Annotated in this window: 47 protein-coding genes and 1 pseudogene; 20 read left to right on the forward strand and 28 right to left on the reverse strand. The window is 72.2% G+C overall.

Annotated features, from left to right (window positions below):
- The 5 genes and pseudogenes from BLA60_RS40480 to BLA60_RS40500 all read right to left on the reverse strand — a co-directional run.
- Window positions 1–492: pseudogene (locus tag BLA60_RS40480) on the reverse strand (hypothetical protein); the annotation flags it as partial.
- A gap of 79 nt (window positions 493–571) precedes the next feature.
- Window positions 572–1,510, reverse strand: coding sequence for a Ppx/GppA family phosphatase (locus BLA60_RS40485; protein ID WP_075138410.1), 939 nt, complete (start codon window positions 1,508–1,510; stop codon window positions 572–574).
- Window positions 1,511–1,554: 44 nt separating this feature from the next.
- Window positions 1,555–2,241, reverse strand: coding sequence for a response regulator transcription factor (locus tag BLA60_RS40490; RefSeq protein WP_075138411.1), 687 nt, complete (start codon window positions 2,239–2,241; stop codon window positions 1,555–1,557).
- Window positions 2,238–3,389, reverse strand: coding sequence for a sensor histidine kinase (locus BLA60_RS40495; protein ID WP_425427137.1), 1,152 nt, complete (start codon window positions 3,387–3,389; stop codon window positions 2,238–2,240). Before BLA60_RS40495 ends, BLA60_RS40490 begins: the two co-directional genes overlap by 4 nt.
- 107 nt (window positions 3,390–3,496) lie before the next feature.
- Window positions 3,497–4,384 (reverse strand): oxidoreductase, encoded by an 888-nt coding sequence (locus BLA60_RS40500; RefSeq protein ID WP_075138412.1) that lies wholly within the window; start codon window positions 4,382–4,384, stop codon window positions 3,497–3,499.
- Between the two features lie 95 nt (window positions 4,385–4,479).
- Between BLA60_RS40500 and BLA60_RS40505 the strand changes: the two genes are divergently transcribed.
- Window positions 4,480–5,124 (forward strand): response regulator transcription factor, encoded by a 645-nt coding sequence (locus tag BLA60_RS40505; protein ID WP_075138413.1) that lies wholly within the window; start codon window positions 4,480–4,482, stop codon window positions 5,122–5,124.
- Between the two features lie 34 nt (window positions 5,125–5,158).
- Here BLA60_RS40505 and BLA60_RS40510 read toward each other — a convergent pair whose 3' ends face one another.
- From BLA60_RS40510 to BLA60_RS40530, 5 genes are all read right to left on the reverse strand, one after another.
- A complete protein-coding gene (locus BLA60_RS40510) occupies window positions 5,159–5,908 on the reverse strand; it encodes a phosphoglyceromutase (protein ID WP_075138414.1) in 750 nt (249 codons plus the stop codon).
- Between the two features lie 427 nt (window positions 5,909–6,335).
- Window positions 6,336–6,815: a type III secretion system chaperone family protein gene (locus BLA60_RS40515; protein ID WP_075138415.1), complete on the reverse strand. Its 480-nt coding sequence runs from the start codon at window positions 6,813–6,815 to the stop codon at window positions 6,336–6,338.
- A 23-nt stretch (window positions 6,816–6,838) separates the two neighbouring features.
- Window positions 6,839–8,134, reverse strand: coding sequence for a D-inositol-3-phosphate glycosyltransferase (gene mshA / locus BLA60_RS40520; protein ID WP_075138416.1), 1,296 nt, complete (start codon window positions 8,132–8,134; stop codon window positions 6,839–6,841).
- A 13-nt stretch (window positions 8,135–8,147) separates the two neighbouring features.
- Window positions 8,148–8,972, reverse strand: a complete 825-nt coding sequence (locus tag BLA60_RS40525) for an alpha/beta fold hydrolase (RefSeq protein WP_075138417.1) — start codon at window positions 8,970–8,972, stop codon at window positions 8,148–8,150.
- A complete protein-coding gene (locus BLA60_RS40530; protein WP_075138418.1) occupies window positions 8,972–10,120 on the reverse strand; it encodes a L,D-transpeptidase in 1,149 nt (382 codons plus the stop codon). Before BLA60_RS40530 ends, BLA60_RS40525 begins: the two co-directional genes overlap by 1 nt.
- 122 nt (window positions 10,121–10,242) lie before the next feature.
- Between BLA60_RS40530 and BLA60_RS40535 the strand changes: the two genes are divergently transcribed.
- The 3 genes from BLA60_RS40535 (at window position 10,243) to BLA60_RS40545 (ending at window position 12,198) form a co-directional block, all read left to right on the forward strand.
- Window positions 10,243–10,977 carry an SDR family NAD(P)-dependent oxidoreductase gene (locus tag BLA60_RS40535; RefSeq protein WP_075138419.1) on the forward strand — a complete coding sequence of 245 codons (735 nt, stop codon included), beginning with the start codon at window positions 10,243–10,245 and terminating at the stop codon, window positions 10,975–10,977.
- 314 nt (window positions 10,978–11,291) lie between these two features.
- Window positions 11,292–11,483 (forward strand): hypothetical protein, encoded by a 192-nt coding sequence (locus tag BLA60_RS40540; RefSeq protein ID WP_075138420.1) that lies wholly within the window; start codon window positions 11,292–11,294, stop codon window positions 11,481–11,483.
- A 1-nt stretch (window position 11,484) separates the two neighbouring features.
- Window positions 11,485–12,198 carry a Crp/Fnr family transcriptional regulator gene (locus BLA60_RS40545; protein WP_075138421.1) on the forward strand — a complete coding sequence of 238 codons (714 nt, stop codon included), beginning with the start codon at window positions 11,485–11,487 and terminating at the stop codon, window positions 12,196–12,198.
- On the opposite strand, the gene BLA60_RS40550 is transcribed toward BLA60_RS40545, so the two are convergent.
- Window positions 12,195–13,295, reverse strand: a complete 1,101-nt coding sequence (locus BLA60_RS40550) for a UDP-N-acetylmuramate dehydrogenase (RefSeq protein WP_075138422.1) — start codon at window positions 13,293–13,295, stop codon at window positions 12,195–12,197. The two genes, BLA60_RS40545 and BLA60_RS40550, sit on opposite strands and share 4 nt — an antisense overlap.
- Window positions 13,296–13,320: 25 nt before the next feature.
- Here BLA60_RS40550 and BLA60_RS40555 point away from each other — a divergent pair, with 25 nt between their 5' ends.
- Window positions 13,321–13,821, forward strand: a complete 501-nt coding sequence (locus BLA60_RS40555; RefSeq protein WP_075138423.1) for a DUF2505 domain-containing protein — start codon at window positions 13,321–13,323, stop codon at window positions 13,819–13,821.
- Window positions 13,800–14,600 carry an SAM-dependent methyltransferase gene (locus tag BLA60_RS40560; protein WP_075138424.1) on the forward strand — a complete coding sequence of 267 codons (801 nt, stop codon included), beginning with the start codon at window positions 13,800–13,802 and terminating at the stop codon, window positions 14,598–14,600. The genes BLA60_RS40555 and BLA60_RS40560 overlap by 22 nt, the downstream gene beginning before the upstream one ends.
- Here BLA60_RS40560 and BLA60_RS40565 read toward each other — a convergent pair.
- From BLA60_RS40565 to BLA60_RS40575, 3 genes are read right to left on the reverse strand one after another with little or no spacing between them, the layout of a single operon-like run.
- Entirely contained in the window at window positions 14,587–15,486 is a 900-nt protein-coding gene (locus BLA60_RS40565) for a hypothetical protein (RefSeq protein ID WP_075138425.1), read from the reverse strand. The genes BLA60_RS40560 and BLA60_RS40565 overlap by 14 nt on opposite strands.
- Window positions 15,483–16,823 (reverse strand): hypothetical protein, encoded by a 1,341-nt coding sequence (locus BLA60_RS40570; RefSeq protein WP_075138426.1) that lies wholly within the window; start codon window positions 16,821–16,823, stop codon window positions 15,483–15,485. The genes BLA60_RS40565 and BLA60_RS40570 overlap by 4 nt, the downstream gene beginning before the upstream one ends.
- Before the next feature lie 4 nt (window positions 16,824–16,827).
- Window positions 16,828–17,133 (reverse strand): DUF6403 family protein, encoded by a 306-nt coding sequence (locus BLA60_RS40575; protein WP_075138427.1) that lies wholly within the window; start codon window positions 17,131–17,133, stop codon window positions 16,828–16,830.
- Window positions 17,134–17,238: 105 nt separating this feature from the next.
- Here BLA60_RS40575 and BLA60_RS40580 point away from each other — a divergent pair, with 105 nt between their 5' ends.
- The 6 genes from BLA60_RS40580 (at window position 17,239) to BLA60_RS40605 (ending at window position 21,690) form a co-directional block, all read left to right on the forward strand.
- Window positions 17,239–18,015, forward strand: coding sequence for a MerR family transcriptional regulator (locus BLA60_RS40580; protein WP_075138428.1), 777 nt, complete (start codon window positions 17,239–17,241; stop codon window positions 18,013–18,015).
- A 65-nt stretch (window positions 18,016–18,080) separates the two neighbouring features.
- A complete protein-coding gene (locus BLA60_RS40585; protein WP_075138429.1) occupies window positions 18,081–18,827 on the forward strand; it encodes a maleylpyruvate isomerase N-terminal domain-containing protein in 747 nt (248 codons plus the stop codon).
- Window positions 18,824–19,690 (forward strand): formyltetrahydrofolate deformylase, encoded by an 867-nt coding sequence (purU, locus tag BLA60_RS40590; protein ID WP_075138430.1) that lies wholly within the window; start codon window positions 18,824–18,826, stop codon window positions 19,688–19,690. The genes BLA60_RS40585 and purU overlap by 4 nt, the downstream gene beginning before the upstream one ends.
- A gap of 10 nt (window positions 19,691–19,700) precedes the next feature.
- Window positions 19,701–20,666 carry an isopenicillin N synthase family dioxygenase gene (locus tag BLA60_RS40595; protein ID WP_075138431.1) on the forward strand — a complete coding sequence of 322 codons (966 nt, stop codon included), beginning with the start codon at window positions 19,701–19,703 and terminating at the stop codon, window positions 20,664–20,666.
- A 32-nt stretch (window positions 20,667–20,698) separates the two neighbouring features.
- Complete coding sequence (locus BLA60_RS40600; protein WP_075138432.1) at window positions 20,699–21,076, forward strand: hypothetical protein; 378 nt, start codon at window positions 20,699–20,701, stop codon at window positions 21,074–21,076.
- Window positions 21,076–21,690, forward strand: coding sequence for a pentapeptide repeat-containing protein (locus tag BLA60_RS40605; protein ID WP_075138433.1), 615 nt, complete (start codon window positions 21,076–21,078; stop codon window positions 21,688–21,690). Before BLA60_RS40600 ends, BLA60_RS40605 begins: the two co-directional genes overlap by 1 nt.
- On the opposite strand, the gene BLA60_RS40610 is transcribed toward BLA60_RS40605, so the two are convergent.
- From BLA60_RS40610 to BLA60_RS40650, 9 genes are all read right to left on the reverse strand, one after another.
- Window positions 21,687–22,232: a YbaK/EbsC family protein gene (locus BLA60_RS40610; protein ID WP_162293088.1), complete on the reverse strand. Its 546-nt coding sequence runs from the start codon at window positions 22,230–22,232 to the stop codon at window positions 21,687–21,689. The two genes, BLA60_RS40605 and BLA60_RS40610, sit on opposite strands and share 4 nt — an antisense overlap.
- A complete protein-coding gene (locus BLA60_RS40615; RefSeq protein ID WP_075138434.1) occupies window positions 22,226–22,519 on the reverse strand; it encodes a DUF2516 family protein in 294 nt (97 codons plus the stop codon). Before BLA60_RS40615 ends, BLA60_RS40610 begins: the two co-directional genes overlap by 7 nt.
- A gap of 87 nt (window positions 22,520–22,606) precedes the next feature.
- The gene (locus tag BLA60_RS40620) at window positions 22,607–23,086 is read right to left on the reverse strand and encodes a hypothetical protein (RefSeq protein ID WP_425427138.1); all 480 of its coding nucleotides are present in this window, start codon (window positions 23,084–23,086) and stop codon (window positions 22,607–22,609) included.
- A 12-nt stretch (window positions 23,087–23,098) separates the two neighbouring features.
- Window positions 23,099–23,527 (reverse strand): helix-turn-helix domain-containing protein, encoded by a 429-nt coding sequence (locus tag BLA60_RS40625; protein WP_075138436.1) that lies wholly within the window; start codon window positions 23,525–23,527, stop codon window positions 23,099–23,101.
- 214 nt (window positions 23,528–23,741) lie between these two features.
- Window positions 23,742–24,368, reverse strand: coding sequence for an AAA family ATPase (locus tag BLA60_RS40630; protein ID WP_211289020.1), 627 nt, complete (start codon window positions 24,366–24,368; stop codon window positions 23,742–23,744).
- A 31-nt stretch (window positions 24,369–24,399) separates the two neighbouring features.
- Complete coding sequence (locus BLA60_RS40635) at window positions 24,400–24,747, reverse strand: TFIIB-type zinc ribbon-containing protein (RefSeq protein WP_075138438.1); 348 nt, start codon at window positions 24,745–24,747, stop codon at window positions 24,400–24,402.
- 54 nt (window positions 24,748–24,801) lie between these two features.
- The gene (locus BLA60_RS40640; protein ID WP_075138439.1) at window positions 24,802–27,135 is read right to left on the reverse strand and encodes an FtsX-like permease family protein; all 2,334 of its coding nucleotides are present in this window, start codon (window positions 27,133–27,135) and stop codon (window positions 24,802–24,804) included.
- Entirely contained in the window at window positions 27,132–27,821 is a 690-nt protein-coding gene (locus tag BLA60_RS40645) for an ABC transporter ATP-binding protein (RefSeq protein WP_075138440.1), read from the reverse strand. Before BLA60_RS40645 ends, BLA60_RS40640 begins: the two co-directional genes overlap by 4 nt.
- Complete coding sequence (locus BLA60_RS40650; RefSeq protein ID WP_075138441.1) at window positions 27,818–28,342, reverse strand: PadR family transcriptional regulator; 525 nt, start codon at window positions 28,340–28,342, stop codon at window positions 27,818–27,820. The genes BLA60_RS40645 and BLA60_RS40650 overlap by 4 nt, the downstream gene beginning before the upstream one ends.
- Window positions 28,343–28,459: 117 nt before the next feature.
- Here BLA60_RS40650 and BLA60_RS40655 point away from each other — a divergent pair, with 117 nt between their 5' ends.
- On the forward strand, window positions 28,460–28,933 hold the full coding sequence (locus BLA60_RS40655; RefSeq protein WP_154814960.1) for a CGNR zinc finger domain-containing protein: 474 nt from the start codon (window positions 28,460–28,462) through the stop codon (window positions 28,931–28,933).
- Here BLA60_RS40655 and BLA60_RS40660 read toward each other — a convergent pair.
- Window positions 28,923–30,131, reverse strand: a complete 1,209-nt coding sequence (locus BLA60_RS40660; protein ID WP_084736145.1) for a DUF445 domain-containing protein — start codon at window positions 30,129–30,131, stop codon at window positions 28,923–28,925. The two genes, BLA60_RS40655 and BLA60_RS40660, sit on opposite strands and share 11 nt — an antisense overlap.
- 104 nt (window positions 30,132–30,235) lie before the next feature.
- Between BLA60_RS40660 and BLA60_RS40665 the strand changes: the two genes are divergently transcribed.
- Window positions 30,236–31,402, forward strand: coding sequence for a pyridoxal phosphate-dependent aminotransferase (locus BLA60_RS40665; protein ID WP_075138454.1), 1,167 nt, complete (start codon window positions 30,236–30,238; stop codon window positions 31,400–31,402).
- Between the two features lie 313 nt (window positions 31,403–31,715).
- Entirely contained in the window at window positions 31,716–32,540 is an 825-nt protein-coding gene (locus tag BLA60_RS40670) for a hypothetical protein (RefSeq protein WP_154814961.1), read from the forward strand.
- A gap of 348 nt (window positions 32,541–32,888) precedes the next feature.
- Here BLA60_RS40670 and yczR read toward each other — a convergent pair whose 3' ends face one another.
- Window positions 32,889–34,331 carry a MocR-like transcription factor YczR gene (gene yczR / locus BLA60_RS40675; protein ID WP_075138444.1) on the reverse strand — a complete coding sequence of 481 codons (1,443 nt, stop codon included), beginning with the start codon at window positions 34,329–34,331 and terminating at the stop codon, window positions 32,889–32,891.
- 28 nt (window positions 34,332–34,359) lie between these two features.
- On the opposite strand from yczR, the gene yczE reads away from it, so the two are divergent.
- On the forward strand, window positions 34,360–35,004 hold the full coding sequence (yczE, locus tag BLA60_RS40680) for a membrane protein YczE (RefSeq protein WP_075138445.1): 645 nt from the start codon (window positions 34,360–34,362) through the stop codon (window positions 35,002–35,004).
- Between the two features lie 4 nt (window positions 35,005–35,008).
- Here yczE and BLA60_RS40685 read toward each other — a convergent pair whose 3' ends face one another.
- Together BLA60_RS40685 and BLA60_RS40690 are read right to left on the reverse strand one after the other, a co-directional pair.
- Window positions 35,009–35,551, reverse strand: a complete 543-nt coding sequence (locus BLA60_RS40685) for a Clp protease N-terminal domain-containing protein (RefSeq protein ID WP_075138446.1) — start codon at window positions 35,549–35,551, stop codon at window positions 35,009–35,011.
- Between the two features lies 1 nt (window position 35,552).
- Window positions 35,553–35,762, reverse strand: a complete 210-nt coding sequence (locus tag BLA60_RS40690) for a helix-turn-helix domain-containing protein (RefSeq protein WP_075138447.1) — start codon at window positions 35,760–35,762, stop codon at window positions 35,553–35,555.
- A 62-nt stretch (window positions 35,763–35,824) separates the two neighbouring features.
- Here BLA60_RS40690 and BLA60_RS40695 point away from each other — a divergent pair, with 62 nt between their 5' ends.
- Complete coding sequence (locus BLA60_RS40695; RefSeq protein WP_075138455.1) at window positions 35,825–36,658, forward strand: hypothetical protein; 834 nt, start codon at window positions 35,825–35,827, stop codon at window positions 36,656–36,658.
- Here BLA60_RS40695 and BLA60_RS40700 read toward each other — a convergent pair.
- Entirely contained in the window at window positions 36,655–37,959 is a 1,305-nt protein-coding gene (locus BLA60_RS40700) for a UDP-glucose dehydrogenase family protein (protein ID WP_075138448.1), read from the reverse strand. The two genes, BLA60_RS40695 and BLA60_RS40700, sit on opposite strands and share 4 nt — an antisense overlap.
- A gap of 278 nt (window positions 37,960–38,237) precedes the next feature.
- Between BLA60_RS40700 and BLA60_RS40705 the strand changes: the two genes are divergently transcribed.
- From BLA60_RS40705 to BLA60_RS40715, 3 genes are all read left to right on the forward strand, one after another.
- Window positions 38,238–39,560 (forward strand): nucleotide sugar dehydrogenase, encoded by a 1,323-nt coding sequence (locus BLA60_RS40705; protein WP_075138456.1) that lies wholly within the window; start codon window positions 38,238–38,240, stop codon window positions 39,558–39,560.
- Window positions 39,550–40,740, forward strand: coding sequence for a glycosyltransferase family 4 protein (locus BLA60_RS40710; RefSeq protein WP_075138449.1), 1,191 nt, complete (start codon window positions 39,550–39,552; stop codon window positions 40,738–40,740). The genes BLA60_RS40705 and BLA60_RS40710 overlap by 11 nt, the downstream gene beginning before the upstream one ends.
- Window positions 40,737–41,689: YveK family protein (locus BLA60_RS40715; RefSeq protein WP_075138450.1), on the forward strand; the 953-nt coding region annotated here is incomplete at its 3' end. The genes BLA60_RS40710 and BLA60_RS40715, both read left to right, overlap by 4 nt.

Here is a 41,689-nt window from a genome sequence, read left to right on the forward strand (position 1 = left end):
GCGGCGGTTGGGCGGCGGTGGGGTCTGGCTCGGGCGGCGCGGCGGCTCGCCGGGCGGCCCGACGACCGGGATGCGACCGGACGACGGCGGGCCGACGACCGGGATCCGGCCCGAGGACGGCGGGCCGACCACGGGGATCCGGCCCATCGAGCCGGGCCCGTTGACCGGGGGCGTGGCGACGGTGGGCGGGCCGGGCGCGGGCGGCGGAGGTGGCTGGCGGCGGCGCTGCGGCGGCTCGACCGGCCGCTGGAAGTCGGTGCGGCTGGCGCGGTGCGAGGTGCGTCCCGGTGGCGGGGTGTCGTCGCGGATGACCGGCATCTCGCCGCTCTCCGACATCACCCGTTCGATGATCGCCTGGGCGCCGGTGTCCTCGACGTCGTCGGCACGCCGGCGGCGGCGACGGGGCGCGCGCTCCCCCGACTCCTGTCCGTACTTGGCGAGCAACTCAGCGACGGTGCGCTGGGTGGGCTCGGGTCCGCCTTCGTGACTCATTGACTCCACCGTGCCCGGAGAGGGGCGTATCGTCCAGCGGATCGGCCTGCGTCGCTCCGCACAGCGCTCATTATGGGCATCAGGAATCCTCGCCGTTGGTCCGGTCCAGCCGCCGTAGGATGACGCCCTCGCGCAGCGCCCACGGGCAGATTTCCAGCTCTGACACGCCCATCGCACTCATCGCCGCCTGTGCTACCAGCGCGCCGGCGACCAGCTGCGGTGCCCGGTTCGCGCTGACCCCCTCGAGTTCGGCCAGGTCGGCGGCCGGGATGCGGGTGACGAACGCGACGAGCTGGCGCAGGCCGGGTTCGGTGAGCACCCGGCGCACCCTCGGGCCCGCCGAGGACGGTGCGGCGCCGGTGAGCCTGGCCAGCGACCGGAAGGTCTTGGAGGTGCCGACGACCCGGTCCGGCCGGCCCTGTTTGGCCAGCTTCTTCGCCACCGGGGCCAGTTGTCCGGCCAGCCACTCGGCGGTGGCGTCCACCTCGGCACGGGTGGGCGGATCGCCGGTGAACCGCTCGCGGGTGAGCCTACCCGCGCCCAGCGGCAACGACCTGGCGAAATCGGGGTCCTCGTCGATGCCGGCGGCGATCTCCAGCGAGCCGCCGCCGATGTCGAGCACCAGCAGCCGGCCGGCCGACCAGCCGTACCAGCGGCGGGCGGCGAGGAAGGTGAGCCGCGCCTCGCCGTCGCCGGGCAGCACGCGCAGTTCGACACCGGTCTCCTGGTGGACGCGGCGCAGCACGTCGGGGGCGTTGGTGGCGTCCCGGACGGCGGAGGTGGCGAAGGCCAGCAGGTCCTCGCAGCCGAGTTTGGTGGCCGACCGGCTGGCTCCGGCGACGGCGGCGACGAGTTCGTCGGCGCCGGAGGCCGACAGGTCGCCGTCGGGGGTGATCCGTTCGGCCAGGCGCAGCAGGGAGCGCTGTGAGCTGGCCGGCATCGGGTGCGCGCCTCGGTGCGCATCCACGACGAGCAGGTGGACGGTGTTGGAACCGACGTCTAACACCCCGAGGCGCACGGGGCGCTAGGTTACCGGTAGGTCGCGAACCGGGAAGCCTTTCCTCACGATTCGAACTTGTACCCCAGTCCGCGCACGGTCACCAGGTGGCGCGGCGACGCCGGATCGGGTTCGATCTTGGACCGCAGCCGTTTGACGTGCACGTCCAGGGTCTTGGTGTCGCCGACGTAGTCCGCGCCCCACACCCGGTCGATCAGCTGGCCCCTGGTCAGCACCCGGCCGACGTTGCGCAGCAGGTACTCCAGCAGGTCGAACTCCTTGAGCGGCAGCGGGATCTCGACGCCGTCGACGGTCACCACGTGCCGTTCGACGTCCATCCGCACCGGGCCGGCGGCCAGCACCTGGGGCTGGAGCTCGCCGTCGCCGGCCTCCCCGCCTCGGCGCAGCACCGCGCGCACCCTGGCGATCAGCTCCCGCGCCGAGTAGGGCTTGGTGACGTAGTCGTCGGCGCCGATCTCCAGGCCGACGACCTTGTCGATCTCGCTGTCCCGCGCGGTCACCATGATCACCGGCACGGTGGAGCGCTGGCGCAGCGCCCGGCACACGTCCGAGCCGCTCATACCGGGCAGCATCAGGTCGAGCAGCACGATGTCGGCGCCGTTGCGGTCGAACTCCTCCAGCGCCTGCTGGCCGGTGCTCGCGACGGCGGCGGTGAAACCCTCCTTGCGCAGCAGGAACGCCAGCGGGTCGGCGAAGGACTCCTCGTCCTCCACGATCAGCACCCTGGTCACGACTGTCCTCCATCTGTGGAACCTGACCCGTTGCTGTGGGCCGGGATACGCAACGTGAACGTGGAGCCGGTTCCTGGCCGGCTCCACAGCTTCACCTCGCCGCCGTGGTTGGCCGCGACGTGCTTGACGATCGCCAGGCCGAGGCCGGTGCCGCCGGTGGCCCGCGAGCGCGCCCGGTCGAGGCGGTAGAACCGCTCGAAGACGCGTTGCTGCTCGTCGGCGGGGATCCCGATGCCCCGGTCGGTGACCGAGATCTCGACGTAGCCGCCGACCTGGCGGCGGCTGACGGACACCGGGCTGCCCGGCGGGGAGTAGGCGACCGCGTTCTCCAGCAGGTTGGCCAGGGCGGTGACCAGCAGGGTGCGGTCGCCCTCGACGAGCAGGCAGCTGTCGGCGTCGGTGGCGATGTCGATGCCGGTGGTCTCCATGGACAGCTGGGAGCGCGACAGCGCGTCCCGCACGACGGCGTCGACCTCGACGGCGTTGAGCTCGGGCAGCCGTTCGGCGCCCTGCAGGCGCGACAGCGCGATCAGCTCGGTCACCAGGGTGCCCAGCCGGGTGGACTCGCGCAGGATCTTGCCGGTGAACCGGCGCACGGCCTCGGGGTCGTCGGCGCCGTCGAGCACGGCCTCGGCGAGCAGCGCCATGGCGCCGACGGGCGTCTTGAGCTCGTGGCTGACGTTGGCGACGAAGTCGCGGCGGGTGGCCTCCAGGCGCACGGCCTCGGACTCGTCGGCGGCGTCGACGGCGTAGAAGCCCTCGCCCAGCGGGCGGACCTCGCCGCGCACGGCTTCCGGTCCCCGGCCGACCGCGACGCCGCGTTCGGCCGGGAACAGCTCGATCTCGACCGGCTCACCGGTCTCCTGAACCAGTTCGACGGCCTTCTTGGTCTCCGGGTCGACGCGGCGGTTGCGCACGACGCCGAGTTCCACGGCGCGTTCGTTGTGCTGCACGACGTCGCCGAACTCGTTGAGGATGACGATCGCGTTGTGCGATGACTGGACCAGCCGCTGGACCAGTACGGAGATGCTGGGGCCGGGTGGGGTGCGCTCGGCGGGTCGCCGGCGAAGCCAGGCCACCGCGAATCCGAGGACGAGACCGACCAGCAGCGCCGCGGCCGTCAGGAGCGTCCAGACCAGATCGGTCACGAGCGAATCGTAAGCAGCTCAGGGGTGGTGGGGACCAGTCCTGAGCGGCTCCGGGTGATTGTCCTGACATCCAGAACGCCGTAATTCGCTCCTCGGCCAACCCGCGTTCACCCGATCGTGTCCAACCGGGCGAGTTCGTCGACCGACAGCCGCAACGCCCCGGCGGCGACGTTCTGCTCCAGGTGGTTGAGATCCCCCGTTCCGGGGATGGCGAGCACGTTCGGTCCCTTGTGCAGTGTCCACGCCAGCCGGACCTGGGCCGGGGTGGCGCCGTGCGCCGCCGCGACCTCGGCCACGACCTCGTCGGCGGTGCTCGCCTGGTCGCCGCTGGCGATGGCGAAGAACGGGACGAACGCGATGCCGTGCTCGGCGCACAGCGCGATCAGCGCGTCGTCCTCGCGGCGGGTGCCCAGCCCGTACTGGTTCTGCACGCAGACGACCGGCGCGATCGCCAGCGCCTCCGCGAGGTGCTCCGGCCCGACGTTGGAGATGCCCAGCTCACGGATCAGGCCCTGCTCACGCAGCTCGGCGAGCGCGCCGAACCGGTCGGCCAGCGACCCGGCCCCCCGGTCCAGGGCCTCGCCGATCCGCAGGTTGACCACGTCGAGGTGCTCCACGCCGAGCTGGCGGATGTTCTCCTCGACCTGCCCGCGCAGCCCCTCGGGGGTGGCCTGGGGGAGCCAGGCGCCGTCCGGTCCGCGCCCGGGGCCGACCTTGGTGGTGATCACCAGGTCGTCGGCGTAGGGCGCGAGCGCGCGGTTGATCAGCTCGTTGGAGCTGCGGCGGGGGGAGAAGTAGAAGGCGGCGGTGTCCAGGTGGTTCACGCCCAGCTCGACCGCCCTGCGCAGCACGGCGACGGCGACGTCGCGGTCACGTTCGGCCCCGCCGAGGGTGCCGAACGGCAACCGCATCGCCCCGAACCCCAGGCGGTTGACGGTGAACGCGCCGAGCCGCCAGGTGCCGGCGGCGCTGGCGGTGATCGTGGAAGAGGTCATGTCTCCAGCCTGTGCGGCCGGCACGCGCGCCGCCACGGATGGCAACTTCTTGCCGGTTGTGGCGCCTCGGTGGCGGGACGGGAAGACTTCGTGGCATGGAGCTGACCGGGCAGGTCGCGGTGGTCCGCGGCGAGGAGGAGCTGTTCGCGCGCACCGCGCACCTGTTCGCGGGCGCCACGGAGATCAACTGCGCGGCCAACGACCTGAACACCTGGGTCGCCGCGCGCCGACCGCCACCGGCGCCCGCGCACCGCCCGGCCGGCCTGCGGGTCCGCAAGATCTACCGGCCCAGCGTGGTCCTCGACCCCAGGTCGGCCGAGCAGCTGGCGGCCAGCCGCGCCGCCGGTGCCGACATCCGGATCACCCAGGACGAGATCAACGAGACGATCATCCTGGACCGGCGCACGGTGATCCTGGCCGGCGACCTGACCGCCGGGACCCGCAGCTACAGCGTGATCCAGCTGCCGGAGGTCGTGCAGGGCGTCGTGTCGCTGTTCGAGGCCGCCTGGCGCGCCGCGACCGACCTGGACGTCTACGACGCGCAGACCGCCGAACTGCGCCAGATCGCCCCGCGCGTGCTGGAGTTCCTGGCCTCGGGCGGCAAGGACGAGACCGCCGCCCGGGCGCTGGGCCTCGGCGTACGCACCTACCGGCGCCGGGTCGCCGAGCTGATGGCCGCCCTGGGCGCCGACTCCCGTTTCCAGGCCGGCGTCCGCGCCCGCGAACTCGGCCTGGTCTGAGCGCGGGATCCGACCCTTCCGGCGACCGGTGGGCTCAGCGGCCCTGGTTGGCGACCGCCGCGGCGGCCTTGGCGGCTGTTTCCGGGTCGAGGTACTCGCCGCCGGGGGTCAGGGGGCGCAGGTCGTCGGTCAGGTCGTAGCGCAGCGGGATGCCGGTCGGGATGTTGAGCCCGGCGATGTCGGTGTCGGAGATGCCGTCCAGGTGCTTGACCAGGGCGCGCAGCGAGTTGCCGTGGGCGGCGAGCAGGACGGTCCGGCCGGCGCGCAGGTCGGGGACGACCTCGGCCTCCCAGTAGGGCAGCATCCTGGCGACGACGTCCTTGAGGCACTCGGTCCGGGGGGCGGCGTCACCGAGGTCGGCGTAGCGGGGGTCGGCGTCCTGGCTGAACTCGCTGCCGAGTTCGATCGGCGGCGGCGGGGTGTCGTAGGAGCGGCGCCAGCGCATGAACTGTTCCTCGCCGAACTCGGCGAGGGTCTGCTTCTTGTTCTTGCCCTGCAGGGCGCCGTAGTGGCGTTCGTTGAGTCGCCAGTCGCGCTTGACCGGGATCCAGTGCCGGTCGGCGGCGTCGAGGGCGACGTTGGCGGTGGTGATCGCCCGGCGCAGCAGCGAGGTGTGCACGACGTCGGGCAGCAGGCCGGCCTCCGCGAGCAGCTCACCGCCCCGGTGGGCCTCGGTCATCCCCTTGTCCGACAGCGGAACGTCCACCCAGCCGGTGAACAGGTTCTCCGCGTTCCAGGTGCTCTCGCCGTGGCGCAACAGGACGAGGGTTCCGATGGAGTGCATCGATCCAGCCATGTCGGAAAGCGTGCCAGATCTGGCAAGAGCAAGCACTACCACCCATTCGGGGGATTCCCGAGGGCCAAACACACGGCCAGTTGCCTTTCAAAGGAGTACCGTGACTCAAAAGTTACCTACGGAACGCAATTAACCGAGCGCAAGATATGCCGTGGCCTTGTGTAACCGCCCGACTTCTGACAGGTTGACACCCGCCCTACCGGATCAGCTCCCACGCACTCCCTGATCCGAGAGGGCAGCAGTACGGCTCGTCTCCCCTGCCGAGCCGTACCCCGCCCGGAATCCCAGGGTGCCCCCCGCCTCAGGGCTCCGACGCGGCGGGAACCCACGCGGCGCGGCTCGAGATCGCGACTCCCCCCTCGCTCGAGCCGCGCCGCGATCCCGCCGGAATTCCCACTTGCCAACGGCGAGGGCCTCAGCCCTGCTCCTGGCCGGGTGTGAGCATGTGTTCGAAGGCCCGCAGATTGGCCAGCGACTCCCCCCGCGAGACCCGCCACTCGTACTCGCGCCTGATCGAGGTGGCGAAACCGATCTCCAGCAGGGTGTTGAAGTCGCCGTCGGCCGCCTCCAGCACCTGGCCGAGGATCCGGTCCAGCTCGTCGGGCGTGACCGCGTGCGGCGACAGACGCCCCACCAGGTAGATGTCGCCGACCTTGTCGATCGTGTACGCCACCCCGTAGAGCTTGGCGTTGCGCCGCAACAGGAACCGGTAGACCTCGGCGAACGCCTCGTCCGGCCGCCGGCACACGAACGCCTCCACCACCAGCGCGTGCTCACCCAGTTGCAACCAGCAGTTGGTCTGCAACTTCTTGGTACCGGGCAACGTCACGAAGAACCGGCCGGCGGACGGGTGGTCGTAGACCAGTTCCCGCTCGTCCAGTGTGGACTTGATCATATTGTCGAGATCGGTCACAGCCGTCACACTGCCACGTCGCGCGCGAACAACGCCCGGCGGAACGCCCCCTGCGCCTCGACGTAGCCGGCGACCAGCGCGTCGGTCGTGTGGTCCCAGGAGAACTCGCCCGCGTGCGCCACCGCGCCGGCCGACAGCCGCGTCCACAGCCTCGGCTGGGCCACCACCTGGCGCAGCGCGTCGGCCCAGTGCACCGCCTCGTGCCCGCCGACCAGCATCCCCGAGTTCAGGTGCGACACCGCCACCGGCAGCCCACCGACCGCGGCCGCCACCACCGGCGTCCCGCACGCCTGCGCCTCCAGCGCCACCAGCCCGAACGACTCGTTGTGGCTGGGCACCGCGACCGCGTCGGCCGCCCGGTACACCTCCACCAGCGCCTGGCCCCGGCGCGGCGGCAGGAACCGCACGACGTCGGCGATCCCCAGCTCGGCGGCCAGCTCCTGCAACGAGGTCGGCGCCTCCAGCCCGGTCCCCGACGGTCCGCCGACCACCACGACCACCAGCCGCTCACGCGGCACCGCCCCGGTCGCGACCAGCTCGGCGGCCGCGCGTAACAGCACGTCGGGTGCCTTGAGCGGCTGGATCCGGCCGACGAAGGCGAGCACCACGGCGTTCGGCGCGATCCCCAACGCGGCCCGCGCGGCCGCCCGGTCACCCGGGCGGAACAGCTCCAGGTCCACGCCGGGAGCGACCGTGTTGACCTTCTCCGGCTCGGCGTCGTACAGGTCGGTCAGCTGCGCGGCCTCCACGGCGGTGTTGGCGATCAGCTGGTCGGCCTGGTCCACGACCTGCTGCTCGCCGATCTCGCGGGTCCTCGGCTCGGGGGTGTCGCCGTCGGCCAGCGCCGCGTTCTTGACCTTGGCCAGGGTGTGCGCGGTGTGCACCAGCGGCACCCCCCAGCGGTCCCGGACCAGCCAGCCGACCTGGCCCGACAGCCAGTAGTGGGAGTGCACCAGGCCGTAGTGGCCCGGCTCGTGGCGGGCCTCCGCGCGCTGCACCCCGGCGGTGAACGCGCACAGCTGGGCCGGCAGTTCCTCCTTGCCGAGGCCCTCGAACGGGCCGGCGTGCACGTGCCGCACCAGCACCCCCGGCGCCAGCTCCGCGACCGGCGGCAGCTCGGAGGAGGTGGCCCTGGTGAAGATCTCGACGGCGATCCCGCGCCGGGCCATCCTGGTCGCCGTCTGGGTGATGTACACGTTCATCCCGCCGGCGTCGCCGGTGCCCGGCTGTTCCAGCGGCGAGGTGTGTACGGACAGCACGGCGACCCGGTGCGGCGGCCGGTGGAGCTCGATCACAGACACGCACAACTCCCGACTAGTGGTTCGTCACCGAACCCGCGAACGTTCGCAGCACGTCGTCGAACTCCTCGACCCGCTCGGCGAACGGCATGTGGCCCACGTCAGGAAACCAACGCCGCCGGGCGCCGGGAATCTTCCCGGCGGCGTGCCAGCCGGACGCGAGATCGATCACCTCGTCGACCTCGCCGTGCACGACCAGGGCCGGTACGTCCACGCGTTCGAGCACCTCGTCGCCGCCGAGGTTGCGGTGGAACAGCGCCCGGCGCACGCTCGCCGGCACCCGCAGGCAGTCGGCCAGCCGCCGCTGGACCTGCTCACCGGTCGCCGGCTCGGCGGTCATCCGCTCGACCAGCGACAGCAGCGCCGGCACCGCCACCCTGGCGTCGTCGGAGAGCACCTCGCGCAGCACGGTGCCCATCGCCGGGCCGACCATGCCGCCGGGCCGGCCGGGCCCGATCTCGGTGATCGCGCCGACCAGCACGATCCCGGCGATCCCCGCGCTGCCGCGTTCCCGCAGGTAGTCGGTGATGACCAGGCCGCCGTAGGACCAGCCGACGACCACCGCCGGCTCACCGGCATGGGCCAGGACGGCCGCCAGGTCCCCGGCCCACACGTCCGGGTCGTCGTAGCCGTCGGGCGCGATCCCGGAGTCGCCGTGCCCGCGCAGGTCGGGGGCGATCAGGCGGTGCGCGGCGGTCAGCGCCGGGTCGGCGAACTGCGCGTCCCAGGCCGTGGAGCTCGCGGCCCAGCCGTGCAGCAGCACGATCGGCGGCGACCCGGGCGAACCGGCTTCCCGGACCGCCAGCGGTAGGCCGCCGGCGCCGGCGAGTTCGCGGCGCACTACGACTGCGCCGACATGGTCTGCCACTGGCTCCACGGGATGAGCCAGTCGTAGACGTCGGAGGTGGTCGGGAAGTTCGCCTTGGAGCCGGTGACCTCGACCGGGTCGCCGATCAGGGCGCTGTCGAAGTAGCGCTTGGCGTCGGCCTCGAACAGGTTGACGCAGCCGTGGGAGCTGTTGACCTTGCCGATGTTGGCCCGGTTCTCCTCGTTCTCGTGGATGAACTCGCCGTGGTTGGAGATCCGCACGGCCCACTTCTTCTTGACGTTGGTGTAGCCGTAGCGCGGGTTGGAGAAGTCACCGACCGGCTCCTTGGCCATGACGATGACCGTGCCGTTGGGCGTGTTCAGGTTCGGGTCCTTGTCGTCGCCGTTGCTGGACGGGAACGACAGGTAGAGCTGGCCGTCGCGGTAGACGTTCATCTTGTGGTCGGGGGTGTTGATCTTCACGACCTGGTTGCGGCCGATGGTGAACTGGGTGCTCAGGTCGGCCTTGCCGTAGGCGCCGCCGCCGTAGGGCAGGCCGTAGAGCTTGGCGGTCACGCTGACCTCGGTGTTGGCCGGCCAGTACTCCTTGGGACGCCAGTCGACCTGCTGGTCGTTGAGCCAGCCCCAGGAGCCCTCGACCTCCTGGGAGGTCTCGACGGTCAGGGCCTTCTCCACGGCGGCCTTGTCCTCGACCGGACCCTCGGGGAACTTCACGCTGACCGGCATGCCGACCCCGACGGTGGCGTTGTCCCCCGGGTTGATGGTGGCGCGCGGGGTGGCGGCCGGGGCGAGGGTGGTGAAGGTGCCTTCGAGCTTCTGTTCCTTGCCGTCGGCGTTCACCGCGGTCGCGGCGTAGGTGTAGGCCTTGCCGTAGCCGAGGACCTCGGCCGAGGTCCAGCTGAGCTTGTCCTCGGCGATGGCACCCTCGACGGGTTCGCCCGCCGGGCTGGTCAGCGTGGCCTCGGTCAGCTCCCCGCGCTCCACGGTGATCTTCACCGGGTCGAGCACGGACACCTCGGTGGCGCCGTCGGCCGGCGCGAACGCGATCTTGGCCGGCGCCGCCTCGCCGGCGGCCGCCTGCCCCTGTTCACTGGAGGTGCACGACGCCAGCAACGCCAGGCCCGCCACGAACACGACGACCGAACCGAGTGGTGATCTCAACTGATACCTCCGCGCGTGTGCCTGCGTTTGTGAGGACGCCCCAGGGCCGACCAAGGGTGCGTACCACCGAGTGTGACAGTGGTCATACCCAATCTCCGACGAATCGATGAGGATCCGTCCACGTGAACAACCTCGGTACGGCCGTCGTTACCGGCGCCTCCTCCGGTATCGGCGCGGCCACGGCCCGGCATCTGTCCGCCAACGGTTTCCACGTCGTGCTGGGTGCCCGCCGGATCGACCGCCTACACCCCATCGCCGAGGAGATCGGCGGCACGGCGCTGCCGCTGGACGTGACCGACCCCTCGTCGGTGACCGCGTTCGCGCGGGCCGTGCCCGAGTGCCGCCTGCTGGTCAACAACGCCGGCGGCGCGCGGGGCCTCGAACCGGTGGCCGAGGCGTCCGACGACCACTGGCGCTGGATGTGGGAGACGAACGTCCTGGGCACCCTGCGCGTCACCCGCGCCCTGCTGCCGGCCCTCACCGCGTCGGGCGAGGGCCACGTGGTGACGGTGACGTCGATCGCGGCCACGGAGATCTACGACAACGGCGCCGGCTACACCAGCGCCAAACACGCCCAGTCGGTCCTGCACCGCACGCTGCGCGGCGAACACCTCGGCGAGGCCCTGCGCTTCACCGAGATCCTGCCCGGCATGGTCGAGACGGAGTTCTCCCTCACCCGCTTCGCCGGCGACGAGTCCCGCGCGGCCGGCGTCTACCAGGGCCTGACCCCGTTGACGGCCGACGACGTCGCCGACACGATCGTGTTCGCGGCGACGAGGCCGGCGCACGTGAACATCGACCAGATCGTTCTCAAGCCGCGCGCCCAGGCCTCGGCCACCCGGGCGCACCGGGAGTGAGTTGGCGGTGGGCCGCCGGGCTACCACCCCCGACGCCCACCACCCGGCCCAGGCTCCGCGAAGAACATGACGCCGTGGGCCCATTCTGGCGGGAAGCCAGCTGTCACGTCCCCCAGAATTAGGGAATACCATGCACGTATTCCCTGCGGACAAAGATCGAGTGCTCTCGTCACGGCTCGCTCACCAGCATAAATTCGCAGAACTTCGCGAGGGCTAGCGCTTCGTAGCCGGTGCCTTCTAGGGTCCGAACACGCCCTTAACCAGGCACACGAACCCAGGCTCCGCGAAGCATGACACCAGCGAGGTGACGCTTGATGACGCAGACCCATGTCCCGGTAATCGTCGCCGGGGTGGTCGCCCTGGCCTTTCTTCTACTGGTCGGATTACTTGTCTGGCGGCTCACCGCGACCACTCCCGGCCGGGCGGGACGAATTCTGGTGTCGGTGGCGGCGGTGCTCGCCGGACTGCCGGCCGTGCTGTACGCGCTGCTCAACGAGCAGGCCTGACATGGGCCTCGGACTCGTCGAGGAGACCGTCAGGTGGCACCGCCGAGGCATGGAGGAGCCGTGGCTGCGGGACTCGTTCATGGCCGGGCTCTCCGCCGAGGCGATCCACCGGCTGGAACGGCACGCGACCCTGCTCACCGACACCGACGAGATCGACTGGACTGCCGCCGACGCGCCGGTGGTGATCGTTCTCGCCGGCACGGTCAAGGTGTACCTGCTCCGTTGGGACGGTCACCTGGCGATCGACCGGATCGCCGGCATCGGCGACGTGGTCAACGGCGAGCACCTGTTCACCGATCACCCGGTACCGATGCGTCTCGACAGGACCTACGCCGCCGCCATGGCTGTCCCCCGGCGGAAGTTCCGCGATCTCCTCGACCAGGACCGGGAGATCCAGGAGGCCCTGTGGCGGGCCTTCGCCCACTGGCACCAGGAAGCCGCGGTTCGGCACTCCCACTCCGGCCGCCGGGTCGAACGGCGGCTGTGGGCCTTCCTCGTCGGCCTGGCCCGGCGCCACGGAACCTCGACGCCCCAGGGCATCCGCCTGATCGTCGGACTGACCCAGGCGGATCTCGCGGCGGCGATCGGGGCGTCGCACCAATCGGTCGAGGCAGCGCTTCGGCGGTTGCGGCGCGCGGGAAAGCTGACCACCAACTACGGCTGGTGCGTGCTGCACGAGGTGCCGAGTGAGGACGAGCTCGACCAGGCCGGCTAGATGGTGCAGTCGACCAGGACCGGTTCCGGGTGCAGTTCCACGCCGAAGGCCTTCATGACGCCCTCGCGGATGTCGCGGGCCAGGGTCAGCAGGTCGTCGGTGGTGGCGGTGCCCCGGTTGGTGAGCGCGAGGGTGTGCTTGCTGGACAGGGTCACCCGCTCACCCGGCCCGCGGTGGCCCTTGGCGAAGCCGGCGCGTTCGATCAGCCACGCCGCCGACAGTTTCGACGCCCCCGGGCCGGCCGGGTACTGGGGCACCGGGACGTCCTCGCCGACCCGGGACGCGATGCGGCGGCGGACCTCACCGAGGTCGCGGTCGAGCACGATCGGGTTGGTGAAGAACGAGCCGACGCTCCACGTGTCGTGGTCCTCGGCGTCCAGGACCATGCCCTTGCCGCGCCGCAGTTCCAGGACCGCCGCACGGGCCTGTGCGACCGGAACCTGGCGGCCCTGGCGCACCCCAAGGACCCTCGCCAGTTCGGTGTAGCGGATCGGCGCGGACAGGCCGCCGTCGGTGAGTTCGAAGCGCACGCGCAGGACGACGGCGCGTTCGCTGCCCTTGAGGACCGACGTGCGGTAGCCCAGGCCCAGCTCGTCCACCCCCAGGGTGCGGATCTCGCCGCTGGCCCGGTCCAGCAGGTCCACCGAGATCAGCAGTTGGCCGACCTCGACGCCGTACGCGCCGACGTTCTGGACCGGGGTCGCCCCGACCGAGCCGGGGATGCCCGACAGGCACTCCAGGCCGCCGAGGCCGGCCTCGACGGTGCGGCAGACCACGGCGTCCCAGTCCTCGCCGGCCTCGACGGTCAGGGCGACGCGGCCCTCGCCGAGGGAGTCGATCTCGCTGCCCCGGTTCGCGACCCGCACGACCGTGCCGGGGAAGCCGGCGTCGGCGATGACCAGGTTCGACCCGCCGCCCATGACCAGGACCCGCTCGCCGCGGGTGTCGGCGGCTCTGACCGAGGCGGCCACGTCCTCGGCCGAGGAGGCGGACACGAAACGGGCCGCCGGCCCGCCGAGGCGCAGGGTCGTGTAGCCGGACAGGGGCACCGCAGCGCGGTCCACGAGTCCGTCCGCACCGATGGGGAGGCTGGTCATGGGCTCCAACGGTAACCTCCGTCGCATGGCAACCAGCCTGGAGCACCGCTCCGCGTTCCCCTCACCGGTCGACACCGTCTTCCCCACCCTGGTCGACGAGGCGTTCCTGCGCGCGCGGTTGCGCGAGATCGGTGGCAAGGACGCGGCCCTGCTCACCCACACGCGCACCGGCGACGAGGTCGCGTTCACCCTGCGTCAGGGCGTCGACGCGGCGAAACTGCCCAGCGCCGTGAAGTCCGTCCTGCGCGGTGACCTGATCGTGGAACGCAGCGAGCGTTGGCGGCCGGACGGGCCCCGCTACGCCTCGGCGAGCACCGTCACCATCGACGGGGTGCCGGGCGAGATCCGTGGCCAGTCGCGGCTGGGCACCAAGGACGGCGGCAGCCTGCTGGTCACCCGCGCCGAGGTGCGGGTGAGCATCCCGCTGGTCGGCGGCAAGCTCGAACAGGTCGTCGCCGAGCAGGTCACCAAGCTGCTGGCCACGGAGGCGGAGTTCGCCGAGAAGTGGCTGGCCGGGCGCGGCTGAGGCCGGTCGGGTCGCCGACGCGGGGCACGACGAACCCGAACCGGTTACGTCGGGTCGACCGCTGGCTCACCGGCACCGCCCAGGTCACCGCCGCGCTGCGCGACGCCACCGACCCGCTGGCCATCGACCTTGGCTACGGCGCGTCGCCGGTCACCGCCGTCGAACTGGCCGCGCGGCTGGCCACCGTCCGCACCGACGTGCGGGTGCTGGGGCTCGAACTGGACCCGGACCGGGTGGCGGCGGCCCGCCCGGCGGCCGACCCGCCGCGCCTGGACTTCGCCACCGGCGGGTTCGAGCTGGCCGGCACCCGGCCGGTGCTGGTGCGGGCGTTCAACGTGCTGCGGCAGTACTCCGAGGAGGAGGTCGCCGACGCGTGGGCCACGATGACCGCCCGGCTGGCCCCCGGCGGCCTGCTGGTCGAGGGCACCTGCGACGAGTTGGGCCGCCGCTGCTGCTGGGTGACGCTGTCGGCCGCCGGCCCGCGCACCTTCACTCTGGCCTGCCTGCCGGCCGACCTCGACCAGCCGTCGGACCTGGCGCCACGGCTGCCCAAGGCGCTGATCCACCGCAACGTCCCCGGTGAACGGGTGCACGCCCTGTTCACCGACCTGGACCGCTGCTGGGCCACCGCCGCCCCGCTGCGCGGCTTCGGGCCCCGCGCCCGCTGGGTCGAGACGGTCCGCCTGCTCGCCGCCCGCGACTGGCCGGTGCGCGACACCCGCCGCCGCTGGCGCCTGGGCGAGGTGACCCTCGACTGGGACGCCGTCAGCCCTTCCTGAGTTTGCGGGCGGTGCCGATCAGCTCGTCGACCCGGCCGCGCAGCGCGGGCACGACCTCGCCGCGTTCGTCGGCCTCGGCGATGTCGGCCACCAGCTTCGTGTAGCGGGAGGCCACGCTGCGGTAGCGCTGCCGGAACTCCTTGTCCTTGGACGTCGCGTAGCGGCCGTCGAGGTCGATGATCTGTTGGGCCAGGACGGCGGCCCTGGCGTTGAGCGCGGCGCGGGCGTCGTCGGTGGTGTCGCGGCGGTCGCGGCGGTCGGCGGCCAGCCGGCCGGCGCGGCGGGCGCCCAGGTAGGCGGCGGCGGCGCCGGCCAGCACCGCCGTGACCGCGGCGATCGCGATCAGGTAGCGGGGCAGCGACGGGGTGATCTCCCGGCCGCCGTCGGGGGCGATACCGGCCTGGACCAGGCGGTCGTAGTTCACCGCCATCACCTTCACCGCCGACAGCGGATCGTCGGCGAACTGGTCGACGCCGTCGGCGACGGTGGCCTCGGCGACATACTTCTTGCCGAAGTCCTCGTCGTCGTCGCCGAGCAGGGCGCAGCCGTAGTGGTCGTACTCGCCGTCGCCGGGCGAGAGGAACATCACGACCGTGCCGTCGGCCGCGCGGCGCACGTCGTCGCACGCGTCGGACGGGTCGGTGCCCTCGCCGAGGAAGGCGACCACCAGCTTGCGGTTGCCGATGACCCGCTCGGCGGCCGGCTCGTCGATGTCCACCCCGGACGCCACGTACACCGACGAGACGCGGACCTCCTTGGCGATCCGGCCGTCGAGCAGCCCGCCCGACCACAGCGCCCAGCCGGCCAGCACCACACAGCCCAGCACCGCCAGCGCGAACGGCGAACGGACGAAACGGGTGACCGCGCGGGTGAGGGCGGGGTTCACGAGACACCTCCCGCGAGGTAGGTGGCCGGCCGGTAGTCGGGCCGGCCCAGGGCGCGCGCGGCGGTGTCCAGTTCGGCCTCCGCCTCGGCCAGCAGCTTGCCGACGTGCCGGTCGGGCAGTTCGCCGACCAGCGCCTCCCGGGCGGCCCCGAGCTTGCCGATGGCCCGGACCAGCGCCGGGTCACGCGAGAGCGCCGACAGTTCGATGGCCAGTGTGGTCAGCCCGGCCAGCCTGGCCGGCGGGCGGACCGACCGGCCGCGCGCACCGGCGAACAGCGACCGGGTGGAGAGCACCAGGAAGCCGACCACGCACACCGCGAACAGCCACGGCAGCGCCGGCAGCGCCACCCGCAGCGGGTCGAACGGCTGGTAGGGCAGCGGCCGGTCGAACAGGCCCGCGTAGCGCACGTCGAGCACCCGGCCGAGGTAGGCGTGCAGCACGTTGCCCTGCGGGTAGGCGAAGCGGCTCAGGCGGCTGGCCGACTGGCCGTAGAAGCTGGCGTTGACCACCTCGGCGAACTCGTCGGCGTGCGGGCCGAAGTAGCCGACCCAGTTGCCGTACATGACGTAGAGCTGGGTGTCGGGGAACAGCCTGGCCAGCGCCGGGCCGTACTCGGGCACCGGCTCGCCGATCGGCTGCTGCGGGAACACCGCGAACAGCGCGTCGGCCAGGGCGTCCTCGCCGGCGATCCGGGGCAGCTCGTCGAGCGTCGCGCCGGGGGCGGCGTGCAGGCGGTGGGCGCGCAGGTCGTCGGCGACGGTCGCCAGCTCGGCCTCGGTCGGCTCGCGCCAGGTGATCTCGTCGACGTCCTCGGGCGGCTCCTGGTCGCGCAGGCCGGCGAGCAGGGCGCGGATCTGGCTGGTGACGTCGCCGGTGGTGAACTGGGCCTGCCAGCCGGCGAGGTCGTCGCTGGTCACCTCGTAGATGCCGCCGGTGACCTGGGTACCGACGACCCGCACGGTGGCGTTCTCGACCTCGCGGATCTGCTCGCGCTGTTCCTCGTCCAGGCCGGGCGGGGCGATGAGGATCCGCACCGGCTGGCCGTCGACGGGTTCGCGCAGGTCCTCGGCCAGGCGCTGCTCGTCGAACCCGGCGATCGCGCCGGGCAGCCGCACGACGCGCTCCCGCTCCAGCATCGCCGTCATCTCCTCGACCGAGGGCAGGTCGGCGCCGGACAGCTCGCCGGCCGAGCCCTCCTGGACGGTCGCGCCCTCCGACGGCGAGCGGGCGTAGCTGATGTCGGCGCTCTGTCCCTGGGCGACCACGTAGACCACCAGCAGGGCCGCGGCGACGGCCAGCAGGACCCAGCGCAGGGCGCCCAGCGTCGGCCTGGGCATCGATCTAGTCACTGGCGGCCGCCCGCCACAGCTGGTCGGCCCGCCGCGCGACCTCGGCGGCCTCGTCGGCGGCGTCCGCGCCGCCCCCGGACGCGGCCAGCGACTCCGCGCGAGCCAGCAGCTCGTCGGCCTGCGGCAGGTCGGCCGGGCAGGCGTCGCGGCTGACCGTGGCCGAGTCGATGGCGGCCCGCGCGCTCGACCAGGCGACCCGCACGCGCAGGTCACGGGCCCGGCGGCGGGGAACGTAGGCGGTGGCGAACCCGGCCGCGACCAGCAGCAACGCGCCGGCCAGCCAGATCACCCAGGACACGGGGGCTCCGTCAACACCCGGACACTCTGACAAACCGCCCCGAGTCGTCACTCCACCGGGTCACTGATTTGACCTTCTCGCTACGTCAACTTCTACCGTGGAGTCATGGCTTGGTCGATCGCCCAGGTGGCGCGGATGTCGAAGGTGACGTCGCGCACCCTGCGGCACTACGACGAGATCGGGCTGCTCGCGCCGGCGCGGGTGGGCACCAACGGCTACCGGTACTACGAGCGCGAACAGCTGCTGACCCTGCAACAGATCCTGGTCATGCGGGAGCTGGGGCTCGGTCTGGACGCGATCACCCAGATCGTGCACCAGGGCCGGGACCAGGTGGAGGTGCTGCGACTGCACCGTTCGTGGCTGGAGGCCGAGCGTGACCGGTTCCAGCGGCTGGCCGACACGGTCTCGCGCACGATCGCCGAGCTGGAGGAGGAGACGGAAGGAGGTGAGAACGTGAACGCGACATCGATGGACCACTGGTTCGACGGCTTCGACGACCCCGAACGCCAGCAGGCCCTCCAACAGGAGGCCCGCGAGCGCTGGGGTGCCGAGACCGTCGACGCGGCCAACGCCAAGGTCACCGGCGGCGCCAAGCAGTGGTGGGCCGAGAACGGCCAGCAGTGGGCCGAGCAGGTCACCGCGCTGGTGGCGCTGATCGACGCCGGCCACGACCCGGCCGACGAGCAGGTGCAGGCCGTGATCGAGGGCCACCACCGCTGGCTGTCCAGGATGTGGACGCCCAACCGGGAGTCCTACACGGGTCTGGGCGACGTCTACGCCGACGACCCGAGGTTCCGGGAGAACTTCGACCGGACCGACCCGCGCCTGGCCGAGTTCCTGCGGGCGGCCATGGCCGAGTTCGCCAGGACGAGGCTGGCCTAGCCGGTCACCGGACGGGAGCGCCGCGGATCTCCCGGCCGGTGACCCGGCAGGCCTATCCTCCACACGTGGAGTACGGCGAGTACCTCGACCAGATCGAGCACCAGGCGTCGGCGCTGCGTGCCGCCGCCGTGGCCGCCGGGCCGGACGTGCCGGTGCCGCCCTGTCCGGAGTGGACCGTACACCGGCTGGTGCGCCACATCGCCAAGGTGCACAACTGGGTGGGCAAGGCGCTGGTGACCGACCCTTCGGCCCCCGAGCCGCACCCGGACCGTCCGCCGGAGTCCTGGCCGGACCTGCTGTCCTGGTGGGACGACCAGGTCGGCGCGCTGCTCGGGGCGCTGCGCGCGCGGGACCCGGCCGAGCCGGCGTGGGTGTTCGCGGTCGCGGCCGAGCCCGCCGCCGCGTTCTGGGCGCGCCGCCAGGCCCACGAGACGGCCGTGCACCGGCTCGACGCCGAGCACGCCGCCGCCCGGTCCGACCGCGCGGACTCGGTGCCCGCGCTGGTCTTCGACCCCCGGTTCGCCGCCGACGGGATCGACGAGCTGCTGGTGTTGATGACGCCCCGGCGGTACCGGCGGGAGACGGTCACGGTCGAGGGCACGGTGCTGTTCCACGCCGCCGACGCCGGCCGGGCCTGGCTGGTGACCCTGCGCCCCGGTCAGCCGCCGCTGATCGGCCCGGCGACCGAGGTCGACTCCGACGCGTCGGTGGTGGGCACCGCCGACGCCGTGTACCGGGCGGCCTGGCACCGCCCGTCGCACGCGGTCGTGTCCGGCGACCGCACCCTGGTCGACGCGCTGCGCACGCCATGAGCCGCCGCTACGTGATCACCTTCGGGTGCCCGGACCGGGTCGGGATCGTCGCCGGGATCGCCACGTTCCTCGCCGAACTCGGCGGGATGATCGTCGAGGCGGCGTACCACACCGACCACGACACCGGCTGGTTCTTCACCCGCCAGGTGATCAACGCGGACACGGTGCCGATCGGCGTGGACGAGCTGCGCGCGCGGTTCGGCGAGGTCGCCGGCGGCCTGGCCGTCGACGGCGACTGGCGGATCACCGACACCGCGCAGCGGCGCCGGGTGGTGATCCTGGTGTCGCGGGAGGGCCACTGCCTCTACGACATCCTGGGCCGGGTCGCCTCCGGTGAGCTGGACGTGGACGTGCCGGCGGTCGTCGGCAACCACCCTGACCTGGCCGGTATCACCGAGGCGCACGGCATCCCGTTCCACCACGTGCCGTTTCCCACCGGGGACCAGGAGGCGAAAGCCGAGGCGTTCGCGTCGGTGCGGGAGCTGGTGGACGCGCACGACCCGCACGCGATCGTGCTGGCCCGGTTCATGCAGATCGTGCCGGCGTGGCTGTGCACGGCGTGGGCGGGCCGGGCGCTGAACATCCACCACAGCTTCCTGCCCTCGTTCGTCGGGGCGCGGCCCTACCACCAGGCGCACCGGCGGGGCGTGAAGCTGATCGGCGCGACCTGCCACTACGTCACGCCCGATCTGGACGCGGGCCCGATCGTCGACCAGGACGTGATCCGGGTGGGGCACGCGGACTCGATCACCGACATGGTGCGCCGGGGCCGCGACATCGAGAAGGTGGTGCTGGCCAGGAGCCTGCGCTGGCACCTGGAGGACCGGATCCTGGTGCACGGCAACAAGACGGTGATCCTGTGACGGTGATCCCGTGACCGCCGATCCCGTGACCCTGCCGGTGATCGACGTCGCCGACCCGGAGCGCGCGGCCGGCCCGATCGCGGCGGCCTGCCGGGACACCGGGTTCTTCTACGTCACCGGGCACGGTGTGCCACCGCGGCTGCCGGCCGAGCTGGACGCCGCCAGCCGCCGGTTCTTCTCGTTGCCACACCAGGACAAGCGTGAGATCGAGATGGTCAGGGGCGGCCGGGCGTGGCGCGGCTGGTTCCCGGTCGGCGCCGAGCTGACGGCCGGTTCGCCCGACCGCAAGGAAGGGTTGTACTTCGGCACCGAGCTGGCCCCCGACCATCCGCGCGCGGGTCTGCCGCTGCACGGCGCGAACCTGTTTCCCGTTCAGGTCCCCGAACTCCGCCCCCTCGTGCTGTCCTATGTGGACGCACTGACGGCCGCGGCGCAGCGGGTGCTGCGCGGTGTCGCGCGCAGCCTCGACCTGCCGGCCGACTACTTCGCCGCCGGCTACACCGCCGTTCCGACCGTGCTGTTCCGGATCTTCCACTACCCGCCGGCGCCGCCGGGCGACCCGGGTTGGGGCGTCGGCGAGCACACCGACTACGGCCTGCTGACCCTGCTCGGCCAGGACGACAACGGCGGTCTCCAGGTGCACACGCCCGGCGGGTGGATCGACGCGCCGCCGCTGCCCGGGGCGTTCGTGTGCAACATCGGCGACATGCTGGAGCGGTTGACCGGCGGCTGGTACCGGTCGACCCCGCACCGGGTGCGCAACACCAGCGGCCGGGACCGGCTCTCGTTCCCGTTCTTCCTGGATCCGGACTTCCTGTCGCGGGTGCCACCGCTGCCCGACCGGGCCGCCACCGACGCCGGCGGCCGGCGCCGGTGGGACGACGCCAGCCCGCTGGCGTTCACCGGCACCTACGGCGACTACCTGACGGCGAAGGTGGCGCGGGTTTTCCCCCAGCTGCGCGCGAATCTCACCTGACCAGGCCAGTACGGCCCGGGTAGGTTGGAGCCATGCGACCGCTGGTCCCCGCCGCGCTGCTGGCCGCGGCCGTCCTGTTCACCACCGGCTGCGACGAGGTCGGCGCGGCCGTCGACCAGGCGGGCGAGGTGACCGACAAGGCGGGGGTGTGCGCCGAGGCGCTTGGCCTGGCCGACCTGAACCCGCTGGTCGACCCGGACAAGCTGCGGGAGCGCGCCGAGGACAAGGAACGCCGGCTGCGGGAACTGGCCGAGAACGTCGGCGACCAGGACGTGAAGAGTTCCCTGCTGACGATGGCGGACTCGTACATCGAGGTGCAGCACGAGCGTTTCGAGGACCTGTCGGTGATCGCCGAGTGGGCCAAGCGCAACGCCGAGCGGGTGGACGCGCTGCGCAAGGCGTGCATCTGATGGCCGAACGCAAGGGCGGCGTTGCGGCGCCGGCCACCACGTCGACGGTGTACGCCCGCGACTGGGACGCCCAGCACGTGGCCAACGAACGGTTCGACAACGTCCTGTTCGTCGACATCGACCTGGTCGAGGCCACCACGACCAGTACGACGTTCTTCGAGTGCACGTTCCGGGGCGTGAAGTTCAACGTGTCGCGGCACGAGAGCAGCGGTTTCATCAACTGCACGTTCATCGGCTGCGGCTTCTTCGACGCGACGTTCAGCGGCTGCAAGCTGTCGGGCAGCATGTTCAACCGCTGCACCTACGACCTGCTCAAGGCCGAGGGCGGCGACTGGTCGTTCGTCGGCCTCCCCGGCGCCGACCTGCGCCGAACGACGTTCACGAAGGTGCGGATGCGCGAGGCGGACCTCACCGGTGCCCGCTGCGCCGGCGCCACCTTCCACGGCGTTGACCTGTCCGGCGCGTGGCTGCACAAGGCCGACTTCACCGGCGCCGACCTGCGCGGCAGCGACCTGACGTCCCTCGACCCCACCACGGTGGAGCTGCGAGGAGCGATCATCGAACCGGCCCAGGCGATGGTGGTCGCGTCGTCGCTGGGCCTGGAGATCCGCTAGCGCCCGAGCCCCTCGACGACCTCGGCCCCCGGCAACCCGGCGAGCACCGACCCCGGGACGAGCAGTTTGCTCCCCCGGATCCCACTCCCGATGACCAGCTCGGGCGCGTCGGCGACGGCCTGGTCCACCAGCACCGGCCACCCGTCCGGCAGCCCCAGCGGCGTGATCCCCCCGTAGGCCATCCCGGTCAGCTCGACGGCCGTGTCCATGGGCGCGAACGAGGCCTTGCGCACATCGAGGCGCCGCCGCACGACCCCGTTGACGTCGGCGCGGGTCGTCGCCAACACCAGACAGGCCGCGAACCGCTGCTCACCGCCACGCTTCCCCGCGACGACCACACAGTTGGCCGAGGCCGTCAGCGGTGACCCGTAGTGCGCACAGAACTCGGCGGTGTCCGCGAGGTCGGGATCGATCGCGGCCACCCCGACCAGCCCGGCGTCGGGCACCAACGCCAACGCCTTGGCCACGGGCTCGGCCAGCAGATCGGAACGCGAGGTCGCCGCCTCGACACTCAACGTGCCGGCGATGCTCCAGTTCACCACCGCTGCCCTCGCTGCACCTCGATCAACCGAGGCCGCACGTCAACGATGTACACCAGCGCGGCCACCAGCCCCGCGATCCAGAAGATCCACCCGATCCCGGCGAAGCTGAACAGCAGCAGCGCCACCGCCGCGCCACCGGTGATCCCGAGCCACGCCGGCTTGGTGAGCCGCTCGATCGCCTGGTAGGCGTCCGGCCGCTGCATCAGCGCATGGATGAACGCGAAGACGCCGACCGGCACAGCGGCCCAGTCGATGATCTGCAGGATCAACAGCGCTTCGTACGGCACCGCTCCAGACTACGTGCGCACCCGAGCGAGTGACCAGCGGACCACACAACAGACAGGACAGGCACAAACAGACACGCAGCGGGCGACCTACTTGTCGGCCGGCTTGACCCCGTTGGTCTTGCGGGACGAGGCCTTGGGCGCGGACGTCTTCGGCGCCGAGGCCTTCTGCTCCGTGGTCTTGTGCTCCGTGGTCTTCGCAGCGGCGGCGACCGGCTCGTCCACGACGGCCTCGACCGACCGGGCCCGCCAGGTCACCTTCGCCAGAACCTCGTCAGCCAACTCCCTGGCGTCGCCGGCGGCGTCCCCCACCCGCGCCTGCAACGCGGCGATGGCCTCCTCGACCTGCTCCAGCGCCCGCCGAACCTGCGGCTGGGACCGCAGCTTGTTCAGTGTGTCCTCGCCCTGGTCGGCCAGCTTCTGGTAGGCGCCGGCGAGGTCGGTTCCCCGAACGGCGTCCCGGACGGCCTGGGTGGCCAGGTCGCCGGCACCCAAGGCCACCAGCAGCGGCATCCGGAGTACCTCGACGGCCTGCTCGCCGGCCTTGCGGACGTCTTCGGTCCTGGGCAACGCAACCATGATCTATCCCTCCTGAGATTCCGGGGCACGCTCCACGTCCGACCCCTGGGACGCGGCGTTCTCCCGACGAAACGACTCGTACACGTCGAGCAGGACCTGTTTCTGCCGTTCGGTCAGCACCTCGTCGGCGCGGATGGCGTCGACGAGCGGGCCGCCCTCGACGACGTCGAGGATGCCGGCCTGCACGTACAGCGCCTCTGCCGAGATCCGCAGGCCCTTGGCGATCTGCTGGAGGATCTCGGCGGAGGGCCGGCGCAGGCCCCGTTCGATCTGGCTGAGGTAGGGGTTGGACACCCCGGCGAGTTTGGACAGTTGCCGCAGGGAGATCTTGGCCGATGCCCGCTGCTGCTTGATGTACTCGCCGATGTCCCGCCCGAGGTCGGCGACCTTGCCGGTGACCTGGTCGATTCCCGACTCCCCGGTCGATCCCATCGTGGCGCCTCCTCCTGCTCTCACCCACGACCGTACGCCGGGATGCTAGCAACTGCAAGCACAGTGCTTGCGCAGGTCACGTGGGCACGGTCACAGCGGCACGGTCACAGCGGCACGATCACAGCGGCACGATCACAGCGGCACGATCACAGCGGCACGATCACAGCGGCACGATCACCGGGAGCAGGCACTGTCACCTGGGGAGCAAGCTCCGTCACCTGGGGAGCAAGCTCCGTACCCACCGTGCGACGACGTCTGCGGTGGCGGCGACCGGCGCCTGGGTGGTGTCCAGCAGGCGCATCGGCGGGCTGGTCCGCTCGGCCGTGGCGCGCACCCAGTCGTTGAACCCCAGCATCTCCTCGATGCGCCCGTCGTCCCAGCCGCGCCAGGCTGGCCGGTCGCGCAGCCGCGCGCGCAGCACCTCGGGGGCACACGTCAGCGCCAGGTAGTGGATGTCGGAGAACAGCACGCGCTCGGGCCAGGTCTCGAACTGCGGCGGCGCGACCGTCCCGCACAGCACGACCGGGCGGCCGTTCTGCGCCACGCTGGCCGCCAGCCGCAGCCAGGTCCGGCGGAAGGCGGCCGAGTCGCCGGACGGGTCACGCAGCGCGCCGACCCACAGCAGGTCCTGTTCCACCACGACACACCGGTCGCGCAGCCGGTCGACGAGCAGGCGGCCCACGGTGGTCTTGCCGGTCCCGCTGGGACCGGTCAACGCGAACAGCGGCAGGCGCCGGAACGGTTCCCGGTGTCCACAGGACACACAGGCCAGTACCGTTCCGGCGCCGTCGGCCAACACCCGAGGTTCGTCGGTCCACACCCCGCAGCCGGCACAGATCATCGGATTCATCGGTGCGGCACGGAGTTCCTGATCAGTCGAACAACTGCTCCAGGAAGCTCTTGCGCCGACGGTGGCCACCGTGGTGACCACCATGGCCACCGTGACCGCCGTAGCCGCGCGGCGAGTCCGAGTAGCCGTAACCCTTGGGAGAGTCCCGGTAGTACCCACCGCCGGGCGGCGGCGGAGGCGGCGGGGCGCCGCCGGGTCCCGGCTGGTACGGCGGCGGCGCGGACTGGGCCGAGTACTGGCGCTCGGCGTTGAGAATCGACTCCAGCTCCCCCCGGTCCAGGAAGATCCCGCGACAGCCGTCGCACTGGTCGATGTGGATGCCTTGGCGGTCCACGGTGCGCAATGAGTTCTGGCACTTCGGGCAAATCACACTCGTAACAGTACGCAGATCGGTGTGTTCGGGGCCACCAGGGTTTGCCGCCACCTACTCGGTCCGCAGCGACGTCAACCGGGTGGCGCTGCGCAGGAACGGCAGCGTCAACGCGCTCACGGCCACCGCGAGCAGCACCGATCCGGCCGACAGCACGCCGACCCCGAGCCAGTCCACCGCCAGCGACACGTTCATGCTGCGCACGACCAGCCAGGCCAACCCGACGCCGGTCACCACGGCGACCACCACGCCGAGCAGGATCGGCAACACCACCTGCCACAGCAGCGACCGACCCAGCACGGCCTTGGGCACCCCGCTGGCCACCAGCACGGCCAGCGGCCGGCGGCGCTCCCGGATGTGCTCCAGCGCGAGCACCAGCAGGCTCACCCCGGCCACCAGCAACGTGAACACCGCGCCACCGTAGAGCCCGCTGCTCACGGTGGTGAACGCCTGCCGGGCGCTGCCAGCGCTGACGTCGCCGAGCACGTACGTGTAGATCCGCCACTCGTGGGCGGCCACCGCGTTGCGGATCCGTTCGACGTCGTCGCCGGTCAGCTCGCCGCTGTCGACGTGGACCATCGTGCGGACGTCGGGCAACACCACCCCACCGAGCGCGCCGGGGGTGACGATCAGCGTGCCGCCGACGCGCAGGTTCGGGCTCTCCGGCAGGTTCCTGGCCTTCGGCACGGTCCAGGTGCCGGTGACCTCGTACTCGTCGCCGACGGGACCGACGGCGACGTCGGCGCCCTCGACCGGGTCGACGTAGTCGCGGAACTCGAGGCTGGTTCCCGGCGCGGGCGGGGCCTCGTACCCGGCACGGGCGAACACGTCGCCGTCGGTGCACTCGGTCGCCCCGGCGAGGGCGCGCACGGCGTCGCAGTCCATGACGCTCAGGTAGGTCTGGGTCAGGTCGGGCCGGTCCTCGCGGCCGGCGACGAAGGCGGTCTCGTCGCTCACCGCGTAGGCGCCACGTACCGACGGCAGCGCCGACAGATCCTCGACGACCGGCTCGATCAGGCTCTCGTCGGAGACCAGGACCTCGATCGAGGGCTTCCCCGAGCTGATGCCCCGGTCCCCGAGGGACGTCTCGGCGGTCATCAGGATCGTCTGCAACGCGATCGCCCCGGCCAGCACGACCGCCACCCCGCCGACCACCCTGGCCGCCGTGCCGCTGTCCAGTTGCAGCCGCCGGATCGCCAGCTGCCACGACGACGGGCCACCGCTCAGCCGCCGCACGACCCGCTCCACCAGCCACGGCAGCAGCACCGGCACGCCGACCAGCAGCAGCGCGGTACCCACCACCAGCAGGGCGATCCACAGGTCCGAGCCCCGGCCGGCCGACCCGCTGTACAGCAGCGCCGCCACCCCGGCCGTGACCAGCGCCAGCCGCCACCAGCCCCGGCGGCGCACCGGTCGCGCGTACCGCACCACCCCGAGCGGCTCGATGATCGTGCGGCGCATGGCGAACTGCGCGGTGGCCACCGCCAGGCCCGGCACGGCCAGCACGATCAGCACGGCCAGCACCGGGTCCGGCACCACGTCCTCGCGGTAGACCCGCCGGCCGGACAGCTCGATGTCCTCGGCGAACAGCCGCACGAACAGGAACAGCCCGGCGCCGAGGACCAGCCCGGCCAGAGCGCTGACCACCGCCTCCGCCGCCGAGATCCGGCGCACCTGCCGCGCACCGGCGCCGACCAGCCGCAGCGCCGAGAGCCGCCGGTCCCGCTCCGCGCCGGCGACCCTGGCCGAGGTGCTGACGAAGATGAACACCGGCAGCAGCAGCACGACCACGCCGACCGTCAGCACGACCAACATCTCCGGCGGCAGCGGCTCGTCGCGCACCGTGGGGTCGAACCCGTAGGTCGGCACCGCGCCGTCGGACCCGACGAACGACGCGTCGGCGCCGACGTAGGTGATCAGGTCGCCCGGCTCCGGAACGGCCGAGTCGGGGAGCGTGCCGATGACCTCGGCGGACAGTCTCGGGGTGAGCAGTTCGCCCTCCGGTGAGGAGAGCAGGTCGGCCAGCGCGGGGGAGACCACCTGCTCGCCGGGTGCCGGTACCCGGTCCAGACCCGGTGGTACCGGGGCGTTCTCGCCGGCGGCGTGGACGTAGAAGCGCTCCACCCGGTCGCCGTGGAACACGGTGGGATCCAGCGACCAGTAGAGCGGGTCGACGCCGTCGACCGGGACGTCCGAGTTGGCCGCGAACGAGGTGGTCGCGTCGCGGACCTGGTGCTGGTGGGCGATGTTGCCGACCGAGGCGCCGACCAGCAGCACGGCCACGCCGATGGCGATGCCGACGGCGCTGAGCAGGAACCGGGTCAGCGAGCTGCGGCCGCTGACCGCGAGCCGCAGTCCGAGGGCGAGGTCGCCCGCCCAGCGCCTCATGCGAACTCCACCGCCTTGGTGCGCCCGTCGCGGACGACGACCTCGCGGTCGGCGTAGGCGGCGACCCTCGGCTCGTGGGTGACCAGCACGACCGCCGCGCCGGTCTCCCGGGCGGTGTCGGTCAGCAGGCGCATCACGTGCTCGCCGGCCAGCGAGTCCAGCGCGCCGGTGGGCTCGTCGGCGAAGACCGCCTTCGGGCTGGTGACCAGCGCGCGGGACACCGCGACCCGCTGACCCTGGCCGCCGGAGACCTCGCCGGGGCGTTTGCCGGCGATGTCGCCGACCTCCAGCCTGGCCAGCCACTCGGTGGCTCGCGCTTCGGCGTCGCGACGGCGGCCGCCGCCAAGGCGCAGTGGCAGGGCGACGTTCTCCAGGCAGGTCAGCTCGGGGACGAGCTGGCCGAACTGGAAGACGAACCCGAAGTCGGTGCGCCGCAGGGCGCTGCGGCGCGTGTCGGACAGCTGGGCGAGGCCCTGACCGGCGTAGGAGACCATGCCGGCGTCCGGGGCGATGATGCCGGCCAGGCAGTGCAGCAGGGTCGACTTGCCGGACCCGGACGGGCCCATCACGGCGACGATCTCGCCGGGGGCGACGGTCATCGAGGCCTGGGTCAGGGCCTTGGTCGGCCCGAAGGACTTGGCGATCGAGTCGGCGACGAGCAGCGGCGGGGTGGCTGGCTTGGTCACGGGCGCACCTGCTTGCCGAGGTCGGCCAGGCGGGCGGTGGTCAGCTCCAGCCAGCGCAGGTCGGCCTCCAGGTGGAACAGCGCGTGGTCGCAGATGAGCTGGTCGGTCAGGTCGCCCCGGGACTTGCGGGTGACCAGTTCGCGCATCATCGCGAGGTGGGCGGCGCGCTGGGTGTCGAGCAGGTCCTCGGCGTCGCGGCCGGAGCGCAGCGCGATGACGACCTTGGTGTAGAGGGTGCTCTGCAGGTAGGGCTCGGGCTTCTCCGGTGTGGTCAGCCAGCGCTCGACGTCGGTGACGCCCTCGTCGGTGACCGCGTAGCGCTTGCGGTCCGGGCCGCCGCCCTGCTCGACACCGTCCTCGATGATCAGGCCGTTGCGCAGCAGGCGGGAGAGCGTGGCGTAGACCTGCCCATAGTGCAGCGGGCGGTCGTGGCCGAAGTGCTCGTCGTAGGCGCGTTTGAGTTCGTACCCGTGGCGTGGGCCCTGTTCCAGGATCCCCAGCAGGGTGTGACCGACTGACATGCCGGCAGAGACTACACAGGGTGTATAGCTGAGGTCTATACACCCTGTGAAGAGCCTGCTGACCTGCTGATCCATCAACGACGACCCGAGGATGGAGATCCGCCTACAGTGGAGATCGTGACCGAGGACGTGACCTTGGTGCTGGACTTCCTGAACACCGTCGACCTGGCGCGGGGCACCGACCTGCTGGACGACCCCGTGGCCTGGAACGACTGGCTGGCCAGGCGGGGACTGACACCCGGCGCGGAGCACCCGCGCGAGATCCGCGCGACCCTGCGCGCCGCCGCCGGCGACCCCACCGCCGGGGTGGCGCCGGTCAGCGCCCCGGTCACCGTCGCGGTCATCGACGGCCGGCCCCGGGTCGTGGCCGCCGACGTCGCCGGCGCGGTCCTCGCCTCGGCCAGCCGGCTGGTCGTGCTCGGCCGGTGGGACCGGCTGAAGATCTGTCCGGCGCGGGACTGCCGGTGGGCGTTCTACGACCGCTCCCGCAACCACTCCCGCACCTGGTGCTCGATGCGGGTCTGCGGCAACCGCGAGAAGGCCCGAGGCTGGCGGGAACGCGCCCGCACCGCCGCGACGCTCAGAGGATGAGCTGGGCCACCGAGTAGATCACCAGACCGGCCAACGCGCCAACGACCGTGCCGTTGATCCGGATGAACTGCAGGTCCCGGCCGACCTGCAACTCGATCTTGCGGGAGGTCTCCTCGGCGTCCCAGCGGCGCACCGTGTCGGTGATCAGCGTGGTGATCTCGTCGCGGTAGTTGAGCACCACGTACGCCGCCGCGCCCTCCACCCAGCTGTCGACCTTGCCTCGCAGCGCGTCATCGTCGGTCAGCCGCCGGCCCAGGCTGGCCAGGCCCTCGCGGACCCGCCTGCGCAGCTCGCTGGACGGGTCCTCGGCGGCGTCGAGCAGCATGCCCTTGGCCGTGGCCCAGGCCGAGCCGATCAGCTTCTGCACCTCGGGGTGGGCCAGCACCTGGTGCTTGACCTGCTCGGCGCGTTCCATCGTCGCCTGGTCGCTCTGCAGATCAGCGGCGAACTCGCCGAGGAACTTGTCGATCGCCAGGCGCATCGGGTGGTTCGGGTCGGTCTTGACCAGCCAGGCGAACGAGAGCACCTCGCCGTAGACCTTGTCGGCCACCATCGAGTCGACGAACCTGGGCGACCAGTTCGGCGCGCGGTCGGACACCACCCGCAGCACCGTGCCGTGGTTGTCCTTGACCCAGTCGTAGGCGCGGTCACACAGCAGGTCCACCAGCTTGTGGTGCGCGCCGTCGGCGAACACCCCGCCCAGCAGCTTGCCCAGCGGCGGGCCCCACGGCACCGCCACCACCCGCTTCACCACCGCCTGCTCCAGCACGGCCTGCACGTCCTCGTCGCGCAGCACGGTGACCGCGCCCCGCACGACCGTCGCCAGCTCGGCGGTCACCCGCTCGGCGTTGGCCGGCTCGGCCAGCCACCCGCCCAGCCGCCGGGCGACCCCGACGCGCCGCAGCCGCTCCCGCACGACCTGCTCGGACAGGAAGTTCGAGCCGACGAACTCGCCGAGACTGTCGCCAAGGACGTCCTTGCGGGTCGGGATGATCGCCGTGTGCGGGATCCGCAGCCCCAGCGGGTGGCGGAACAGCGCGGTCACCGCGAACCAGTCGGCCAGCGCGCCGATCATGCCGGCCTCGGCCGCGGCCTTCACGTAGCCGGCCCACGCCGGCGCGCCGGCGGACTGCCAGAAGGACATGGCCAGGAACACCACGGTGGCGCCGAGCAGGAACGACAGCGCGACCAGCTTCATCCGTCGCAGGGCGTGTCGTTTCTCGGCCTCACCCGGGATCGGGGCGGTGGAGTGGGGACCCGTCAGTTGCCGCACACGACCATTGTCCGTGAGACTGCATGACCGTGCGCCGGAAAGCCTTGGTTCCTCGTCTCGAGCCGTTCACCTCGACGATCTTCGCGGAGATGACCGCGCTGGCCGCCCGGACCGGGGCGGTGAACCTCGGGCAGGGCTTCCCGGACACCGACGGGCCGCCGTCGATGCTGGCCGCCGCCCAGGAGGCGATCGCCACCGGGGTCAACCAGTACCCGCCGGGGCCGGGCCGGCCCGAGCTGCGGGCGGCGATCGCCGCGCAGCGCGAGCGCTACGGCACCACCTTCGACCCGGACAGCGAGATCCTGGTCACCGTCGGCGCCACCGAGGCGATCGCGGCGGCGATGCTCGCGCTGGTGGAGGCCGGCGACGAGGTCGTGCTGTTCGAGCCCTACTACGACTCCTACGCCGCCTCGGTCGCGCTGGCCGGCGCGACCCGCCGGGTGGTGTCGCTGGTGGAGGCACCCGACGGCCGGTTCGCCGTGGACCTGGAGGCGCTGGCCGCCGCCATCACGCCCCGGACCCGGGTGGTCCTGGTCAACTCGCCGCACAACCCGACCGGCACGGTGTTCACCCGCGAGGAGCTGGCCGGCATCGCCGCGCTGTGCGTCGAGCACGACCTGATCGCGGTCACCGACGAGGTGTACGAGTCGCTGACCTACGACGGCGTCGAGCACGTCCCGCTGGGCACGCTGCCCGGGATGGCGCAGCGCACCGTGACGATCTCCAGCGCCGGCAAGATGTTCAACTGCACCGGCTGGAAGATCGGCTGGGTGTGCGGGCCGGCGACGCTGGTGTCGGCGGTGCGGGCGGCCAAGCAGTTCATGACCTTCGTCGGCGGCGCGCCGTTCCAGCCGGCGGTCGCGCACGCGCTGGACACCGAGTCGGCCTGGGTGGAGGGGCTGCGCGCGGACCTGTCGGCCAAGCGCGACCGGCTGGCCGAGGGACTGGCGGCCGCCGGGTTCGGTGTGCGGCCCAGCAGCGGGACGTACTTCATCTGCGCCGACGTCCGGCCGCTCGGGTTCACCGACGGCGCCGAGCTGTGCTTCGACCTGCCAGGGCGGATCGGTGTGGCGGCGGTGCCGGTCCAGGTGTTCACCGACAACCCCGACCGGTGGCGGCACATCGTGCGGTTCGCGTTCTGCAAGCGCGACGACGTCCTCGACCAGGCTGTCCAGCGGCTGCACACGCTCGCCTGACCCCAAACGCCTACTCTGAGTCATCACCCCGTTCCCCACATGGTGGTGGACGGTGTGACGGCGTCGACGCCGCCCCGGAGCACTTCTCGACCCCGTCCAGGAGACCGTTGGCCGAGCGGGCACCGGGGCGGCCCGGCGACGCTCACCGCGGGTGATCAACATTGGCCCATACGGCCGATAAGGTGCGCTTTTGCGGTCTTTCCGGGTGGATTCGACGCGGCTAGGGTGCACATTGCCGGTGGGGTGCTAGATAGTGTGGACTTGTCGGAGGGCACCCGTGGTACGGGCGGAGCATGGGACGGTGGTGGTCGCGGTGAACGGCGCATGGACGCCCGCCCGCGGCCGTTTTCGCCGTTTTCTGCGCCGTACCGTGCTCATCGGCGTGTTCGCCGGGGCCGGATGGTTGCTGTCCGTGATCTTCGCCGGCGGTGCCTCAGCGGCCCCGCTGTCCGAGGTCGAGGACGCCTTCCCGGCCCACTCCACCCACACCATCGGCCCTGACCCGGGCGCCGTCGGACCGCACGACGGCCACCTCGACGGGCACCTCGACGGCCATCTGGACGGGCACCTCGACGGGCACCTGGACGGGCTCGCCGACGACCTCACCGACCGGATAGGCGACGCCTCCGAGGCGACCAGCGACTCGCTCCACGAGACCGCCACCGACCTGTCGACCCTGTTCGCCCCGCCCCAGGCCGATCTCCCGGTGGACCTGCCCGACCCGCTGTACCCGCCGCCCCCGGCCGACCAGGCCACCGGGCCGCTCCCCGGCGCGGCGCCGCCCGCCGCCGTCGAGCCACGCTCCCCGGCCGCGCCCCGCGCGCCGCCGGTCTTCACGACACCGACGGAGTACACTCCGTCACCCTCAGCTCCCGCGCGCCGCGCGTCCGCCCCGGCCGGTGACACCGGCCGCACGGCCAGCGACTCGCCGGTTCCGGAGAGGGCACCAGCGCCGCTGCCCGGTGGCGGCACCACCGCCACCACGGTCCACGACAACACCACAGGGGCCCGAGGTACACACGGTGTTCCGGTCACGCCGGCCGCCGTCGAACCGCCGCCGGCGGGCGTCGCCAACCACGGCCACGCCACCGACGCGCACGGTCGGACACCCGGCCTACCTGCGACGTCACCTGATTGATTTCCAACCGGCTCCCCTGGGAGTGGTTTACCTCGGACCGGCCGCGTGTACTCCATTCGGCCTAACCAAGTGGCCATCGGGAACCAGTGAACGATCGGCCGAAGAGCACAACACGAACCTCCCGACCTGCCGACCGCGCCCGGTCAGGTCGGGGCATGGCCCCGGCGCCGCGATGCCCCCGCGGCGCCGGGGCTCTCCCCCTCTGGCAACTCGCCTGGTCGGCACAACGAGGGGCTGTGCCGGCCGGCCCTGCCGAGCAGACCAGAGGCGACCAGTGCGCTGGATGGCCGTATCGGCTAGGCCATCCAGCGCACTGCTTTCTACCGCGTCCAACGATCTCCGCGCTAGTCACGTGACCGGAATCAACCCGTTGTCGGTGATCGATGCTCGGGTTTCCGCCACGGACACCGCGGCCAGCGAAAGTCGGTGCGCGGCGTCGGCCAGGTCGGCCACCGGGAGCGTGTAGGGCAGCCGCAGCCAGCGTTCCAGCCCGCCGGCCGGCGCGAAGAACGAGCCGGGAACGACCCGCACGCCGAAGTTCTGCGCGACCGCCGCGATCCGCGTCCCGGACGGCTCCGGCAGCCGGCACCACAGCGACAGGCCGCCGTCGGGGACCCGGAACGTCCAGTCGGGACACCAGTGGCGCACCGCGTCGGCCAGCGCGTCCCGCCGACGCGCGAGCTCCCGGCGGCGTTCGACCAGGTCCGCCGGGTCGGCGTCGAGCAGTTCGGCGAACAGCAGCTGTTCGAGCACCGGCGAGCCGAGGTCCAGGCCCCGGCGCACCGCCAGCAGCCGGTTGACCACCTCGGCCGACGCGCGCAGCCAGCCGATCCGCAGCCCGCCCCAGTGCGACTTGCCGGCCGACCCGGCGGCCAGCACCAGGTCCCCGGCGAACGCGCCGAGCGGCGGCAGCGCGACCGGCTCGGCCCGCAGGTCCAGTTCCAGCTGGGTCTCGTCGACCACGACCGGGGTCCTGGCGCGGCGCAGCGCGGCGGCGAGCCGTTCCCGGCCGGGGACGTCGAGCTGGTGGCCGGTGGGGTTGTGGAAGTCGATGATCAGGTAGGCCAGGCGGGGGGCGGCCTGGCGCAGGGTGGCCTCGACGCCCTCCAGGTCCCACCCCTCGTCGGTCATGGCGACCGGGACGGGCAGGGCGTGCGCGGCGCGGACGGCCTCGATGGCGTTGGGGTAGGTGGGCTGCTCGATCAGCACGCGGTCGCCGGGGCCGACCAGCAGGCGCAGCGCCATCGCCAGGCCGTGGTGGGCGCCGTTGGTGACCAGGATCTCGTCCGGGCCGGTCGGCAGGCCGCGTTCGGTGTACCGGCGGGCGAGGCGTTCGCGCAGGTCGGGGTGGCCCTGTTCGTAGTAGCCGTGGCCGCCGAGTTCGGCGACCAGGCGGGGCAGGGCGGCCGCGGCGGCGGCCTCGATGCCGGGGATGGCGCTGGGCACCGCGCGCGCGAAGTCGATGACGTGCGGGTCGCCGTCGGTGAGGCCGTGGTCGGTGACCGGCCCGTCGGGCACCGCCACCCAGGACCCGGCGCCCCGGCGGCTGACGACCAGCCCGTCGGCGCGCAGCCGTTCCAGGGCGGCGGCGACCATGGTGCGGCTGACGTCCACGGCGGTGGCCAGTTCCCGTTCCGGGGGGAGCGCGGTGCCGGCGGGCAGCCGGCCGTCGAGCACCAGCAGCCGGATGCCGGCGGCGAGATCTACGGCACCCTGCCGCGAGCCGTGGCGGCGCCACCTGCCCAGTAGCTGGGCCAATCTGCGTGCACTGACTCTTCCAGCGGCGTTCATGTGACCAATTCTTTCAGATTGGTCATTGATGAGGGAGTGTGGCTTTGTTCAGGATGGCGATGTGGACTTACAGCATGTGTCGGTACGAGCCAGTCCGGTGCGCCGGTTGACCCAACTGCTGGCCGGGCTCGCGCTCTACGGCGCGAGCATGGGCCTGATGGTGCGCGGCGCGCTGGGCCTGGACCCGTGGGACGTCCTGCACGAGGCCCTCTCAGAGCGGACCGGCCTGTCGTTCGGCACGGTGACCGGCATCATCGGCGCGCTGGTGCTGCTGTGCTGGATCCCGATGCGCCAGCGTCCCGGGCTGGGGACGGTGGCCAACATCGTGCTGATCGCCGTGACGGTCGACGCGACGCTGGCCCTGGTGTCGACGCCGTCGTCGCTGTGGCCGCGGATCGTGCTGCTGGTCAGCGGTGTGGTGCTCAACGGCCTGGCCACCGCGACCTACATCGGGGTGCGGCTCGGGCCGGGGCCGCGCGACGGGCTGATGACCGGACTGTCGGCGCGGACCGGGGTGTCCCTGCGGGTGGTGCGGACCGGGATCGAGCTGACGGTTCTGGGCGTTGGCTGGTTTCTCGGTGGAACGGTCGGGGTCGGGACCGTGGTGTACGCGCTGTCGATCGGCCCGCTGACCCAGGCCTTCCTGCCGCTGGTGACCTGGCGCGGCCGGTGAGGCGTCAGCCGGCCTTGGCGAAGTGCCGGAGAACGGCGGTGTAGGTGAGTCCGTGCTCGGCGAGAATCTGCGCGGGAACTCCGGGCGCGGCGGCCATCGCCAACAGGAAATGGTGGTCGGAAATGTGCCGGTCGCGGTTCTCCTTGGCCTGGACGAGCGCGTTGGTGAGAATGTTCTTGGCTTCGTCGGCGAAGGGGATGTGACTGCCCGGCAGGTGCGGGCGGCGGCGTTTCGGCGCGGCGAGCGCGTCGGGACCGTGAGTGGCCTCGATCCGGGAGACGATCGACGGGAGGTCGATTCCCAGGCCGGACAAGGCATCCACTTCGGACTGGGTGAGGCCGGCCCGACGCCTCGCCTGCGCGAACTCGTCCCGGACGTCCTCGGGAAGCACCCCGGAATCGGCCAGCAGCGACGCGGTGACGGCCGGCGCGCGCAGCAGGGAAAGCATCAGGTGTTCGGCGGTGACCCGCTCCGCGCGGTCGTTCTCGGCCTCACTCACGGCGTTCAGGACGACGTGTCGGGCGGATTTCGTGAAACGTTCGAACATGTCAGGCCTTTCCGTGTTTCTTGTGGACCGCCTGTCGGGTCACGCCCAACTCGGTCGCGATGTCCTGCCAGGACCAGCCGTTGACGCGCGCGTTGCGCACCTGGACCGCTTCGAGGCGTTCGAGGAGCTTGCGCAGGGCGGCCACCGCCCGCAGTCCGACTCGGGGGTCCTGGTCGCCGGCGTCGGAGGCCAGCTGGGTCGCCTCACTCATGATGTCAATCTACGTTGACAACTGTCCCGTGTCAACCGGAGTTGACGCGTAGGATGTGGATCATGAAAATCGACGTGGCGGAGCGCCCCGGAGTGGGCCTGGACGGGCAGGAACGGCCGAGCGAGGACGTCGTCGTCGTACTGCCCAACGCCGTCGTCGTCCTCGACGGGGCCACCACCCTGCTGCCCGGCCGGCGCAGCGGCGGCTGGTACGCCACCCTGCTGTCCGGGCAGATCGCCGGACGGCTGACCGGCTACCCCGACATGGACCTCGCCGACCTGCTCGCCGCCGCCATCGGCGCGCTGGCCAGGGAACAGGACCTGGTCGCCGGCGACGCCCCGGCCAGCACGGTCGCCATCGCCCGCTGGTCCGGCGACACCGTGGAGGGCCTGGTCCTGGGCGACAGCCCGATCGTCGCCGTCACCGCGCAGGGCCCCCAGGTCCTGGCCGACGAACGACTCGCCACCCTGCCGCGCACCGGACCCGGCTACCGCTCACGGCTGCGCGCCGGCGGCGGCTACGGCGCCGACCACGTCGCCGCCCTGCGCACCTCCGCCGTCGGCGTCGACCGGCTGCGCAACACCGAGGGCGGCTACTGGGTCGCCGAGGCCGACCCCGACGCCGCCTACCACGCCGTACGCGCCCGCTGGCCGCGCGCCGACGTGCGGCAGGTACTGCTGGCCAGCGACGGCGTGTCCTGCGGCGTCGACGACTACGGGATCCTCGACTGGCCGGCCGCCGTCGAACTCGTCACCACGGCCGGCGCGCAGGCGATGCTCGACGCGGTCCGCGCCGCCGAGGAACAGGACCGGGACGGGGCCCGCTGGCCCCGCCCCAAGCCCCACGACGACCAGGCACTCGTGGTCGTCGACCTCCAGAGCGAGAACCGGGACTAGCGGCGGCCCAGCCCGTTCCACTCGAAGCCCGCGCGGCGCACCACGTCCGGGTCGAGCAGGTTGCGGGTGTCCACCACCACCGGGCGGGCCACCACCCCGGCCAGCTTCGACCAGTCCAGCGACCGGAACTCCGCCCACTCGGTCAGCACCACGACCGCCTCGACACCCTCGGCCGCCTGGTACGGGTCGTCCACCAGGGTGATGCCGTCGAGGTCGGCGCGGACGTCACCGGAACGCAGCGCCGGGTCGTAGCCGACGAGCTTGGCACCGGCCTGACGCAGCAGCGCGGCCACCGCCAACGCCGGGGAGTCCCGCAGGTCGTCGGTGCCGGCCTTGAACGTCAGGCCCAGCACGCCAAGGCGGACCTTGGACAGCGAACCGCCGCGCTTGCCGGTGACCGCCAGCCGCACCTTCTCCACCATGCGCTGGCGCTGGCGGTTGTTGGTGTCGATGGTCGCCCGGATGAGCCGGAACTCGAAGTCGGCGGCGTCCGCGAGCTGCAGCATCGCCGAGGTGTCCTTGGGCAGGCACGAGCCGCCCCAGCCGGGACCCGGCTGCAGGAACGCCTGGCCGATGCGCTTGTCGTAGCCCATGCCCTCGGTGACGTCGGAGATGTCCGCGCCGAGGCGGTCGCACAGCTCGGCGATCGCGTTGACGTAGGACAGCTTCATCGCCAGGAAGCAGTTCGCCGCGTACTTGACCAGCTCGGCCGACGCGGCGTCGGTCAGCACGGTCGGCGCGCCGAGCCGGGCGTAGAGGGCGGCCACGCGCTCGGCGGCGTCCTGCTGGTCGCAGCCCACGACGATCCGGTCCGGGTTCAGGAAGTCGTGCACCGCCGAGCCCTCACGCAGGAACTCGGGGTTGGACACGACCGCCACGTCGTCGCGCTCGATCAGCTCGGCGGTGCGCTGCGCGCTGCCCACCGGCACCGTCGACTTGTTGACCACGACACACCCGGCCGGCAGCAGCGTGCCGACCTCCTCGATCACCGACTCGACGATCGACAGGTCGGCCACCCCGCCGACACCCATCGGGGTCGGCACGCAGAGGAACACCACCTCCGCGCCCTCGACGGCGGCCGGCGCACCCAACACGAACGAGAGCCGGCCGGCGGCGATGCCCTCGGACACCAGCTCGGCCAGGCCCGGCTCCAGGATGTCGACCTCGCCGGCGCACAGCCGCTTCACCTTGTCGGCGTCGACGTCGGCGCAGACCACGTGGTGGCCGAGTGACGCCAGGCACGCACCGGTGGTGAGTCCGACATAACCGGTGCCGATCACCGCGATCCGTCGTACGAACACGGCCCACTCCCCTTCGTGCGAACGAACGTCCCCTCGCAGGGGAACCTACAGGGGCCGACCTCGCCGAATTTCCGCCACTCCCGGTAACAGTGGCCCGCGATCGGCCGACCTACCTCAAGGAGTCAGGTGCGCGCAGGCCCGCACCCGGGCCCGCACCCAATGTCCGGAATCGGGGTCCGGAGCACAAGTCCGAGAGGAACTCGCGTGGTTACGTCACGCTTATTTCGTGCTGCCCGCGTCACGGTGACCGTCACGGCGGGAGAGGCCGGATGACCGGCCTGCGGATCGGTGTCTTCGGCCTGGGCTACGTCGGCTGTGTGTCCGCCGCGTGCCTGGCCGCGCGGGGGAACCAGGTGGTCGGGGTGGACGTGAACCCCACGAAGGTCGACCTGGTCAACCGGGGTCAGGCGCCCGTGGTCGAGGAGCGGATCGGGGAGCTGACGGCCGACGTGGTGCGCGCCGGTGCGCTGCGCGCGACCACCGACGTCGCCTCGGCGGTCGCCGGGACCGACGTGTCGCTGGTGTGTGTCGGCACACCGTCGGCGCCCAACGGCAGCCTGTCCACGGCCTACCTCGAACGGGTGGCCGAACAGATCGGTGAGGCGCTCGCGACGCGCACGGATGGCCGGCGTCACACCGTGGTCTTCCGCAGCACGATGCTGCCGGGGACCTGCCTGAACCTGCTGGTCCCGATCCTGGAGAAGGCGTCAGGGCGCACCGCCGGGGTCGACTTCGGGGTGGCCGTGAACCCGGAGTTCCTGCGTGAGGGCACCAGCGTGCGGGACTTCTTCTCCCCGCCCAAGACCGTCGTCGGCCAGCTCGACGAGGCCAGCGGCGACGTGGTGGCCGCGCTCTACGACGGCCTGCCCGGCGAGGTGTTCCGGGTGCCGATCCCGGTCGCGGAGATCACCAAGTACGCCGACAACTCCTTCCACGCGCTGAAGGTCGGCTTCGCCAACGAGCTCGGCGCGATCTGCGCGGCGCTGGGGCTGGACTCACACAGCGTGATGGACGTGTTCCTGGCCGACCGCAAGCTCAACGTCAGCCCCGCCTACCTGCGGCCCGGGTTCGCCTTCGGCGGCTCGTGCCTGCCCAAGGACCTGCGCGGGCTGGTGCACGCGGCGCGGCGCGCGGACGTGGCGGTGCCGATCCTGTCGCACGTGCTGCCCTCCAACGAGGAACACCTGCGGCGCGCGTTCGACCTGGTGGCCAGGACCGGCAAGCGGCGGGTGGGCCTGTTCGGGCTGTCGTTCAAGCCGGGCACCGACGACCTGCGGGAGAGCCCGCTGGTGGAGCTGGCGGAACGGTTGCTGGGCAAGGGTTACGACCTGCGCATCCACGACGCCAATGTGAGCCTGTCGCGGCTGCTGGGCGCCAACCGGGAGTTCATCGAGGCCCGGTTGCCGCACCTGGGGCAGCTGCTGCTCGGTTCGGTCGAGGAGGTGCTCGACCACGCCGAGGTGATCCTCGTCGGCTGCACCGACCCCGACGTGCTGGCCAGGCTGCCGCACGGCGGGCCGCAGACGATCGTCGACCTCGTCCGCCTCCCCGACGCGCGGGCGCGCCGGGCCGAACCGGGATACGTGGGCCTTGCCTGGTAGAGCGCTGATCCTCGTCGAGAACCTCTCCGTCCCGTTCGACCGCAGGGTGTGGCAGGAGTCGACCACCCTGCGCGACGCCGGCTGGGAGGTGCACGTCATCTGTCCACAGGGGAGCAAGCGGGACACCGAGCCGTTCGTGGAGCTGGACGGGGTGCGCGTGCACCGCTACCCGCTGCGCGCGGCGACCGGCGGCCCCGCCGGCTACCTCAAGGAGTACGGCTCGGCGCTGTGGCACACGCTGCGCCTGGCCCGCGAGGTCGGCGAGGTGTACGGGCGGGTGGACGTGGTGCACGCGTGCAACCCGCCGGACCTGCTGTACCTGGTGGCCAAGCGGATGCGCCGGCGCGGCACGCGGTTCGTGTTCGACCAGCACGACCTGGTGCCCGAGCTGTACCTGTCGCGCTTCGACCGGGGCGAGGACCTGCTGTACAACGTGGTGCGCCGGCTGGAGCTGGCGACCTACCGGCAGGCCGACGTGGTGATCGCCACCAACGAGAGCTACCGGCGGGTGGCGATCGACCGGGGCTCGATGGCGCCGGAGAAGGTGTTCGTGGTCCGCAGCGCGCCGGCCACCGACCGCTTCCGGCAGGTGCCGGCCGAGCCGGAACTCAAGCGGGGCAAGGAACATCTGCTCTGCTACCTGGGGGTGATGGGCCCGCAGGACGGCGTGGACCACGCCCTGCGCGCGCTCGCGGCGCTGCGTGACGAGCAGGGCCGCAGCGACTGGCACGCGGTGTTCGTCGGCGCCGGCGACACCTTCGACCAGATGCGCGCGCTGGCGACCCAGCTCGGCCTGGACGAGTGGGTGGAGTTCACCGGCCGGATCCCCGACGAGGACCTGGTGCGCTACCTGTCGACCGCCGACGTGTGTCTGTCGCCCGACCCGCTCAACCCACTCAACGACGTGTCCACGATGAACAAGGTCATGGAGTACATGGCCATGGGCCGGGCGATCGTGTCCTACGAGCTGCGCGAGGCGCGGGTGTCGGCCGGCGAGGCGGCGGTGTACGCGCGGGCCAACGACGTCTCCGAGTTCGCCAAGCTCACCGCCGAACTGCTCGACGACCCGGACCGGCGCGCGCGGATGGGCGAGATCGGCCGGGAGCGGGTCGCCGGCGAGCTGTCCTGGGCGCGTTCGGCCGAGTCGCTGCTGGCCGCCTACGCGGAGGCCATCCGGTGACCCAGCCGGTGCACACCGACGCCGTCGGCCTGGCGCTGGTCGGGCGGGTGCTGCGGCGGCGGTGGCGGGTGCTGGCGGTGTGCGCGGTGGCCGGCGCGCTGGCCGGCGCGGCGGCCTCGCCGCTGCTGTCCCCCGGCTACGAGACCTCGGCCAGCGTGCTGTTGCAGGGGCCACGGGCCGCCGACGAGCTGCGGACCGAGGCGCAGGTGGCGGCCAGCTCGGTGGTGCTGGACCGGGCGGCGGCGGGCCTTGGCGGCGGCGTGACCGGCGCCGACCTGGCCAGGACGGTCGAGGCGGCGGTGGCCGACGGCAACATCATCGAGATCACCGCGGTCGCGAGCGACGCCGAGGCGGCCCAGGCGAGGGCCGACCGGGTGGCCCAGGAGTACGTCACGTTCTCCACCCAGCTGCTCGGCGACACCGAGGACCCGTCGGCGCGGGTGTCCCAGGACCAGCAGGAGAACCTGCGCCAGCAGGTCACCCAGACCATGCGGCGGATCTCCGAGCTGCACGACTCGGCCGGGCGCGGCGACACGATCGACAGTGTCGGCGTGCGCACCGGGCTGGAGTCGCTGCGCACGGCGCTGGCGCAGGCGATCACCAAGCTCGACGAGCTGGACGCGGCGACCGGCCGGGCGAAGATGGTGGTGATGGGCCCGGCACAGCGCCCGGCCGCCCCGGCGGCGCCGACGATGGTCCACCTCGGCGCCGGCGGCGCGCTGGCCGCGCTGGTGCTTGGCCTGTTCGGCCACCTGCTGGCGTCCCGGCTCGACCGGCGGGTGCGGCCGGAGCCGGAGATCGCCGGCGCGCTCGGCACCACGGTGCTCGGCTCGGTCGACGAGCCGGCGATGCCCGAGGACCACCCGGCCCCCGGCGCGCTGCGCCGGCTGCTGGGCCTGGGCGCGCCGCCCTGGCACGCGCCGGACCTCGCCGAGGCGGCCGCGGGCCA

The sequence above is a fragment of the Actinophytocola xinjiangensis genome (assembly GCF_001921215.1).
GTDB lineage: Bacteria > Actinomycetota > Actinomycetes > Mycobacteriales > Pseudonocardiaceae > Actinophytocola > Actinophytocola xinjiangensis.

Coding starts and splice junctions, on each gene's coding strand:
- BLA60_RS40605 (WP_075138433.1), top strand. CDS start 21,076: ATGGCCGAACGCAAGGGCGGCGTTGCGGCGCCGGCCACCACGTCGACG.
- BLA60_RS40580 (WP_075138428.1), top strand. CDS start 17,239: ATGGCTTGGTCGATCGCCCAGGTGGCGCGGATGTCGAAGGTGACGTCG.
- BLA60_RS40550 (WP_075138422.1), bottom strand. CDS start 13,295: ATGACCAGCCTCCCCATCGGTGCGGACGGACTCGTGGACCGCGCTGCG.
- purU (WP_075138430.1), top strand. CDS start 18,824: ATGAGCCGCCGCTACGTGATCACCTTCGGGTGCCCGGACCGGGTCGGG.
- BLA60_RS40600 (WP_075138432.1), top strand. CDS start 20,699: ATGCGACCGCTGGTCCCCGCCGCGCTGCTGGCCGCGGCCGTCCTGTTC.
- BLA60_RS40515 (WP_075138415.1), bottom strand. CDS start 6,815: ATGATCAAGTCCACACTGGACGAGCGGGAACTGGTCTACGACCACCCG.
- BLA60_RS40545 (WP_075138421.1), top strand. CDS start 11,485: ATGGGCCTCGGACTCGTCGAGGAGACCGTCAGGTGGCACCGCCGAGGC.
- yczE (WP_075138445.1), top strand. CDS start 34,360: ATGAGGGAGTGTGGCTTTGTTCAGGATGGCGATGTGGACTTACAGCAT.
- BLA60_RS40640 (WP_075138439.1), bottom strand. CDS start 27,135: ATGAGGCGCTGGGCGGGCGACCTCGCCCTCGGACTGCGGCTCGCGGTC.
- BLA60_RS40690 (WP_075138447.1), bottom strand. CDS start 35,762: ATGAGTGAGGCGACCCAGCTGGCCTCCGACGCCGGCGACCAGGACCCC.
- BLA60_RS40500 (WP_075138412.1), bottom strand. CDS start 4,384: ATGACCTCTTCCACGATCACCGCCAGCGCCGCCGGCACCTGGCGGCTC.
- BLA60_RS40660 (WP_084736145.1), bottom strand. CDS start 30,131: ATGAAGCTGGTCGCGCTGTCGTTCCTGCTCGGCGCCACCGTGGTGTTC.
- BLA60_RS40540 (WP_075138420.1), top strand. CDS start 11,292: ATGACGCAGACCCATGTCCCGGTAATCGTCGCCGGGGTGGTCGCCCTG.
- BLA60_RS40555 (WP_075138423.1), top strand. CDS start 13,321: ATGGCAACCAGCCTGGAGCACCGCTCCGCGTTCCCCTCACCGGTCGAC.
- BLA60_RS40650 (WP_075138441.1), bottom strand. CDS start 28,342: ATGTCAGTCGGTCACACCCTGCTGGGGATCCTGGAACAGGGCCCACGC.
- BLA60_RS40510 (WP_075138414.1), bottom strand. CDS start 5,908: ATGCACTCCATCGGAACCCTCGTCCTGTTGCGCCACGGCGAGAGCACC.
- BLA60_RS40630 (WP_211289020.1), bottom strand. CDS start 24,368: ATGATCTGTGCCGGCTGCGGGGTGTGGACCGACGAACCTCGGGTGTTG.
- yczR (WP_075138444.1), bottom strand. CDS start 34,331: ATGAACGCCGCTGGAAGAGTCAGTGCACGCAGATTGGCCCAGCTACTG.
- BLA60_RS40685 (WP_075138446.1), bottom strand. CDS start 35,551: ATGTTCGAACGTTTCACGAAATCCGCCCGACACGTCGTCCTGAACGCC.
- BLA60_RS40695 (WP_075138455.1), top strand. CDS start 35,825: ATGAAAATCGACGTGGCGGAGCGCCCCGGAGTGGGCCTGGACGGGCAG.
- BLA60_RS40570 (WP_075138426.1), bottom strand. CDS start 16,823: ATGCCCAGGCCGACGCTGGGCGCCCTGCGCTGGGTCCTGCTGGCCGTC.
- BLA60_RS40505 (WP_075138413.1), top strand. CDS start 4,480: ATGGAGCTGACCGGGCAGGTCGCGGTGGTCCGCGGCGAGGAGGAGCTG.
- BLA60_RS40625 (WP_075138436.1), bottom strand. CDS start 23,527: ATGGGATCGACCGGGGAGTCGGGAATCGACCAGGTCACCGGCAAGGTC.